Source organism: Nocardia abscessus NBRC 100374 (genome assembly GCF_000308455.1).
Classification (GTDB): Bacteria; Actinomycetota; Actinomycetes; order Mycobacteriales; family Mycobacteriaceae; genus Nocardia; species Nocardia abscessus.
On record NZ_BAFP01000052.1, the window covers coordinates 1 to 56,148 of the forward strand.

The following is a 56,148-nucleotide window of genomic DNA, read 5'->3' on the forward strand; positions in this document are numbered from 1 at the left end:
GATCCTGGTGGCCGCCATGGGACCGCAGGCGCTGCGCGTCACCGGTGAGCTCGCCGACGGGACCCTGCCCTTCCTGATCGGCCCGAAGGCGCTGGCCGAGCACGTCGTCGCGCCGCTCACCACCGCGGCCGAACGGGCCGGCCGCCCCGCGCCGCGGATCACCGTCCTGGTCCCCGGCGTGGTCACCGCCGAGGTCGACGCCGCGCGTGCGGCCGCCACAGCCCAGACGGCGTTCTACGACGACATCCCGTCCTATGCCCGGGTGATCGAGCTGTCCGGCGCGGCGCGGGCGGCGGATCTCGTGGTGATCGGCGACGAGGAGCTGATCGCCGCTCGCGTCGCGGAGTACTTCGCGGCGGGCGCGACGGAGGTGGTCTTCTCGCAGACCGATCTGACCACCCCGCAGGACCAGCGGCGCACCTGGGAGGTACTCGGCGACCTGCGGCGCTCCCGCGTGCGCTGACCTGTACTCCGGGCGCGCCTGCACGCGCACGCCCCTGTTATAACGGTGCTATGAGTCTCGATCCCGCTATCGCCGCCCGTCTGAAGCGCAACGACGCCGGGCTGGTGTCGGCCGTAGCGCAGGAACGCGCCACCGGTGACGTGCTCATGGTCGCGTGGATGGACGACGAAGCGCTGGCGCGCACGCTGGAAACCCGTAAGGCGACCTACTATTCGCGCTCCCGTCAGCAGTACTGGGTCAAAGGCGAGACTTCCGGTCACACCCAGTACGTGCACGAGGTACGGCTCGACTGTGACGGCGACACGATCCTGCTGGTCGTCGATCAGGAGGGCGCGGCCTGCCACACCGGCACCCACACCTGCTTCGACTCGGACGTGCTGTTGGCCGCGCGGTCCTGACCCGCGCCGGGCTAGGCGCCGTTCGGGTGCTGGTCGTCCCGATTCGCCGGGGAGAGTTCGCCGAGCTGGTCGAGCGCGCCGGCGAGCCGCTCGGCCAGCAGCTCGCCGAGCTCGGCGACCTGGGCCTTCTGAGCCTCGTCCAATCCGTCGAAGACCAAGTGCCGCACGGCCGCCAGATAGCCCGGCGCGGCCTCGACGACCTTCAGGTATCCCTCGTCGGTGAGTACGGCGTGCACGCCGCGCCGCCCGGCGGTCGCCGAGCGCTGGGCCCAGCCCATCCGCTCCAGCTTGGACACCACATGCGACAGTCGCGATAGCGATGCATTTGCCTTGTGGGCAAGCTCACTCATCTGCAGTCGGTGCCCCGGTTCCTCCGACAGCAGGGTCAGTACCCAGTACTCGAAATGCGTCACGCCGGACTCACGCTGGAGCTGCGTATCCAAGGCTCCTGGCAGCCGCGTCATCAGCGCTACGATCGAGCGCCAAGCTCGTTGTTCGACCGGGTCGAGCCACTTCGTCACTGTGTGCCTTCTTTCGAGCCAAGTGACGTGGTTTTGTTCGTAGTCCTAGTGATTGTCGAAAAACCTGTGCACAGTCACCCGCGACATCGAGTTTGCCACGACTTCGCTCGGCCGTCATAAAGATGCTGCGTGTGGTGAGTTCACTCACACGCTCGGTGGCGGCGTGTCCTCGGCTTTCGGTGTGTGCGGGTGGGTGCGGCGCCATCTACGCAGCAGCAACAGCGCAACCGTGAGGAGGAACAGCAGCGTGGCGATGACGGCGCCGGTGAGCGCTGCGCCGCGGAAGGCGGGCGCGTCGACATCCAGAATTCGCTCACCCGCGTGAGCGGCGCTGCTGTTGCCGAGCACGATGGTCAGCGTCATCAGGTTGGGAAGCGCGAACAGGATCGCGACTATCGCGGCCGCGCCCGCGAGGAACCTTCCCGCTTGGCGCCGCCAGACCCGGACGGCGAACAACAAGAGGAAAAGCGTGACGGCGGTGCAGATTCCGCCATAGAACAGACCCCAGCCGATGCCTTTGGCGAAGCTGCCCTCCACCGCCGACCCCACCCGCTGCGCCCACCAGCGCGGGATGAACGCGGACAGCAGGAAGTAGAGGACGACGAGGACGGCCAAGAGCGCGGCGCCCCCGATGATCCGTGTACGCCAGACGGCTGCCGTAGGTTTGCGCCCGCCCGGCTGAACCTCGGTCGAAGTCATGCGGCCAGCGTAGGCCGCGCCGTCGCCGGACAGCGGCTGCGCGAACGCGGCGCGTCGCGCCCGCTACCTGGTGCGCAGGTAGTTCAGTGCTTCGTCGGCATGCACCGCGGCGCGCAACTCGCCGGTGATGACCTTGCGGATGGTGCGGTCGGTGTCGATGACGAACGTCTGCCGCTTCACCGGCGCGAGTTTGCCGAGCAGGCCGCGCTTCACGCCGAACTTCGCGGCGACGGCGCCGTCGGCGTCGGAGAGCAGTGGGTAGCCGAGGCGCTGCTTCTCGGCGAATCCCGCCTGCGTGTCGACGTTGTCGGTGCTGATGCCGACACAGGTCGCGCCGACCGCGGCGAATTCGGCGGCGAGGTCACGGAAATGACAGGCCTCGGCCGTGCACACGGGCGTGTTGGCCGCCGGATAGAAGAAGAGGACCAGTGGGCCGTCCGCCAGGAGCTTGTCGAGCGAGCGGAGGGCGCCGGACTGATCGGGAAGCTCGAAATCAGGGGCGAGCTGTCCTTGCTGCATACCCGGGAACACTACCGGGCGCTTGGTCGAATGGGGTATCTCGCTCGGGGTGAGCGGACGAACCCGGTGCTCGTGCCCGTCGATGCGCCGCTGCATCGGGTCGCCACATCGGTGGCCGGGCACGAACCGGTGGTGCGCGGCGCTGCTACGCGCCGATGAGCGCTGCCACCTCAGGGTTCTTGATGGCCATCACGTCGAGGATGCCGTGGGCCCGCAGAAACGGCTTCAGCTCCTTGATGCGGTGACTGTGGACGGCGTACTCGTCGGGAAAACGGTTCTTGTCCAGGGACTCCAGTGCTTTGACGTAGGTGACGAAGGACGCGAGCGCGTTGCCAGGGGCGGCGTGGGGGTGGGCCGGATGGTTCGTGCCCGCTGCCCGCGGAGCGCGCAGGTGCGGGCCACTGTGGCCCGCGACGTGCCGAGGGCCCTCGGGCGCTACCGATTGCGAGGGGTACATCAGTTGTTTCCTCTCGAGATGGATACCGCATGCGACGTGGAACGGGCGCGAGTGTAGTGAGCGCCGCCACACCTCCGGCGGGCGCGTGGGAACCGGACGGTCGACCTGATTTGCCGGGTTTGTCGCGTCCCTCGCCGTGTCACCGGCACCGCTCACCGGTCGATCGGCCCGGCCTGGGATGATGAGTGCATGCCAGGCGCGTCCACTCCCACCACCACGACCCGCGAGCAGTTCCATCATCTGGCCGCGGAGCACCGGGTGGTCCCGGTGACCCGAAAGGTGCTGGCGGACTCCGAGACTCCATTGTCGGCCTACCGCAAACTCGCGGGTGACCGGGCAGGCACCTTCCTGTTCGAGTCCGCGGAGAACGGGCGGTCCTGGTCGCGCTGGTCGTTCATCGGCGCGGGCAGTCCCTCGGCGTTGACCGTCGTCGACGGTGCGGCGGCCTGGCTGGGCAGCATCCCGGTCGACGCGCCCTCCGGCGGCGATCCGCTGGTCGCGCTGCGCGAGACGCTGGAGCTGCTGCGCACCGAGCGCCTGCCCGGGCTGCCGCCGCTGACCGGCGGCATGGTCGGCTACCTCGGCTACGACGCGGTGCGCCGGATAGAGCGGCTGCCCAGCCTGGCGCTGGACGACTTGCAGCTGCCGGAGATGGTCCTGCTGCTGGCCACCGACCTGGCCGCGTTCGACCACCACGAGGGCGCCATCACGCTGATCGCCAACGCGGTCAACTGGAACGGCACCGCCGAGCGCGTCGACGAGGCCTACGACGACGCGGTGGCCCGGCTGGACCGGATGACCGCCGCGCTCGGCGCGCCCGCCGATTCCACCGTCTCGGTGTTCGACCAGCCCGAGCCCCGGTACCGGCGCAAGCGCACCACCGAGGAGTTCGGCGCCGGTGTGCGCCGCCTGGTCAAGGAGATCGAGGCGGGCGAGGCTTTCCAGGTGGTGCTGTCGCAGCGTTTCGAGATGGACTACGGCGGCGCGCCGATCGACCTGTACCGGATGCTGCGCGCGTCCAATCCCAGCCCGTACATGTACCTGCTGCACATCCCGGACGGCGAGGGCGGCACAGCGTTCTCGATCGTCGGCTCCAGCCCGGAATCGCTGGTGACCGTGAAGGACGGTGTGGCGACGACCCACCCGATCGCGGGCACCCGCTGGCGGGGCGGCACCGAGGAGGAGGACCTGCTGCTGGAGAAGGGCCTGCTCGCCGACGAGAAAGAGAACGCCGAGCACCTCATGCTCGTCGACCTCGGCCGCAACGACCTGGGCCGGGTGTGCGAGCCGGGCACCGTGCGGGTCACCGAGTACCGGCACATCGAGCGCTACAGCCACGTCATGCACCTGGTGTCGACGGTGTCGGGCCGGTTGGCGCCCGGCCGGATCGCGCTGGACGCGGTGCGGGCGTGCTTCCCGGCGGGCACCCTGTCCGGCGCGCCCAAGGTGCGCGCGATGGAGTTGATCGAGGAACTCGAACCGACCCGCCGCGGCGTCTACGGCGGCGTCGTCGGATACCTGGACTTCGCCGGTGACGCCGATACCGCCATCGCCATCCGCACCGCGCTGCTGAAGGACGGCACGGCCTACATGCAGGCGGGCGCGGGCGTCGTCGCGGACTCGGATCCGGAGTACGAGGACGTGGAATCGCGCAACAAGGCGATGGCGGTGCTCAAGGCGATCGCGGCGGCCGAAACAATGCGGGCCTACGGCACGGAGCCCGATGCGGCGAACGGCGGACCACTATGACGGCTGCCCACCCAGAAGGCGAACCGGACCCGGCCGAAAGCGTTTCCGGCCGGAAGTACCCCGTCGGCCCGGTCGTGCTGCTCGCCATGGCCGCCGCGGCGCTGTGGGCTTCGTCCCGGATGACCTGGGTGACGGTGTCCTCGTCGGACGGTCTCACCCAGCCGCGCACCGATCACCTGAACGGCGGGGTGTGGTTCGGCGCGCTGACGCCGCTGGCGCTGGTACTGCTCGCCTCGATCGCGGCCGTGCTGGCCACCCGGGGGTGGTTGCGCCGGGTAGTGGGCGTGGTGATCGCGTTGGTCGCGGCAGTGGCAGCGGTGCCCGCGTTCGCGCTGCTGACCGGCTCCGGCAAGACCGCGGAGCGGGCCGCGGCACTCGCCGAACTCCCGGCGCGCGCCCAGGTCGAGACGGCGACCACGTCGGCGTTCCCGGCCGTGCTCGCGCTGCTCGGCGCGATCGCCGCATTCGGCGCGGGCGCGCTGCTGGCGCGCATGCCCGCCGAGGCGGCGCGGCTGTCCGGCAAGTACGACAATCCGGTCTTCCGGCGCGCCGACGCCACAGCGGAGGTCGCCCAGCGGCGCGCGCGGTCCTCGGACGAGCCGTCCTCGCCGCACCTGTCCGAGCGTGTGCTGTGGGACGCGCTGGACGCGGGCACCGACCCGACCGAGGAAGCCGAGGGCGGGCAGCCGCCTCGGGACGATCCGGACCACGACGAGGCGGGCCGACATGGCCGCTGAGCACTTCCCGCGTGGCGGATGTGGCGGTTGCCACCTTGCGCCGAACCCTTCCGCGTGGTTCAACCCCAGCCCCGGCGCGAACGCGCCCGGTAGGTCCATTTATTCTTTGTCAGCATCGGTGAGACAGCGCCTGGGGGGATTCTCAGGTAGCAAGTCCGTCTCCCCAGAAAGGATTCGAGCCAGATGACGGTACTCGACTCGATTCTCGACGGGGTCCGCGCGGATGTGGCCGCTCGGGAAGCCCTTCTCGACTTCCAAGCGGTCAAGGCGGCCGCCGCGGCCGCGCCCGCGCCGCTGGACGCCCGCGCGGCGCTGCTCGAGGACGGCATCGGCGTGATCGCCGAGGTCAAGCGGGCAAGTCCGTCCAAGGGCGAGCTGGCGGACATCCCGGACCCGGCGAGCCTGGCCAAGGCCTACGAAGACGGCGGCGCGCGGATCATCAGCGTGCTCACCGAGGGCCGCCGCTTCAACGGGTCGCTCGATGACCTGGACGCAGTCCGCGCCACGGTGCACATCCCGATCCTGCGCAAGGACTTCGTCGTCGGTCCCTACCAGATCCACGAGGCGCGCGCGCACGGCGCGGACGTCATCCTGCTGATCGTCGCGGCGCTGGAGCAGGACGTGCTGTCCTCCCTGATCGACCGCACCGAGTCGCTGGGGATGACCGCGCTGGTCGAGGTGCACACCGAGGAGGAGGCCGACCGCGCGCTGGAGGCGGGCGCGTCGGTGATCGGTGTGAACGCCCGCAACCTCAAGACGCTCGAAGTCGATCGCGACGTGTTCGCGCGGATCGCTCCCGGACTGCCCACCGAGGTCATCCGGATCGCCGAGTCCGGTATCCGCGGCACCGCCGACCTGCTGGCCTACGCGGGAGCGGGCGCGGACGCCGTCCTCGTCGGCGAAGGACTGGTGACCAGTGGCGACCCGCGTGCGGCGGTCTCCGAGCTGGTGACCGCGGGCACGCACCCGTCCTGCCCGAAGCCCGCGCGGCGGGGCCGGTGACGGGCGTGGCGGCACTACCCAGGGCCAGTGACGGCGTCGCCCAGCGCAGCGGCCACGAGCCGGACGCGGGCGGCCACTTCGGCGTCTACGGCGGCAGGCACGTTCCCGAAGCGCTGATGGCCGTCATCGAGGAGGTCACGGCCGAGTACGAGAAGTCCCGGCTCGACGACTCCTTCCTCAACGAACTCGACCGGCTGCAGCGCGACTACACCGGCCGTCCGTCGCCGGTGTTCGAGTGCATGCGCCTGTCCGAGCACGCGGGCGGCGCCCGCATCCTGCTCAAGCGCGAGGACCTGAACCACACCGGCTCGCACAAGATCAACAATGTGCTCGGCCAGGCGCTGCTCGCCAAACGGATGGGCAAGGCCAGGGTGATCGCCGAGACCGGCGCGGGCCAGCACGGCGTCGCCACCGCGACCGCCTGCGCGCTGCTCGGCCTGGACTGCGTCATCTACATGGGCGCGGTCGACACGGCCCGCCAGGCGTTGAACGTGGCGCGCATGCGCCTGCTCGGCGCCGAGGTGATCTCGGTGACCTCCGGCTCGCAGACGCTCAAGGACGCCATCAACGAGGCGCTGCGCGACTGGGTGACCAACGCCGAGGACACCTACTACTGCTTCGGCACCGCCGCGGGCCCGCACCCGTTCCCGATGCTGGTGCGCGATTTCCAGCGCATCGTCGGCATGGAGGCCCGCGCCCAGGTCCAGGCCTCGACCGGCCGGTTGCCCGACGCGGTCGTCGCCTGCGTCGGCGGCGGGTCCAACGCCATCGGCATCTTCCACGCGTTCCTCGACGACGCCGACGTCCGGCTGATCGGATACGAGGCGGCCGGCGACGGCGTCGACACCGGGCGGCACGCGGCCACGTTCACCGGCGGGACGCCGGGCGCGTTCCAGGGCGCCTACTCCTACCTGCTGCAGGACGAGGACGGCCAGACCATCGAGTCGCATTCCATCTCGGCGGGCCTGGACTACCCGGGTGTCGGCCCCGAGCACGCCTACCTCAAGGACGTCGGCCGTGCCGAGTACCGGCCGATCACCGACACCGAGGCGATGGACGCGCTGCTGCTGCTCAGCCGCACCGAGGGCATCATTCCCGCGATCGAGTCGGCGCACGCGGTGGCGGGCGCGCTGCAACTGGGCAAGGAACTCGGCCCGGACGCGATCATCCTGGTGAACCTCTCCGGCCGGGGCGACAAGGACATGGACACGGCAGCACGGTGGTTCGGGCTGTTCGACACCGAGCCGCAGGAGGCCGACCAGTGAGCCAGCAGTCCCGCCTGGCGAACACCTTCGCCGCCTGTCGCGCCGAGGGCCGCGCGGCGCTGATCGGCTACCTGCCCGCGGGCTACCCCGACCTGGCCGGTTCGATCGCGGTCGTGCGCGCGATGGTCGAAGCCGGATGCGACATCATCGAAGTCGGCGTGGCCTACTCCGATCCCGTGATGGACGGCCCGACCATCCAGGCCGCCGCAGAACAGGCGCTGCGCGGCGGCGTGCGCGTGCGTGACGTGTTCTCCGTGGTCGAGGCGATCACCGCCGCGGGCGGCAAGGCCGTCGTGATGAGCTACTGGAACCCGGTGCTCAGGTACGGCGTCGACAGCTTCGCACGGGATCTGGCCGCCGCGGGCGGCGCGGGCATCATCACCCCGAACCTGATTCCGGAGGAGGCCGACGACTGGTTCGTCGCCTCGTCCACGCACAACCTGGACCGCATCTTCCTGGTCGCGCCGTCGTCCACCGAGGAGCGCCTGGTGAAGACGCTCGAGGCCAGTCGCGGCTTCGTCTACGCGGCCTCCACCATGGGCGTCACCGGTGCGCGGGACGTGGTGTCCTCGGCCGCGCCCGCCCTGTGCGCCCGCATCCGGGCCCACTCCGACATCCCGATCGGTGTCGGCCTCGGTGTCCGCTCGGGCGAGCAGGCCGCCGAGATCGCCTCCTACGCCGACGGGGTCATCGTCGGCTCGGCGCTGGTGAGCGCGGCGGGCCAGGGACTGGACGCGGTGCGGGCACTCACGGCGGAACTCGCCGACGGCGTGCGGTCGGCCACCGTCGCCTCGTAGGAAGTCGCCTCGTAGGAACCCGGTTCGCGGCGCTGCGGACCCACGGCCGCGCCGTCTCGGCGGGTGCTGAACCTCGATCCGTCCGATCCGCATGCTCCGGCGATCCCCCGTGCTCTGCGCGGTCGCGCTCTCCGGGCGCCACCCGAAGATCAGCCCGCCGCGGACGCGCTCGGCGCGGTGGTAGCGGGCCCGGCCACGACGAGGGCGGTGCGGTGGTGGCGGGGCGGTCGGGCATCTCCGCTACGGTGGCCCCGTGACCTTACGAGTCCTCGCAGACAGTGTCCTGGCCGACGGCGGCGTCAGCGGCGCCGTGCTGGCCTACATTCCCAGCCCCGCGCGGGGCGTGTGGCAGCTCGGGCCGTTCCCGCTGCGGGCGTACGCCCTGTGCATCATCGTCGGCATCGTCGTCGCGATCTGGTGGGGCGAGCGGCGCTGGCGCGCTCGCGGCGGGAAGCCCGGCGCGATCCTGGACGTCGCGATGTTCGCGGTGCCGTTCGGTCTGGTCGGCGGCAGGCTCTACCACGTCGCCACCGACTGGCAGAAATACTTCGGCGCGGACGGCAATCCGGTCGACGCGCTGAAGATCTACCAAGGCGGGCTCGGCATCTGGGGCGCGGTGCTGCTGGGCGGCATCGGCGCGTGGATCGGCTGCCGGATATACCGGATCCCGTTGCCCGCCTTGGGTGACGCGGTCGCCCCGCCGATCCTGCTCGCCCAGGCCATCGGCAGGCTCGGCAACTATTTCAACCAGGAACTGTACGGGCGGGAGACCGACCTGCCGTGGGGCCTGGAGATCTACCGGCGGGTGGGCGACGACGGCCGGCTCGACATGATGAACGGTGTCTCCACCGGCGTGGTCGAGAAGGTCGTGCACCCCACCTTCCTGTACGAGCTGCTGTGGAACGTGCTCGTCGTCGTGCTGCTGGTGTACGTGGACAAGCGATTCCGGATCGGCCACGGGCGACTGTTCGCGCTGTACGTCGCCGGTTACTGCTTCGGCCGGTTCTTCGTCGAGCTGATGCGCGCGGACGAGGCGACGAAGATCGCCGGCATCCGGATCAACTCGTTCACCTCCGCGGTCGTGTTCTTGGGCGCGATCGCCTACTTCGTGTTCGCGACGAAGGGCCGCGAGACCCCCGAGCAGTTGCAGCCCGGGGCGAGCCCGCGTCCATGGCCGTGGCAGATCGGCGCGCTGCGTGCCGCGGGTGCGGCATCGGCCGAGAAGCCTTCGGCCGCCGCCGTGTCCGAGACCGGGACCGCGACCGCCGTGCCCGAGAGCGCGGTGTCCGATGCCGAGTCCCGTGCTCCCGAGCCGGGCGGTCGGTCCGAGGACGAGGCCGCCGGGTCCGGCGTCGAGTCCACCGAGACCGCCGCGGAGACGGATTCGGGAAAACCTGCCTCGGACAAGAGCTGATCGTTCGGTGCCTGCCTGGCCCGACCCGTCGCCGCGGACAGCGAATTCTCTTCCACGGCAACGATCGGGCGATCCGCTGCAATAACTACTCGCGGGGCAGAACGCTCCTGGGGCGACAACCCGGTCGATCCCGGTGACAATGACTCGTGATCGTCGCGAGCGGCAGTTCGGCGATCCAGCGAGGCCGGGGGCCGACAAGAGGGTGCCCGCACTAATGAGGAGGACATGAGTGACCGACCCTTACCAGCAGAATCCGGGCGCCGGGGGACCGCAGTACGGCCCGCCCGGCACCGGCCCGGATCTGACCAAGCCGCTGGACGCGCAGAGCCAGCCGCAGTACAGCCCGCCGTCGGACCCCTACGCCCAGCCCCAGTACGGCCAGCCCGTTGACGCCTACGGTCAGCAGCCGGGCGGTTACCCGCCCGCGCCGTACCCGGGCGGCCCCCAGGGCTACAACCCGAACGACCCGGAGGCGCCGTGGGGCCGCGACCCCTTCGGCGTACCGCTGTCGGACAAGCAGAAACTCATCGCGGGCCTGCTGCAGATCTTCCTCGGCGGTTTCGGCGTCGGCCGCTTCTACCTCGGTTACACCGGGCTGGGCATCGCTCAGTTGGCGGTCACGATCGTGACCTGCGGCCTCGGCAGTATCTGGGGTCTCATCGACGGCATCATGATCCTGGTCGGCAAGGTTCCCGACGCGCAAGGCCGCCCGCTGCGCGACTGAACGCGGCGCTATCGACAGAACCCGGAGGCGGGCACGAAACCGTGCCCGCCTCCGGCCGTCTTCGGACGAAAGCACAACTCTTTCGCGCACGATGAACGCGATACTGTCGCTCGCGTGCACCCGGGCGTAGCATGACCGGATTCGCGTGCCGTGTGTGGAGCTCCACGCACCGAAGAGAGGGATTCCGTGCGTCGTAAGCTGTTCGCCGCCGCCATGCTCGCCATCGTCGCCGCCACCGGGCTGAGCGCCTGCGGCGACAGCGACCCGAACGTGCTGAAGGTGGGCACCGAGGGCACTTACGCCCCGTTCAGCTTCCAGGGCTCCGACGGCAAGCTCACCGGCTACGACGTGGAGGTGATCCAGGCGGTCGGCGACAAACTCGGCAAGCGGGTCGAATTCGTGCAGACGCCGTGGGACGCAATTTTCGCGGGCCTGGAGTCCAAGCGCTTCGACCTCGTGGCGAACCAGGTGACCGTGAGCGAGGAGCGCACGGCCGAATACGCGTTGTCCGCGCCCTACACCACCTCGGCGGGCGTGATCGTCACCCGCGACGACAACAGCGCCATCACCGGCCTCGCCGACCTGCGCGGGAAGACCTGCGCGCAGTCGGCCACCAGCAACTGGAGCAAGGTCGCCACCGAGGCGGGCGCGAAGGTCGAGGCCGTCGAGGGCTTCGTGCAGGCCGTCCAGCTGCTGAAGAACGGCCGCGTCGACGCCACCGTCAACGACAATCTCGCGGTCGCCGAATACACCAAGAAGACCGGCGATACCAGCGTGAAGATCGCGGGGCGCACGGGATCGGAGAGCAAGCAGGCGTTCGCCGCGCGCAAGGGCGACGCGCTGATCACCGACGTGGACAACGCGCTGAACCAGCTGCGTGCCGACGGCACCCTGGCGAAGATCTCCGAGAAGTATTTCGGCACCGACGTCAGCCGGTAGCCGGCCTCGTTCATGGACGCCGCCACCCGGGATCTCATCTGGCACAACCTGTGGCCGATGCTGCAGGCCACCGTCACCAAGACCCTGCCGCTCACCGCGATCAGCTTCGCCATCGGCCTGGTCCTCGCGCTGTTCGTCGCGCTGGCCAGGATGTCGGCGGTGTGGCCGCTGTCGGCGGCGGCCCGCTGCTACATCTCGATCATCCGCGGCACACCGCTGCTGGTGCAGTTGTTCATCGTGTTCTACGCGCTGCCGCAGTTCGATATCGTCATCGACCCGTTTCCCGCCGCGGTGATCGCGTTCAGCCTCAATGTCGGTGGGTACGCGGCCGAAGTGGTGCGCGCCGCCATCCTCAGTGTCGCGACCGGCCAGTGGGAGGCGGCGCAGGCGCTCGGCATGTCGTACGCGATGATGCTGCGGTTGATCATCCTGCCGCAGGCCGCGCGGATCGCCGTGCCGCCGCTGTCGAATACGCTGATCTCCCTGGTGAAGGACACTTCGCTGGCCTCGACCATCCTGGTGACCGAACTGCTGCGCGTCGCCCAGCTCGCGGCGGCGCCGACCTTCGATTTCTTCGCTCTCTACGGGGTCGCGGCGCTGTACTACTGGGTGATCTGCCTCATCCTCGGGTTCGGGCAGACCCGGCTGGAAACGAGATTGGCCCGTCATGTCGCCCGATGAGTATCCGTTTGTACCTGCTACGCGGCGTCGTTCATTTTTTTCACCAAGGATTCACCATGGCCACGGCGGGACCTGGGTACCGAGCGGGACTAGGCTCTACCCGTGATGCGACGGACGAAGATTGTGTGCACGCTCGGCCCGGCCACTGCCACCGAGGAACGTATCCGCGAACTCGTCGAGAGCGGTATGGACGTAGCTCGGCTGAACTTCAGTCACGGCGAGCACGCGGACCACGCCGAGAACTACAAGAAGGTGCGTCAGGCTGCCGACCACCTCGGCCGGGCTGTCGGCATTCTCGCCGACCTGCAGGGTCCCAAGATCCGCCTCGGTCGCTTCCTGGAAGGCAAAACCGTCTGGGCGACGGGTGAAGAGGTCCGCATCACCGTCGAGAACATCGACGGAACCCACGACCGCGTGTCCACCACGTACAAGGAACTGGCGCTGGACGCCAAGGCCGGCGACCGGCTGCTGGTGGACGACGGCAAGGTCGGGCTCACCGTGACCCGCGTCGACGGCAACGACGTGGTCTGCCGGGTCACCGAGGGCGGTCCGGTCTCCAACAACAAGGGCGTCTCGCTGCCGGGTATGGACGTGTCGGTCCCCGCGCTGTCGGAGAAGGACATCGAGGACCTGGAATTCGCGCTGAAGCTCGGCGTGGACTTCATCGCGCTGTCGTTCGTGCGGTCCCCGTCCGATGTCGAGCTGGTGCACGACGTGATGGACCGGGTGGGCCGCCGGGTGCCGGTGATCGGCAAGCTGGAGAAGCCGGAGGCGATCGACAACCTGGAGGCCGTGGTCCTGGCCTTCGACGCGGTGATGGTCGCGCGCGGCGATCTCGGCGTCGAGCTCCCGCTCGAGCAGGTGCCGATCGTGCAGAAGCGCGCCATCCAGATGGCTCGCGAGAACGCCAAGCCGGTCATCGTCGCCACGCAGATGCTGGAGTCGATGATCGAGAACTCCCGCCCCACCCGCGCGGAGGCCTCGGACGTGGCGAACGCGGTGCTCGACGGCGCCGACGCGGTGATGCTGTCGGGCGAGACCTCGGTGGGCAGGTACCCGATCGAGACGGTGCGCACGATGGCGCGCATCGTGCACGCGGTGGAGACCGAGTCGACCCGGGTGCCGCCGCTGACCCACGTGCCGCGTACCAAGCGCGGCGTGATCTCCTACGCCGCCCGCGACATCGGCGAGCGGCTCAACGCCAAGGCGCTGGTCGCGTTCACCCAGTCGGGCGACACGGTGCGCCGCCTGGCCCGGCTGCACACACCGCTGCCGTTGCTGGCGTTCACGCCGCTGCCGGAGGTGCGCAGCCAGCTCGCGCTGACCTGGGGTACCGAGACCTTCATCGTGCCGACCGTCGACAGCACCGACGCGATGATCCACCAGGTGGATGTAGCACTTCTGTCGATGGAGCGATACCAGAAGGGTGACCTGGTGGTCATCGTGGCCGGGTCGCCGCCCGGTACCGTCGGGTCCACCAACCTGATCCACGTTCACCGAATCGGTGAGGAGGACCATTAGTGAGTGCTTCCCTGAGCAGCCCCGTCGCGGAGCCGCCCGCGCACCACTCCGACCTGGATGTGCTGCTGGGTCTGCTCGATCTCGAGCAGATGGACGAGGACGTGTTCGTCGGCCAGCACCCGGAGAAGGTGTGGAGCCGGACCTTCGGCGGTCAGCTCGTCTCGCAGGCCATCATCGCGGCGGGCCGGACGGTCGGTGACCGTCCGGTGCACGCGGTCAACGCGCATTTCGTGCGCGGTGGCGACGTGAAGAAGCCGATCGAGTACCGGGTCGACCGTCATCGCGACGGCCGGGCGTTCGCCAACCGCACGGTGACCGCCAGCCAGGACGGCCAGGAGCTGTTCGTGATGCTCGCCGCGTTCCAGGATTGGGGCACGGGGCTCGAGCACGCGCATGCTCAGCCGGACGTGCCGGACCCGGAGACGCTGCCGCGGGTGGAGGAGAGCTTCGAAGGCTTGGAGGACAAGCTGGAGATGTTCGTGAAGGCGCCGCATCCGATCGACATGCGGTACACCAACGACCCGGCGTGGATCCTGAAGGGCACGGGAGAGCGGCTCAACCACAACCGCGTGTGGATGCGCGCGGACGGCGAGCTGCCCGACGATCCGCTGATCCACGTGGCGACGCTGGGCTATTCGTCCGACACCACGGTGCTGGACTCGATCATCACCACCCATGGGCTGTCCTGGGGGCTGGACCGCATCATCGCGGCCACGGTCAACCACTCGATCTGGTTCCACCGCCCGTTCCGTTTCGACGAGTGGGCGCTGTACTGCACCGAGTCACCGGTGGCCGCGGGTTCCCGTGGTCTGGCGACCGGGCGCTTCTACTCCCGCAGCGGCGATCTGCTCGCCACCACGGTGCAAGAGGGACTCATCCGCCACTTCCCCGCGCGGCGCTAGGACTACAGCAGTTCGTGGTGGCGATCGATGTCGAGATCGACGTCGGTGCGTTGTGAGGCGCGGATCGAGACCGGGATACCGCGTCCCGGCTCGGTTCGCGCCAGCCCGGAGATTCGGTGCAGCAGTTGCCGTTCCAGCCCCGCCATGTGGTCGTCGGTCAGTTGATCCGGTGCCCCGACCAGGCTGAGCGCGATCTCGTAGGTGCCGCGGTCGTCCGGGCCACCGCAGGACGGATCGGTGTGGCAGCGGCTCTCGAGAGCCGCGTGGGCCGGGTCGTCGGCGTCGACCGGCAAGGTGAAGCGCCAGGCGAACACGTCACGGTCGGTGAGGTGGTCGTCGACCACCGCGCGCACGGTGTCGACGACGCGTTCGAGGATTTCCGGTGTCACATAAACATGGAGCGAAACATCCGAAATGCGTTTCGGCATGTCTGATTCCTGTCCTGTGTCGAACCAGCAACGGCGGAGGGTGTTGTCCGGCGGGAGTTTAGTGCGTCCGGGACGGAAATGGACATAGCCGGGTGGTAACAGGTTGACGCGTGACGTGTCGAAGCGCGTCACACCGTGCGGTTGTCCGCGGTCGCGCCGACGATCACCGGGTGCGTTGGGCGGCGAGGAAGGTCGCCAGCGGTGCGGGCGCGCCGCCGGGACGGATCACCAGTCCGCGGCGCTCGTCGTGGGGCCAGCGTGGCTGCTCGTGCGGGGCGAGCGCCAGCAGCAGCGGCACCAGTGCCCCGGCGATCCGATCGCCGACCTCACAGAAAGCCTGGGCGGACAACCCGACCGGGTCGGCGATGTTCTCCCGGCCGACCAGCGACAGATCATTGCGCGCCCGGTGCAATTCGGCGACCGTGCGCGCACCGGTGACATGGGCGATGCGGCTGGCCTCCAGCAGCGTGAAGGTGCGCGGGCCCGCACCGAAGGCCAGATCGATCACCTGATCGCGAATCTGCTCGGTCATCGTGAGGACCAGGTCGGCCTTGTCGATCATTTCCGGCTTCAGGCGACGGGCCCGGAAGTTGCCCGGGTCGGCGCCGAGCCCCGCGATGGTCTGCGCGGCGAGCGGCTCGACCGGAAATCCGACCAGCGCACGGGTTCCCGCGCTCTCGGCGGTGAGGTAGGGGAGATCGTATTCGACCGCGAGGGCGCGCGTGAGCCGCTCGGCGATCACCGAACGGCAAACGTTGCCGTTGCAGACGAACAGGACGTGCATACAGAACACGATAAGGGGCACGAAGGCTACCAGACGGTCCCAAGTCGTTAGTCCCACATGTGGGAACAACATATTCATCTGCTCGTAGCGCGCCGTACACGAAGCGCGCCGCTTTCGGCCCCTGGCCTGCGACGTACGTCACTCCGCGGAGTGGTGCTGTGGGATTCTCCTGCGTGCAGTACCCCGGAGCGCACACATCCAAAGCTGCTCTGTGATTACTCCGAGATATGACGCGTGCGCAGACTACCCGGATTCACCGCCGTAGTAAAAGGATTCGCTCGAGACGGGTTCGACGATGGCCCGTCTGCCCTGGACCCGGCCGCAGACCCAGGTCCCGGTGACCGCGCGAGGCGACGGCAGGCGCGAACCGCGCAAGCCCGGTGGGCGGACCCATGTCGTCGTCCATGGCGTCGATGCCGCCACAGGCGAAGTAGGCATCCTCCCGGAACCCGGTGCCGCCGGAGCCGCGCAGGAACTCCTGCCACCAGCCCCGGTGCGGCGCGGTCCGGATCCAAGCTTCGAGGCCCGTCCTAACAAGCGACCCACATCAGTGGAGTTCGGGAGACGAAGCCCGTCGAGCCTCGGCCGGGCTTGTGCCTCATGAGTGCCTCGGCGATCGCTCGGTAGCAACGCGCCGTTCTCACTCAACACAACTACGCAAGCCGGGGTGGGGCGAAGCCAGGCCGAACGTCGCCCCGGACCGCACTCCCACGAGCGCCCGACGAGCGCTAAGTCACAACGCACTGTTCCGATTCCAACGCAACCACGCACATGGGGGGTTCGGGGGCGAAGCCCCGCCGAGCGGGGCCTGGGGGTTGCACCCCCAGAAGAAACGACGAGCGCCCCCCGCGAGCGCTCTCCGCGAGCAGGGGACACCCAAAAGCGAGTGCCGAGTGTGGGACTCGAACCCACACGTCCTTTCGGACAACGGTTTTTGAGACCGTCGCGTCTGCCAGTTCCGCCAACCCGGCGCACCGGATGGCAACTATAGCGGGTCGGGTGGCGTGGAAGCGAATGGGTTGGGGGTTGCGGCGCGATCGCACGGTTTGCGCAGGGTATATGCGTTCTATGCCGAAGTGAAAGGTACTCTTTACATCACTCGACAGCCCGATGGTCGGCCCGCGGTCGCCCGGTGCGATCGCGGACATTCCTTCGGTTTGGTCGGGTACAGGGCATCGGAACCAGAGGGGTCTACCTATGAGCACAGCAGCTGGGGGCGCCGGCACCAAACGGGACGCCGGGGCGAAGCGGGTCGTCGTCGCCGAAGACGAAGCGCTCATTCGCATGGATCTGGTCGAGATGCTGACCGAAGAGGGCTATCAGGTGGTCGGCGAGGCGGGTGATGGTCAGCAGGCGGTGGATCTCGCGGTCGAGCACCGGCCGGACCTGGTCATCATGGATGTGAAGATGCCGCGCCGCGACGGCATCGATGCCGCGGCCGAGATCGCGTCGAAACGTGTTGCGCCCGTGGTTATCTTGACCGCGTTCAGTCAGCGTGACCTGGTGGAGCGGGCGCGCGACGCCGGTGCGATGGCCTATCTGGTGAAGCCGTTCACGAAATCGGATCTGGTGCCCGCCATCGAATTGGCGGCCAGCCGGTTCCATGAGATCACCGCGCTGGAGAGCGAGGTCGCGAATCTCGCCGACCGGCTCGAGACGCGCAAGCTGGTCGAGCGCGCCAAGGGTGTTCTGATGCAGACCCAGGGTCTTTCCGAGCCGCAGGCGTTCAAGTGGATTCAGCGCACCGCAATGGATCGCCGCACCACGATGAAGGCGGTCGCGGAGGTCGTGTTGGAGAACCTGACGCCGAAGTGACCGCGGCAGCGGGAGAATTTACGCGGACGAAACGTCATCGTGAACAAGAATTCGAAACGATGTCGCGCGCATGATCCGAATGTGATGCGGAACTAACGTACCGACGCTATGTTCTGACCGGGCTGACATGGTCGGCCTCCTCGGCGACCCCGGGGGAGCACAGAACTTAGATGAGGTGAAACGTGCTTAGTTCGACATGGCGCAGTCGCTCGGCGCTCGGTGTCCTGGCCGTCGGCGCCGCCGCCGCGCTGGTACTGACCGGTTGTAGTGACAAATCCACCGGCAGCGGTTCGGATTCCTCGGGCACCAACGGCGGGGGTGGCCTGTCCATCCAGCCGGTTCTGCAGGTCGACCAGCAGGGCAAGGAGGTGCCGAAGGCCGACGCGGCCGCGGCTGCCGATCCCGCGGGCGACGGCAAGGCGACCTGCGCGCCGGGTACGGCAGTCGCGATGGCCGGCGCGCTGACGGGTCCGGACGCAGCGCTCGGCATCAACATCGTCAACGGCGTCAAGCTCGCCCTCGACAAGCACAACAAGGCCAACCCCGGCTGCAAGATCGAGCTCAAGCAGTTCGACACCGAGGGCGACCCGCAGAAGGCCACCCAGGTGATCCCGCAGATCGTCAACGACCGGTCGATCATCGGCCTGGTCGGTCCCGCGTTCTCCGGGGAGACGAAGGCGACCGGCAAGATCCTCAGCGACGCCGGGCTGGTCTCGGTCACCTCGTCGGCGACCAACGCGACGCTGACCCAGAACGGCTGGACGACCTTCTTCCGCGGTCTGGCCAACGATGACGTGCAGGGTCCCTCGGTGGCGAAGTACCTGGTCAACACCGCGGGCTATAAGAAGGTCTGCGTCATCCAGGACAACACCGACTACGGCACCGGCCTGGCGAAGTCGATCACCGAGGGGCTCGGCGCGGCCGCCGACCCGGCCTGCGCGGCCAGCATCAAGAAGGGCGACAAGGACTTCTCCGCGACGGTCACCAAGGTGGCGGCCGCGAACCCGGACGCGATCTTCTACTCCGGGTACTACTCCGAGGGCGCGCCGCTGGCCCAGCAGTTGAAGTCCGGCGGCGTGAAGGCGGTCTTCGTCTCCGCCGACGGCACCAACGACCCGCAGTTCGTCGCCCAGGCAGGCAGCGCCGCCAAGGGCGCGAAGCTGTCGTGCCCGTGCGGTCCCGCCCCGGAGAACTTCGCCAAGGACTACGAGGCGCTCAACGGTCAGACGCCGGGCGTCTACTCGGTCGAGGCCTACGACCTCACCACGATTCTGGCCAAGGGCATCGACGGCGGTAAGGTCACCCGCCCGGACCTGCTCGACTATGTGCGGACGTACGACGGTGCCGGCCTCGCGCGTCAGTACAAGTGGAACCCGAACGGTGAACTGTCGAACGCACTGATCTGGGTGTACGAGGTCAAGTAGCCCCGGATCCCGGGCGCACGGCACGTACGGGGGTTCATCCGAATCCCCGTACGTGCCGTTGTTCGGTGGGCGAAAGGATGAGGGCAGAAATAAATGAAACAAACGCTATTGGCCGGTGGGATACAACTGGCTGCCGGTTCGATCGACTTCAACTACGAAGGACTGGTCGATAGTTTCTGGCGACTGACCGTGGACGGCGTGACCTACGGCGCCATCTATGCGTTGGTCGCCGTGGGCTACACCTTGGTCTACGGCGTATTGCGGCTGATCAATTTCGCCCATTCGGAAATTTTCATGCTCGGGTTGTTCGGGCAATTGATCGGGTTGATGATCTTCGGATTCGTCGCGAGTCCGGACGTTTACACCCAGGGTGTGGTGCTCACCGTCATCTATCTGGGTTTGGCGATGATCGTGGGCATGCTGGTATCCGGCGGCGCGGCCGTCGGATTGGAGCGGGTGGCCTACCGGCCCCTGCGCAAACGGGGCGCGAAGCCGCTGGCCTTCCTGATCACGGCGATCGGCATGTCGTTCGTGCTGCAGGAACTGGTGCACTTCGTGCTGCCGAAGATCCGCCCCGATCTCGGTGGCACCAACGCGCAGCAGCCGATCCGGCTGGTCGAGCCCACCGTGCAATTCAGTTTCGGCGGCGCGGACGTCACCAACATCATGCTGCTCATCGTGCTGGCGGCGGTGGTGCTGGCGATCGCCACCGAGGTGCTGATCAACCGCACCAAGTTCGGCCGTGGCATCCGCGCCGTGGCCCAGGACCCGGACACCGCGACGCTGATGGGTGTGTCGCGCGAGCGGGTCATCATGCTGACCTTCCTCATCGGCGGCGTGCTCGCGGGCGCGGCGGCGATGCTGTTCACGCTGAAGATCCCGAACGGGATCATCTACTCCGGCGGGTTCGTCCTCGGTATCAAGGCGTTCAGCGCCGCGGTGCTCGGCGGTATCGGCAACCTGCGCGGTGCGCTGCTCGGCGGACTGCTGCTCGGTGTGGTGGAGCAGTACGGCCAGATCCTCTTCGGCACCGAATGGCGTGACGTGGTCGCGTTCGTGGTGCTGGTTCTTGTGCTGATGGTTCGCCCGACCGGCATCCTCGGCGAGAGTCTCGGAAGGGCACGCGCATGACCGAAACGACCAAGACGGCGACCGCGCCGGACGACGCCCGCCGCGGCCTCGGCGATGCGATCCGCACCTGGTGGGACGGCCTGAGCAGGCCCGCGCAGTGGGGCGTCGGCGTCCCGATCCTCATCCTGCTGGCACTGCTGCCGTTGTTCCCGCCGCCGCTGCTGAACACTCCCTCCTACAACTTCGGCCTGGTGATGGCGCAGGTGGCGATGTACGCGCTGCTGGCCATCGGCTTGAACGTGGTGGTCGGCCAGGCGGGCCTGCTCGACCTCGGTTACGTCGGTTTCTACGCGGTCGGCGCCTACACCGTCGGCCTGCTCACCAGCCCCAACAGCCCGTGGAACCAGACCGACGGCGGCTGGCTCGATCCGGACTGGGCGTGGCTGGCCTGCCTGCCGATCGCGGTCGCGGTGACCGCGGTCTCCGGCCTGATCCTCGGTTCGCCCACGCTGCGCCTGCGCGGGGACTACCTGGCGATCGTGACGCTCGGCTTCGGTGAGATCGTCCGGCTGCTCGCCGAGAACCTCACCGAGATCACCAACGGCAGCCTCGGCCTGTCGGGTGTGGCGTACCCGCACGTCGGCGAGTCCGCGAGCAAACCGGAGGGTGTGTTCTCCGGTGGCAACAGCGGCGACCCCGACAGCGCGAATCTCCTCGACCGCGCCAGCTACGGCACCTACTGGTACTGGTTCGGCATGGCGCTGGTGGTCGTCGTGCTGCTGGTGGTCGGCAATCTGGAGCGCAGCCGGGTCGGCCGCGCCTGGGTGGCGATCCGCGAGGACGAGGACGCGGCCGAGATCATGGGTGTGCCGACGTTCAAGTTCAAGCTGTGGGCGTTCATGATCGGCGCCGCGGTGGGCGGCATGTCCGGTGCGATCTACGCCGGGCAGGTGCAGTTCATCAACCCCACCGGCTTCAACATCATCAACTCGATGCTGTTCCTGTGCGCGGTGGTCATCGGCGGCCAGGGCAACAAGCTCGGGGTGATCTTCGGCGCGTTCGTCATCGCCTATCTGCCCGCACGGCTGCAGTCGGTGAACCTGGTGAGCAACGAGTCGACCGGGTACGTCCTGCTGGCGATCGATGTCACGGCGTTCGTCGCCCTGATCGTCGCCTGGCGCTTGTGGGCCGCCCGGCTGGGCGTGTGGCAGCGCCGCGGTGTGATCACCGGCATGGTGGTGACCGGCGTGCTGGCGTTGCTGCTGCTGGGCAGCGTGCTGCTGTTCCGCAAGGGCGGAGCGCAATCGCTGGGTGACCTCAAATATCTGTATTTCGGTATCGCGTTGGTGGTGATGATGATTCTGCGTCCACAGGGTCTGTTCCCGGTGCGGCAGAAGCTGCTCACCTACGGCAGGCAGGTGTACCAGGCCGTGCGCAGACCGGCCGTGGTCGAGCCGATCGGAGCGGGACGATGACCGGGCCCGGCGCGGGTGACGCGCTGTTCGACAACGAGGACATGGCCGCGGGCTACGCGGCCGAGCCGCAGGTCGAGTCCGCGGGCACGGTCGACGTCACCCAGGTGATCCCCGACCTCGCCGACGCCGAGACCGTCGCGGAAGTCGTCGCCCCGCACCGCGAGATCGAGACCGCGGTGGGTGAGCCGCTGTTGCGCACCGAGGGCCTCACGGTGAAGTTCGGCGGTCTCACCGCCCTGGACCAGGTGAGCTTCGAGATCCGCCGCGGCGAGATCCTCGGTCTCATCGGGCCCAACGGCGCGGGCAAGACCACCTGCTTCAACGCGATCACCGGTGTCTACCAGCCCGCCTCCGGACTGGTTTCCTTCGACGGCAAGCCGCTGACCAAGACCAAGCGCAACGCGATCACCCGGCTCGGCATCGCCCGCACGTTCCAGAACGTACGGCTCTTCGGCGAGATGACCGCGCTGGAGAACGTGGTGGTCGGCACCGACGCCCGGCACCGGACCTCGGTGCCGGGGGCGGTGTTCCGGACGCCGCGGCACCGGCGCGAGGAGCGTGACGCGATCGAGCGCGGCATGGCGCTGCTGGAGTTCGTCGGCATCGCCCCGCGGGCGGTGGAGAAGGCACGCAACCTCTCCTACGGTGACCAGCGCCGCCTGGAGATCGCCCGCGCGCTGGCCACCGAGCCGAAGCTGCTGTGCCTGGACGAGCCGGCGGCCGGGTTCAATCCGAGCGAGAAGTCCGCGCTCATGGACCTGATCCGCAAGATCCGCGACGACGGGTTCACGGTGCTGCTGATCGAGCACGACATGCGGCTGGTCATGGGCGTGACCGACCGGATCGTGGTGCTCGAGTTCGGCCGCAAGATCGCCGACGGGCTGCCCGCGGACATCAAGGACGATCCCGCCGTGATCGCCGCGTACCTCGGCGTGCCGGATTCCGGTGCGATCGAATCCGGCACTGCCGCAGGCGAAGACGGTGAGGCGGGTGACGGCGCGCCGACCGGGCCGGAACCCGGTGCCGTGCCGCTGGGCAAGGCCGCGGTAACCGAACCGGAGGCGACGCGCAAGCCCGCGGCCGCGGGCGCGCCGCTGCTCGAGGTCGAGGGCATGGTCGTCAACTACGGCAGGATCCAGGCGCTGCACGGGATCTCGCTGACCGTCGCCGAGGGCGAGCTGGTCACCCTGCTCGGCGCCAACGGCGCGGGCAAGACGACCACCATGCGCGCGATGTCCGGGCTGCTGCCGCTGACCCGGGGCCGCATCCTGTTCGAGGGCCGCGACATCACCCGGATGAAGGCGCACGAGCGGGTGACCCACGGGCTGATCCAGGCGCCGGAAGGCCGGGGCGTCTTCCCCGGCATGACGGTGCAGGAAAACCTCGACATGGGTTGCTACGGACGCGGTTTCAAGCAGAAGGCCGAGTACCAGCGGACGCTGGAGTGGGTGTTCGAGCTGTTCCCCCGGTTGCTCGAACGGCGCAAACAGGTCGGCGGCACGCTGTCGGGCGGCGAGCAGCAGATGCTGGCCATCGCCCGCGCGCTGATGGCGCGGCCCCGGCTGCTGCTGCTCGACGAACCGTCGATGGGTCTGGCGCCCATGGTGATCCAGCAGATCTTCCGGATCATCAGCGAGATCAACCAGCAGGGCACCACGGTGCTGCTGGTGGAGCAGAACGCCCAGCAGGCGCTGGCCCGCAGCGACCGCGCCTACATCATGGAGACCGGTGAGGTCACCAAGACCGGCCGCGGCGCCGAGTTGCTCACCGATCCCGCGGTGAAATCGGCGTACCTGGGCGTGGGTTAGTCGCCTGCCGCGCGGCCCGGCTCGAGGCATGATCGTCACCATGGATGGTCACGACGAGCTGATGAGCCTGGCCGAGCGGTATTGGGACAGCGTGCTCGAGGCGGCGCCGAGCGAGGCGACCCTGCTCGGCGACCGCCGTTTCGACGATCGGATCGAGGATCTGTCCGTCGACGCGGAACAGCGGTCGCTGTCGACCAGGCGCGAGTTGCTGCGCACGGTCGACGCGCTCGACGCCGAGCGGTTGAACCCGACCGACCGCGTCACCCGCAGCCTGCTGCGCACCGAGCTGAGCGGTGCGATCGAGCACCTGGAATGGCGGCCGGTGGAGCTGGCCTCCGACCAGATGAGCGGCGTGCACGCGGGCGTGCTCATGGTGGCGCCGCAGACGAACGCGCCGCGGCCGGAGCACGCGCTGGCGCTGGTGCGCCGGTACCGGCAGTTCGGTGACATGCTCGGCCAGGCCGTGCAGCGGTTCCGGTCGGGCCTGGCCGCCGGGCGCGCGCCCGCGCGGATCACCATCGAGCGCTCGCTCAACCAGCTCGACGGCTACCTGGATTCCGACATCGCCGCCGACCCGTTCGTCACCTTCTCCGGGCCGGAAGGCTGGGACGGCGAGTCCGCGTGGCGCTCGGAATTGGCCGAAGTGGCCCGGGATGTCATCCGGCCCGCCTTCCAGGTCTACCGCGACGCGCTCTACGACGAACTGCTGCCCGCCGCCCGCCCCGACGACAAGCCGGGCCTGTGCTGGCTCGGCGCCGACGGCGAGGACATCTACCGGCGGCAGCTGCACCACCACACGACGCTGCCCGATCTCGGCGCCGAGGAGATCCACGAACTGGGCCTGGCCGAGCTGGCGAAGCTGCGCGAGGAGTACGCGACGGTGGGCGCCCGCCTGTTCGGCACCGGCGATCTCGGCGAGATCTTCGGACGGCTGCGCGACGATCCCGAGCTGTGCTACGACGACGCCGAGCAGATCATGTTCGACGCCCGCAGGGCGCTGGCCGTGGCCACCGCCGAGATGGGGAACTGGTTCGGGCGCCTGCCGAAGGAATCCTGCGACATCGTCCCGGTTCCGGAGTTCCTGGCCGCGGATGCGCCTGCGGCGTACTACTTCCCGCCCGCCGCCGACGGATCACGGCCGGGCACGTATTTCGTCAACCAGCACCATCCCACGGGCCGCGGCCGCTACGAGACCGCGGCGGTGGCCTACCACGAGGCGATTCCGGGCCATCATCTCCAGCTCACCATCGCCAACGAACTCGACCACCTGCCCCGCTTCCAGCGTCAGTCCTTCGCGAACACCGCCTTCGTCGAGGGCTGGGCGCTCTACACCGAGCGTCTGGCCGACGAAATGGGTTTGTACGAAGACGATCTCGGGCGCCTGGGCATGCTGGCCGGTGACTCCTGGCGCTCCTGCCGCCTGGTGGTCGACACCGGCCTGCACGCGAAGGGGTGGAGCAGGCAGCAGGCCATCGACTTCATGGTGGCCAACGCGCCGGTCGGGCTGGCCGAGATCACCGTGGAGGTGGACCGCTACATCGCCATGCCGGGGCAGGCGGTCGGCTACAAGATCGGCCAGCTGGAGATCCTGCGCCAGCGGGTGGGGGCCACCGAACGGCTCGGCGCGGACTTCGACATCAAGGCCTTCCACGACGTGGTGCTCGGTTCCGGGTCGGTGAGCCTCCCCGTGCTGCGCGAACTGGTCGCCGCGCTGTGAACGCGGTGGGGCGTGGTCGGCGACCGCGCCCCACGGGCCGAAAGTCCGGCCTGGGTGTCGGCGTATCGCCTTGTCGGTGCCGGTCCCTAGACTCTGGTGCGTGAGTTCACCCACGACCGCTCCGCGTCCCGCCCCCGCGTCCGGCCCCAGCGACCCCGGCTCGGGAGACCGGCCGACGCTGCTGTTGCTGGACGGGCATTCGATCGCCTATCGCGCGTTCTTCGCGCTACCGGCGGAGAACTTCAAGACGGTCACCGGGCAGACCACCAACGCCGTCTACGGCTTCACCGCGATGCTGATCAACCTGCTGCGCGACGAGAAGCCGACGCACGTGGCGACGGCGTTCGACGTGTCGCGCCAGACCTTCCGCGCCGAGGCGTACCCGGAGTACAAGGCGAACCGCACCACCACGCCGGACGAGTTCCGCGGGCAGGTGGAACTCACCAAGGACGTGCTCGGCGCGCTGGGCATCCCGGTGATGGCGATCGACGGCTTCGAAGCCGACGACATCATCGCCACGCTCACCACCCAGGCCACGGCCGCGGGTTTCCGGGTCCTCATCGTCACCGGTGACCGCGACGCCATCCAGTTGGTCGACGAGAACGTCACCGTGCTGTACCCGCGCAAGGGCGTCTCCGACCTGACCCGGTTCACCCCCGAGGAAGTGATGGCCAAGTACGGCCTCACACCGAGTCAATACCCGGACTACGCGGCGCTGCGCGGCGATCCCAGCGACAACCTTCCCGGTATCCCCGGGGTCGGTGAGAAGACCGCCGCCAAATGGATTCGCGAATACGGTGACCTGAACACGCTGGTGGAGAAGGTCGATCAGGTGAAGGGCAAGGTCGGCGACGCGCTGCGGGCGAACCTGAGCAGCGTGGTGCTCAACCGGCAGCTCACCGAATTGATGCGGGAGGTGCCGCTGCCGTACACCCCTGATCAGCTGGCGCAGGGCCCGTGGGACCGCAGCAAGATCCACCAGCTGTTCGACGATCTCGAGTTCCGCGTGCTGCGCGACCGGCTGTTCGAGACGCTGGCCCCGCCGGAGCCGGAGGCGGAGGCTGGTTTCGAGATCAGCGGCGGCGCGCTGGAGATCGGCGCGGTGGCGTCCTGGCTCGCCGAGCATGCGAAATCCGGTGTGCGCCATGGTGTCTCGATCCTCGGCACGGGATCCCCGGCCGGTGGCGACGTCCGCGCGCTGGCCATCGCGGCCGGCGACGGCGAGAGCGGGTACATCGACGTCACGGTGCTCACCCCGGAGGACGAGGCCGCGCTGGGCGCCTGGCTCGCCGACCCCGCCGTGCCGAAGGCGCTGCACGAGGCCAAGACTGCCGTGCACGCGTTGCGCGGCCGCGGCTGGCGGCTCGGCGGGCTGACCAGCGATACCGCGCTGGCCGCGTATCTGGTGCGTCCGGGCCAGCGCACGTTCAACCTCGACGACCTGTCGCTTCGCTACCTGCACCGGGAGCTGCGCGCCGAGACCGACGAGACCGCGCAGCTGTCGCTGCTCGACGACGAGGACACCGTCGACGCCGAGCTGGCGCGGGCGCAGATGCTGCGCGCGCGTGCCGTCGCCGACCTGGCCGACGCGCTCGACGGGGAACTGGCCGAGATCGAGTCCACCCCGCTGCTGGCGGATATGGAGCTGCCGCTGCTCGGTGTGCTGTCCACCTTGGAGGAGGCGGGCATCGCGGTGGACACCGACCAGTTGGCGACGCTGCAGCGCCGGTTCGCAGACCGGGTCGCCGAGGCGGCCGAGGCGGCCTACGACGTGATCGGCAAGCAGATCAACCTGGGCTCGCCCAAGCAGTTGCAGGTGGTGCTGTTCGACGAGCTGGACATGCCGAAGACCAAGCGCACCAAGACCGGCTACACCACCGACGCCGACGCGCTGGAGTCGCTCTACGAGAAGACCCAGCACGCGTTCCTGGAACATCTGCTCGCGCACCGCGACGCCACCCGCCTGAAGGTCACCGTCGACGGACTGCTCAAGTGCGTCGCCGAGGACGGCCGCATCCACACCACGTTCAACCAGACCATCGCGGCCACCGGGCGGCTGTCCTCGACCGAACCGAATCTGCAGAACATCCCGATCCGCACCGACACCGGCAGGCAGATCCGCGACACCTTCGTGGTCGGCCCCGGTTACCAGTCGCTGATGACCGCGGATTACAGCCAGATCGAGATGCGGATCATGGCGCACCTGTCCGGGGACGAGAACCTGATCGAGGCGTTCAACTCCGGTGAGGATCTGCACAGCTTCGTGGCGTCGAAAGCGTTCGACATCCCGATCTCGGAGGTGAGCCCGGAACTGCGCCGCCGGATCAAGGCGATGTCCTACGGCCTGGCCTACGGGTTGAGCTCCTACGGCCTGTCCGCGCAGCTGAAGATCAGCACCACCGAGGCGAAGGAGCAGATGGAGGTCTACTTCGCCCGCTTCGGCCGCATCCGCGACTACCTGTACGAGGTGGTGGAGCAGGCGCGCAAGGTCGGCTACACCGAGACGCTGTTCGGGCGCCGCCGCTACCTGCCCGATCTGGACTCCAGCAACCGGCAGCGCCGGGAATCGGCCGAGCGGATGGCGCTCAACGCCCCGATCCAGGGCACCGCGGCCGACATCATCAAGGTGGCGATGATCAACGTGCACCGCGCGATGCGCGAGGCGGGCTTGCGCTCCAGGATGCTGCTGCAGATCCACGACGAACTGCTGTTCGAGGTCGCCGACGGCGAACGGGAGGCGCTCGAAGCGCTGGCGCGCGAACAGATGTCCGCGGCGATCGCCCTGTCGGTGCCGCTGGAGGTCTCGGTCGGCGTCGGCCACAGCTGGGATTCCGCCGCGCACTGATCGGCGCACCGCAGGAGGACATGCCGGGCCCGACCGCAGGGGCCCGGCATTCGGCATACGCGGAGCTACTATCGGGCCGCCGCGTGCAAGGGAACGAATCACGGTGAACGGGACCGGTGTCCCGTGCTGCGCGGCCACCTACCGTGGGGCTGGTCACACATAGGGATTCACGCATACCGAGCGCAGGGGATGGCCCATGACTGTCACCGACGAGTACCTGGAGAACAACGCGGTCTACGCGAGCACCTTCCGAGGCCCGCTGCCGCTGCCGCCCGCGAAGGGCGTCGCCGTGATCGCGTGCATGGACGCGCGGCTCAACGTCTACGGCGCGCTCGGCCTCGCCGAGGGCGAGTCGCACGTCATCCGCAACGCGGGCGGCGTAGTCACCGCCGATGAGATCCGTTCGCTGGCCATCAGTCAGCGGCTGCTCGGCACCAGGGAGATCATCCTGATCCACCACACCGATTGCGGCATGCTCACCTTCACCGACGACGACTTCAAGGCGAGCATCCAGGACGAGACCGGGATCAAGCCGGACTGGTCGGCCGAGGCGTTCTCGGACCTGGAAACCGATGTGCGCCAGTCGATCGCGCGCATCGTTGCCAGCCCGTTCGTGCCGCACAAGGACTCGATTCGCGGCTTCGTCTTCGACGTCGCCACCGGCAAGCTGAACGAGGTTCTTCCCCGCTAGGGCGGATCGAATTCCGCCCCGGTGCAGTGCGATCCGGATGCTATCGCTCGGATCTCACTGCGCTGTGGCGTATTTCACGAAAGGCGGTGCCGTACCAGGCGGGCCGAACCGGCGGTGAGGTCCACCTCGTCGCGCGGCGGCGCGCCGTCGGTCGCGTCCTCCCGGTGCATCAGCGTCGTCCTGCGCTGCTCGAACTCGTGCTGTTTACCGCCCTGGAAAATCGCGGTGACCTCTTCGAAGCCCGCGGCCGCGACGGGGCGGCCGGACCGCTTGCGGGTCCAGGGCAGCACACGGCTGCCGGTGAGCCTGTTCCAGACCACTTCGGCGAAGGCGAACAGGATGAGCAGGACGGCCAGGCCCGGGATGGTCATGGCGACGAGGAGACCCATGTCACCGACGCTACCCTCGCTTCGCTCGCAACGCCCTGAACTGCGCGAACAGTACTCGTCAGTAGACAAATCGGGCACCGAATGTGGTTGCTATTGCGTCGCGTTGTCCCTATTCTCGATGCCGTGCCGAATCCCGCCGACCGCCGCAGCGCAGCGCTCCATGTCGCAGACCGCGACAGCGCTCTGCTTTCGGCGTCGCTCACCGGGTCCTCCGTGGTCACGCAGGCTACCGCCTTCGAGCCCGAGGTTCGCGCCGAGCTACTTCCGCTCACCGCGATGGTGGCGCCGCGTCCCCGAGTCCTCGTAGTAGCCCGCCGCAGCGGGGTCTGATTCGGACCGGCCCCCTCGCTGCGGGCTGATTTGACTTGTTAGTGCTGGTCCCCTCTGTCAACTGAGCCACGACATTCTTCGGGAAGACCTACTTTCAATGACCATCCTGACTCTCGATACAGACATGTTCCACGCCGCCGCCCCCAAGGGCCTCCGCGCCGAAGCCGCCGGGCTGACCTCGGCGCAGTTCCACAGCCGCTACACCGCGCACGGCGGTCCGATCCGCCTCGGTGAGTGGTCGCCGGCGGGCAGCCGCACCGCGGAGTTCACCGCCACGCTGGAATTCGCCGGCCATCTGCGAACCGTCATCGCCACCGGCAGCCCGGTCGCGGCGATGACCTCGGCTCTCTACGAGGAGGGCTATCCGGTGGAGATTCTGCAGTTCCACCAGCGGCGCACCGCGGACGGCACCGCCACGTTCGTGCAGTGCGAATGCAACGGCAGGCGCGGCTGGGGCGCGGCGATCGCGGATGACGGCGCCGAGTCGACGGTGCGCGCCATGATCGCGGGCGTCAACCTGCTCGGCGCCTCCTGATCTGGTCCGACCGCGGGGAGGCAGTGCGCCCCCCGCGGTCGGACGCACTCCGCCGGAACTGGAGCGGGCCCGGACACACACCGCGGTTTTCGCAGTGTCCGGGTTCGGGCCCGAGTGAATTGCCTTGCGGCGGAGTGACTTACCGCTTCGTACTGTTACGCTTCGGGCTGCTCGGCGCCTGCCTGCTGCTCGGCGAGCTGCTTGCGGACCTCGTCCATATCCAGCGCCTTGACCTGAGTCACCAGATCCTCGAGCGCGGCGGGCGGCAGCGCGCCGGGCTGCGCGAACACCAGCACGCCCTCCCGGAAAGCCATGATGGTCGGGATGGAGCGGATGTTGGCGGCCGCCGCGAGGCCCTGCTCGGATTCGGTGTCGACCTTTCCGTGCACCACGTCGGGGTGCTTGGTGGCGGAGGCCTCGAAAGTCGGTGCGAAACTCTTGCACGGACCGCACCAATCGGCCCAGAAGTCGACGAGTACCACGTCGTTTCCGGTGACTACCTCATCGAAATTGTGCTGGGTCAGCGTCTGGGTGGCCATGACGTCCTCTCGTTTCGGTGTGCCTGCTACAACGCGGGCTGCTCCGGTTATCTTCCACGGCGGATCCGGCCGACCGGCCACTCGCGCCGCTGATCCCCGTCCCATCGACGGATACCCAGCACGGTCGCCGGAAAATCCCGGTCCCGGGCGACGGCGTGGATCGCCTCGCCGAGTTGATGCGGCGGCACCCGCCTGGCCAGGGTGATGTGCGGGGTCCAGGCGTCCGGATGCACGTTGGCCGGGACACCCGGGCACGGGGAAATGGCGTGGAAGATCCGGTGGTGCAGCGCGAGCAGGGCTTCGGTCGGGACCACCAGCCGCACCAGGATGGGGCGGCGCGCACCGAAGACCACCAGCCCGCCCAGCCGCACGGGAATCGGCGAGAAGGTCTGTTCGTCCAGCGCCTGCTCGATGCGCGGCCAGATCTGCCTGGCCACCGCGGCGGTGATGTGCGGGCGATTGGACTCGTCGGTGCGCGCGGCCAGGCTCGCCACGCCTGCCTCCGCGAGCAGCTCCCACTGGCGGCGGATCTCGGCGTCGGCGGCCTCGTCGAGGAGTAGTTCGACCGACTGCACCATGGCTCCCGAAGGTAACCGCAATCGGCGTGTCCGCGGGCCGGTTCCGGCAGCCGGGCGCGCCGGCGGGAGGATGTTCCGGTGAACGACGCGAACCAGCCCCGGGAGGACCGGGCACTGCGGCTCGGCCTGATCGACGGCGACGGCATCGGCCCCGAGGTGGTACGGGCCGCCAGGCAGGTGGTCGACGAGGCGCTGTCCGCGGCGGGCGCCGCGCCGGTCGAATGGGTGCCGCTGGCCATGGGGCACCGTGCCATCGCCGAGTTCGGCACCCCGCTGCCCGAGCAGACACTCGAGGAACTGGCCGGGGTCGACGCCTGGATTCTCGGCCCACACGACAACGCGTCCTATCCGGCCGAACATCGTGTCGCGCCGGGCGGGGTGATCCGCAAGCGTTTCGACCTCTACGCCAACATCCGCCCCGCGCGGGCCTTCGCCGGTGTGCAGGCGGCGGCGCCGGATATCGACCTTGTCATAGTCCGGGAGAACAGCGAAGGGTTCTACGCCGACCGCAATATGTTCGCCGGCTCGGGGGAGTTCCGGCCGACGCCGGACATCGCGATGTCGGTCGGTCTGGTGACCCGCGCCGCCTGCGAGCGGATCGCGCACCAGGCGTTCCGGCTGGCCGCGACGCGACGCAAGCGGGTCACCATCGTGCACAAAGCCAACGTCCTGCCGCTGACGATGGGACTGTTCCGCGACGTCTGCCGGGAGGTCGGCCTCGCCTACCCGGGCGTCGAGGTGGACGACGAACACGTCGACGCGGCGGCCGCGCACCTGGTCCGCGCCGCCGCCGACTACGACGTACTGGTCACCGAGAATCTGTTCGGTGACATCCTGTCGGACCTGGCCGGGGAATTGAGCGGGTCACTCGGCCTGGCCGCCTCGCTCAATTGCTCGGCCACCACGGCGATGGCCCAGGCGGTGCACGGGGCCGCGCCGTCGCTGGCCGGGCACAACCGCGCGAACCCGGCGGCGTTGCAGCTGTCCGCGGCGATGCTGTTGCGCTGGTTGGCGGCCCGGGACGCCGAGGTGAGCCTGGCGCGGGCGGGCGAGCGCATCGAGCGGGCCGTCGCCGCGACCTTCGAGGCGGGCATTGCCACCGCCGACCTGGGCGGACTGGCCTCGACCAGTGAGTTCACCGAGCACGTGTGCGCCAGGGTGCATCGCAGGTAGGCCGAGCGGGTGCGCCGGGACGGAATTCTCATACCCCCGGTGATGTGCCCCGAGTAGCCAGCCGCAACCCGAACCCGCAGGTCAGCTAGCGGCGGGGTAGGGTGTCCCGCCGGTGCGGCGGCACGGGACTCGCAACGGCTCCGTGTTGCTGTTGCATTACTGTCCAGCGCGGAGCGTCCCGGTCGCTTAGATTGCCAAACGGGTGGTGACGCCCGGGTTGCGTGGAGCAAAAATGTGGAGGACTGCTGTGTCTGATCGATTGTTTCTCGGCAGGCGCGCCCTGCGCGCCGCCATGGGCGCGCTCGCCGCGGGCGCACTCGTGTTGACCGGATGTACCACCAATACCGAGGAAACCGGGCCCTCGGTGGCCAAGGTGCAGGTGGAGAAAGTCGACGAGATCGCCGCGCAGCTGCCCGACAAGATCAAGCAGTCCGGCGAGCTCGTGGTCGGTGTGAACGTCCCCTATCAGCCGAACGAGTACAAGGACGCCAGCGGCCGGATCGTCGGCTTCGATGTCGACCTGATGGACGCGGTCGCCTCCGTGCTCGGTGTGAAGGCCGAATACGTCGAGTCGGCCTTCGAGAAGATCATCCCGGCGATCCAGGCCGGTACCTACGACGTGGGCATGTCGTCGATCACCGATTCCAAGGAACGCGAGCAGCAGGTCGACTTCACCACCTACTTCAAGGCGGGTGTCCAGTGGGCCCAGCAGAAGGGCAAGCCGGTCGACCCGGAGAACGCTTGCGGCAAGAAGGTCGCCGTCCAGGCCACGACCGTGGAGCACACCGAGGAGGTGCCCGCCAAGAGCGCCAAGTGCGTCGCCGAGGGCAAACCCGCGATCGATATCAAGCCGTTCGATGAGCAGAGCGCCGCGACCAACGCGCTGGTGCTCGGCCAGGTCGACGCCATGTCGGCCGACTCCCCGGTGACCGCGTACGCGATCAAGCAGAGCGGCGGCAAGATCGAGACCGCGGGGCCGGTGTTCGACTCCGCGCCCTACGGCTGGGCGGTGCCCAAGGGCGCGCCGCTGGCCGCCGTCCTGCAAAAAGCCGTCCAGCATCTGATCGACAACGGCAAGTACCTCGAGATCACGAAGAACTGGGGTGTCCAGGAAGGCGCCATCACCACGTCCGTCATCAACGGCGCCGTGAGCTGATCGATGGTGGACAACGACACTCGGCCTGCGCCCGGTGATCCCGGGCCCGGCGGAGCGGATTCGACGCGGGAGCCGGAGCCGATCAAAGCGGTTCCGCTGCGCAGGCCGGGACGCTGGATAGCGGCGGCGGTCATCCTCGTCCTCGTGGCGCTGTTCGTCTACGGCGCCGCGACGAACCCGGCCTATCGCTGGGACACCTACGGGAAGTACCTGTTCGACAGCCGGATTACCGCGGGCGCCATCGTGACGCTGGAACTGACGGTGTGCGCGATGGCGATCGCGGTCGCGCTCGGGACGATGCTGGCCGTGATGCGGCTGTCGCCGAACCCGGTGTTGCGCGCCACGGCGTGGGTGTACCTGTGGATCTTCCGCGGCACCCCGGTGTTCGTGCAGCTGGTGTTCTGGGGGCTGGTCCCCTCGCTCTACAGCCAGATCCAGTTGGGTGTTCCGTTCGGGCCGCAGTTCTTCCAACTCGACGTGCAGCAACTGCAGGCCGCGTTCACCTTCGCGGTGCTCGGCCTCGGCCTCAACGAAGCCGCCTATATGGCCGAGATCGTCCGGGCCGGGATCAACTCCGTCGGCGAAGGGCAGCGGGAGGCGTCGTTCGCGCTGGGCATGTCCTGGAATCAGACCATGCGCCGCACGGTGCTGCCGCAAGCCATGCGCGTGATCATCCCGCCGACCGGCAACGAGCTCATCGGCATGCTGAAGACCACCTCGCTGGTCACCGGCATCCCGCTGAGCACCGACCTCTTCGGCCGGGCGCGCGACATCTACGGCGTGAACTTCCAGCCCATTCCGCTGCTATTGGTCGCCGCCACCTGGTACTTGGCGATCACGAGCGTGCTCATGGTCGGGCAGTACTACTTGGAGCGCTATTACTCGCGCGGCGTCTCCCGCAGGCTGACCGCCAAGCAGCTGCAGGAGCTCGCCGACGCCCAGCAGGTGGAGAAGGCGAAATGAGCGTGGACGTCGAGAAGACCACGTCTGCTCCGATGATCGTGGCCGACCGGGTCTGCAAGAACTTCGGGGCGCTGCAGGTGCTCAAGGGCGTTTCGCTCGAGGTGGGCCGCGGCGAAGTGCTGTGCCTGATCGGGCCGTCCGGCTCGGGCAAGTCCACCTTCCTGCGCTGCATCAACCACCTGGAGCAGGTGAACGCGGGCCGGCTCTACGTCGACGGCGAGATCGTGGGCTACCGGGAGAAGAACGGCAAGCTCTACGAGATGCACCCGCGCGAGGCGGCCAAGCAGCGCCGCGAGATCGGCATGGTGTTCCAGCACTTCAACCTGTTCCCGCACCGGACCGCGCTGGAGAACATCATCGAGGCGCCCACCCAGGTCAAGAAAGTGCGCAAGGCGGACGCTCTGACCAGGGCGCGCGAACTGCTGGACCGGGTCGGCCTGGCGGACAAAGCGAACGCCTACCCGGCGCAACTGTCCGGCGGTCAGCAGCAGCGCGTGGCGATCGCCCGAGCGCTGGCCATGGATCCCAAGCTCATGCTGTTCGACGAACCGACCTCCGCGCTGGATCCGGAGTTGGTCGGGGAAGTCCTCACGGTCATGCGCGAACTCGCTCGGTCGGGCATGACGATGGTCGTGGTGACCCACGAGATGGGTTTCGCCCGCGAGGTCGCCGATCAGCTGGTGTTCATGGACGGCGGTGTCGTCGTGGAGGCGGGACCGCCCCGGCAGCTACTGGCCGATCCGCGGCAGGAGCGCACGAAGGCATTCCTTTCGCGACTGCTCTGATTCGGTCGGTCGACGAGCCGGAACTGCCCGACGGCCTGCTCCTGCGAGCCCTTTCGGGGCGGTTGCGCTGGTCGTCGGTGTCGGCTGACGCTCGTTCGTTCCGACAGTTCACCGATGCGCAGCACGGTTCTCCGACTTGACTCTCACATCAATGTGAGGGCTTAGCGTAGCCGCACCAAGCCCTTCGCCCACGTCTCGGTGGGCAAGCAATGCGGAGAGAAGACCTGATGCGTACACCTACGGGGATATCCGTGACGCTGCTCGGACGTGGCGTCCGAGCAGCGGCGCTGGCCGAAGCTCTGGCGATACACAACGCGGTCACGTTCTGGGACGAGCACGACGACGCCCATCCGCGCTCGACTCCGCAATCGGATTCACTGCACGCGGCTCTCGACGCCGCGGCCCTGGTCGTCGTGTGCGCCGATGACTACGACGCTGCGGCTCGGATCCTCGGACGAGCCGAGCGGCACATCACATCCCGAGACGTGGTGAACGTGACCTCGGGCACAGATGCGCAGGCCCGGCAACTGGCCGCCTGGGTGGGTGAACGTGGCGGCCGGTACCTCGACGGTGCGCTGATGGCGCATCCCGAACATGTCGGCAAGCCCGAGACAGTGTTGGTGTACAGCGGTTCGGAAGAACTCTTCGCGCATCACGAACGACTGCTCGGGCAGCTGGGTAGCGCGACGTATCTGGGACCGGACCCCGGCACGGCAGCGCTCTACGACGTCGCGATGCTGAACTTCGCGTGGGCCACCCTGATCGGATACCTGTACAGCGCGGCATTGCTGCGCACGGCCGAGGTGCACGCGACGACGACGGCCCCACTGCTGAATCACTGGATGTCGACCACGATCGCGTCGGTCATCGCCGACTACGCCCAACAGATAGACAACGGTCGGTACCCCGGCGACGAGGAATGGCTCGAACTCGACGCACCCCTCATGGACCACCTCATCCACGCAGCCCAAGAGCGCGGCATCAACACCGAACTGCCTCAACTCATCAGATCGCTTACACACAGAGGCATCGAAGCCGGCCACGGCAAAGACAGCTTCGCCAGCCTGATAGAAACCATTGCCGGCGTCTGAGAACCCGACGCTGCGGGGATCATCCGCTCACCTCACCGACGCACCACCACCGCCGCGCACTCGCGATCGGGTCGACCACGCTGTACGCCGGTTTCGTCGCGGCCGAAGTGGGCCCCGGTTGTGACGCGCGGGGAGCCACCACGGCAGGTCCGGTCGGTTCATTCGTCGGCGCGCAGGGCGATCCGCAGCTGACCGAGCAGCACTTTGGCCGCCGGGCTCGCGGGACGGTCGGTGCGCCAGGCCAGCGCGAGACGCCCGCGCACTTCCGGCTCCACGATGCGCACGGTCCGCACACCGAAAGCCTCGGCCTCCTCGGCGGTGAGCTCGGGCACCACGGCCACGCCGAGACCGCGTGCGGCCAAGCGCAGCAGGAGTGCGGGCGCCGCCGCCTCGTAAGCGACGGCGGGTTCGAAATCCGCCGCTGCGCAGGCGCGCTCGAAGACGGCGCGGATGCCGGTGCCCGGCGTCAGGCAGATCAGCGGACGATCGCGCAGCGCCCTGAGCGGGATCTCGGCGCCGTCGCCGAGGTCCGTCGCCGCGACCGCCGCCACCACCGCGGTCTCCAGCAGCACCTCGATGCCGATGCCGGGATCGACGTCCGCGCCGGTCATGCCGATCAGAGCCATATCGAGCTCACCCCGGTCGAGGGCGGCGAGCATCCGCTCGGAGGTGTCCTCGGTGAGGCTGATGCCGACTTGCGGGTGGTCGTGGTGGAACTCGGCGAGCACCGCGGCTACGTCGAATTCCTCGACCGCCGCCCCCGAGATGAGCCCGAGCCGGACCTGACCGCGTAGCAGCCCGGTGAACTCGTCCACCGTGTGGGTGATCCGCTCGGCGGCGGCCAGCGCCGCCCGCGCGTGCGGCAGCACGGCCGCGCCGACTTCGGTCGGCGTGACCGTGCGCCCGCCACGGTCGAGCAGTGGCAGGCCGAGTTCGCGCTCCAACTGACGGATCTGCGCACTCAGCCCCGGCTGGGTCAGATGCAGCCGGGCCGCCGCGCGGGTGAAGTTCGCCTCCTCGGCCACGGTGACGAAGTAGCGAAGCTGGCGCAGTTCCATAACTATCAATTATAGGAGCGAGAAAAACTATCTGTTTTACTTCTCGAACTCGTCGCGGAATCGTCGAAGTCATGGGAGATATCGCAGAGACCATCGACCTCGACGCCTTCACCGGCCCGATCTTCCGTCCCGGCGACGCGGGCTACGACGCGGAGATCGCCGGGTTCCAGACCGCCTACACGCATCGCCCCGCTCTGATCGTCGGCGCTGCGCACACCGAGGACGTGCGCGCTGCCGTGGAGTACGCGGCGCGGCTCGAGTTGCCGATCGCCGTACAGGCGACCGGCCACGGACTGTCGGTGGCGGCCGACGGGGGAGTGCTGATCAGTACGCGCCGGATGGCAGGCATCCGCATCGATCCCGTGCGCAGGACCGCCCATATCGGTGCAGGGGTGCGCGCGGGTGCGCTGGTCGACGCGGCGGCCGAACACGGATTGGCGCCGCTGAACGGCTCGTCGCAGTCGGTGGGGGTGGTGGGCTATCTGCTCGGTGGCGGCGTAGGACTGCTCGCGCGTCAGTTCGGGTATGCCGCCGAGCACGTGCGGGTGATCGAGTTGGTCACCGCTGAGGGCCGGGTGCGCACGCTGGTGCCGGGTGACGAGCTGTTCGGCCCGGTGCTCGGCAGCGGGGGCAACTTCGGCGTCGTGACCGGCCTGGAGGTCGGTCTGGTCCCGGTCGCCACGGTCTACGGCGGGCAGTTGGTGTTCGACACCCCGCTGGTCGAGCGGGCGTTGGACGCGTGGCGGCAATGGACCGAGACCGTGCCGGAGGAACTGACCTCCACGGTCGCCATGCTCGCCTTCCCGGATATCCCGCCCGTGCCCGCGCCCCTGCGCGGCCGGTACGCCGCCTCGATCCGGATCGCGTACAACGGGCCTGCGCAGGAAGCCGAACGGCTGGTCGCGCCGCTGCGTGCGGTCGGCGAACGACTGAAAGACGACCTGCGCGCGATGCCGTACACCGAGTCGCACACCATTCACAGCGACCCCGACAACCCGCACGCTTACGCCGCCACCAACGCGCTGCTCGGCGAGTTCGCCGAGGACACCGCCACGGCCTTGCTGGCTGCCGCGGGGCCGGAATCCGGCGCGGGGGCGGTCATCGACATCCGTCACCTCGGTGGCGCGTTGGCCCGCCCGGGCGAAGCCGGAATCGCGGTGGACCATCGCGAGGCCTCGCACATCGTCCGGATCATCACCGGCCCCGACGATGCCGCGACTCGAGCCGATATCCGTGCCGCGCTGGCGCCGTGGACTCTCGGGCACAGTCTCAACTTCCTCTACGGCGCGGGCGCCGAGGCAGACGAGGCGCAGACTCGCGCGGGCTATCGGCCGGACACCTACGCCCGGTTGGCCGCGCTCAAGGCCCAGCACGATCCGCGCAACCTGTTCCGCTGCAACCGCAACATCCGGCCGGACGCCGGGTGAGTTCGCAGCCGCCGCGCCCTGGTGCGGCGCGGCGGCACCATGCTATCTTCGTGATATCACTCTGATATTGGGAGGATGTCATGCAGTTTCGACCCGCGTTCCACGTCAACGGCTTCCTGGTGCTGCTTGGGTGGTTCGTGCTCACTCTCCTGTTCGGCGGCGCAGCGGTGCTCGGCTTCGTCGCGGGCGCCCGGCACGGCAACGCCCTCGCCGTGGTCGGCGCGGTGGCGGCGATCGTCGTGGTCGTCGTCTTGCTGTTGCTGGCGACCGGCTTGACCGTGGTGAACCCGAACGAGGCCAAGGTGGTGCAGTTCTTCGGCCGCTACATAGGCTCGGTGAGCGAGCCGGGCTTCTTCTCGGTGCTCCCGCTCACCGACCGCAAGAGCATCTCGCTGCGCGTGCGGAATTTCGAGACGCAGAAGCTCAAGGTCAACGACGCCGACGGCAACCCGGTGGAGATCGCCGCGGTGGTCGTCTACCGGGTGGTGGACAGTTTCAAGGCCGCCTTCGCCGTCGACGACTACGAGGAGTACGTCGAGACCCAGTCCGAGGCGGCTGTCCGTCACCTGGCCACGTCGCACCCCTACGACGCGCACGAGGCCGACCGAACCAGCCTGCGCGACGGCGCCGAGGTCGCCGAGGAGCTGACCGTCGAACTGCGTGAGCGCACCGAGATGGCGGGCATCGAGGTGCTGGAGGCGCGGATCACCCACCTCGCCTACGCGCCCGAGATCGCCCAGGCCATGCTGGTTCGCCAGCAGGCCAACCAGGTGGTCGCCGCACGCACCCGGATCGTCGAGGGCGCGGTCGGCATGGTCGGCCTGGCGCTGGAGCGGCTCGCCCAGGAGGGCATGGTGGAGCTGGACGAGGAGCGCAAGGCGGCCATGGTGTCGAACCTGCTCGTCGTGCTCTGCGGTGACCGTCCGACCCAGCCCGTCGTCAACGCCGGTTCGCTCTACTCCTGAGGCGGCGCCCCGTGGCTGAGCGCAAGAAACTGCTGCTACGCCTGGACCCGGCCGTCCACGACGCCATCGCGAAGTGGGCGGCCGACGACCTGCGCAGTATCAACGCCCAGATCGAGTACGCGCTGCGCCTGGCGCTGGAGCAGGCCGGGCGTAAACCGAAGTCGCAGTGACGCGACCTCGATACCGATCAGAGATGGTGCCCCGGCCCCAGGGCGCGAAGACTTGCAAGAGATCGGCAAATGTCCGGCCGTCCGCAGCGAAAGGGGAAGTGATGACCACGATTGTGCACATCGACGACACCGTGCGCGACTATGAGACGTGGAAGCCGGCGTTCGACGGTCTCGAGCGATACTTCGCGGAGGCGGGAGCCCGCAACTGCCGGGTGGCACGATTCACGCACAACCCGAACCGCGTGCTCGTCGAGCTGGATTTCGACACCATGGCGGAGGCCGAGGCCTTCCGGGACGGATTGCGCAAGCTCATCGAGCTGCCGCGGACGCAGATGCTGCTGGTCAGCCACGAGGTCTCCATCCTCGAGCTGGTCGAGGACCATCGCCTCACGCTCGAGGCTTCCTCGTGACGAAGATCGCCGTACCGGGGAACAGCTCGCCGCGCAGCGGGCTCCACTGCCCCCATTCGCGGTCGAGCCATTCCGGCCATTCCGGTTCGACGATGTCCTCCACCACCAGTCCCGCCGCGACGATCTCCCGTACCCGGTCGCCGATGGTCCGGTGGTGTTCGACGTAGGTGGGCACGTCGTCGCCGTCGACCTCGACGTAAGGGGTCCGGTCGAAGTACGGGATGGCGGCGGTGAGACCCGCCGGACCTGGATCGTCCGGGAAGATCCAGCGCATCGGGTGGTTCACCGAGAAGACCCAGCGCCCTCCCGGGCGCAGCACCCGGGCCACCTCGCGCATCACCAGCGCCGAGTCGGCGACGAACGGCACAGCGCCGAACGCCGAACAGGCCAGATCGAACGACGCGTCCGCGAACGGAAGGGACTCCGCGTCCGCCTGCACCAGCGGCACCCGTGGGCCGCCGCGCGCCATCGCCGCCAGCCCCCGCTCCAGCATCCCGCGCGACAGGTCGAGCCCGACCGGCCGCGCGCCCTGCCCGGCCAGCCAGCGTGCGCACGGAGCCGAGCCACAGCCGATCTCCAGTACCAGCTTGCCGGTGACGTCACCGAGGAATCGCATGTCGCCCTCGTGCAGGCCCTCCGGGCACCACACGAACTCGCCGCCGGGGGAATCGACGCCGAGGAACTCCGCGTGCGTCTCGTGGTATTGGGCGGCATCGGCGTCCCACCATCGCCGGCTGGCCACCCTGCTGGCCGCCGATCCGATCCGGGTCCGCGCGATGCCCGACGTTCCGAGCAGTGCGTTTGCTTGCGCATGGCGATCTTCCGACACGCCGATCAGACTATCGGCGTGGCGGCCTGACCGGTTTGCCCGCCCGGACCGAGGTCGCGTACGCTGAACGCGCGAGTGCCTTCCGTACAACCGTACCGAAGTTCACACCGTGCTGAGTTTCACGCGCGTCGCGTGCGGTACGTTCCTAAGTGTCCGTCTTCACACCTCGCGGTGAGATCGCAGCGTACCGAAAGTTCCAATGTCCGCAACCGACCACAATCCGTCCGGAGCAAACCGACATATGCCCACCACCGTCACCTCGCCGCAGGTAGCCGTCAACGACATCGGCTCCGCCGAGGATTTCCTCGCCGCCATCGACGCCACGATCAAGTACTTCAACGACGGCGACATCGTCGAAGGAACCATCGTCAAGGTCGATCGCGACGAGGTCCTGCTCGACATCGGTTACAAGACCGAAGGCGTCATCCCCTCTCGTGAGCTCTCCATCAAGCACGACGTCGACCCGAACGAGGTCGTTTCCGTGGGCGATGAGGTCGAGGCTCTTGTTCTCACCAAGGAGGACAAGGAAGGCCGCCTGATCCTGTCGAAGAAGCGGGCGCAGTACGAGCGTGCGTGGGGCACCATCGAGGAGCTCAAGGAGAAGGACGAGGCCGTCAAGGGCACCGTCATCGAGGTCGTCAAGGGCGGCCTGATCCTCGACATCGGCCTGCGCGGCTTCCTGCCCGCCTCGCTCGTCGAGATGCGGCGGGTCCGCGATCTCCAGCCGTACGTCGGCAAGGAGATCGAGGCCAAGATCATCGAGCTGGACAAGAACCGCAACAACGTGGTGCTGTCCCGCCGCGCCTGGCTGGAGCAGACCCAGTCCGAGGTCCGCAGCGAGTTCCTGCACCAGCTGCAGAAGGGCCAGGTCCGCAAGGGTGTGGTCTCCTCGATCGTCAACTTCGGCGCCTTCGTCGACCTGGGCGGCGTGGACGGTCTGGTGCACGTCTCCGAGCTGTCCTGGAAGCACATCGACCACCCGTCCGAGGTCGTCGAGGTCGGCAACGAGGTCACCGTCGAGGTGCTCGACGTCGATCTGGATCGCGAGCGCGTCTCGCTGTCGCTCAAGGCGACCCAGGAAGACCCGTGGCGTCAGTTCGCCCGCACCCACGCGATCGGCCAGATCGTGCCGGGCAAGGTCACCAAGCTCGTTCCGTTCGGCGCGTTCGTCCGCGTCGAGGAGGGCATCGAGGGCCTGGTGCACATCTCCGAGCTGGCCGAGCGCCACGTCGAGGTGCCCGACCAGGTCGTGACCGTCGGCGACGACGCGATGGTCAAGGTCATCGACATCGACCTGGAGCGTCGCCGGATCTCGCTGAGCCTCAAGCAGGCCAACGAGGACTACCACGCCGAGTTCGACCCGTCGAAGTACGGCATGGCCGACAGCTACGACGAGCAGGGCAACTACATCTTCCCCGAGGGCTTCGACCCCGACACCAACGAGTGGCTCGAGGGCTTCGACAAGCAGCGCGAGGAGTGGGAAGGCCGTTACGCCGAGGCGGAGCGTCGCCACAAGATGCACACCGCGCAGATGGAGAAGATGGCGGCCGACGCCGCGGCCGAGGCCGCGAACGGCGGCGGCGCGTCGAACTACTCCTCCGAGAGCGGTGCTCAGTCCTCCGCCAGCCAGGCCGAGTCCGCCGGCGGTTCGCTGGCCAGCGACGCGCAGCTGGCGGCGCTGCGCGAGAAGCTGTCCGGCAACGCCTGATAGGCAATAGCTAGACCGACTGTGCCCCAACCGGATTCCGGTTGGGGCACAGTCATTTCGATGAGCCGGCTCAGTGGCGCGAGGGTTTCGTGGTGCCGCGCTGGACCCGGGGAGCAGGTGCGGGCCGCCGTGTCGCCTCGTTCGGCGCCAGCATCTGAGCCGTGGTGAGCGCGACGACCTGGATCTGCTCGAGTCGCAACCCGAGCGAAGCCAGCCGGGCGATGACGCCCAGCCGGTGCTCCGGCAAGCCGGGGCGGATCAACAGTGGTTCCCGTTCCGGACGGCGCAGGACGTAGCTTCGGAGTTCTGCGTCGTACCGCACGGGTACGCCGTCCCGGATGGCCCGGTAGGCGTCCAGGTCCAGCGTGCTGTGCCGGATCGGGTCGATCATCAGCGATGCGACGAACTGCTCCGCCTGCCGCAGCCACAGCTCCTGTTCCGAGGGGGCCAAGTGCGCGACCCGCTGGGCCACGCGCCACTGATAGTCCTTCACGGCACCGCGCAGCAGAGTGCGGTGCCGCTCGATCTCCGCCGCGAAGGCCACGAGCTCTTCGTGGTCGACGGTGGGCCGGTCGGACGTCGAAGCTTGAACCTCGGGCATGGTGACCCCTATCTCTCTGGGTTGCGATTACTTTGCGTGGCAACCAGATCGACGTCCGACAAGTTCTATTGTGCCGGAGGGGTCCGACAGAAACGCCGCCCTGTGGCTACCTCGGTCCGACAACCGCGCGGTGATCCCGTTTCCATCCGGGCGTCCGCTCAGTACCCGACGGTGAAACGGCGCTGGACGAAGCGGGGCTGCTCGGCTTCGTCGAGAAGGGCGACCGCCACGTCCTCGGCGGAGATGTCGGCGCCGCCGAGCAAGAGCTGGTCGCCGCCGATCCGGAAGCGACCGGTGCGCTCGCCGGGATCGATCCGCCCCGACGACGGGCTCAAATAGGTCCAATGGCGGTTGGACAACCGATAGATGTCCAAGGCGTCGCGTAGGGCGCGCACCACCCGGGCGTATTCCGCCGGGACCTCGAGCACATCGGTGAGGGTGCGGGTGAACTCGTCCCCGGTATCCAGCAGTTGCACGCCGGGTGCGACCTCCAGGCTGCCCGCCCCGCCCACCGCGATCAGCCGGACCCGCGGCCGCCGGTCGAGCGCGGCGACCATCGCCCGCGCGCCCACGACGAAATCGTCCGCGTTGGCGATGGTGTCGGCGATGCCGTGCCCGGCGTTCACCGCGCTCACGACCACGTCCAGCCCGGCGACGGCCGCGGCGATGCTGTCGGCGTCCAGCCAGTCGGCCACCACCCACGTCTCGTCGCCGCGTTCGGCGGGAAACCGTCCCGCGTCGCGAGTGAAGGCGGTGACCCGGTGTCCTCGCCGCAGTGCTTCGGCGACGACCCGCGAACCGATGACGCCGGTCGCTCCGAAAACTCCGATGTCCACGTCTAGCTCCTATCTGCCGTTCATTTACTACACGGCGTTCAGTAACAATACGGGTGATAGTAGCCCAACGCTGTAGAGTCGCAACCGTGGCCGAGATCGTCAGGAGTCGCCGGGAGCGCTTGCGCGCGCAGGCGCTGGAAGACATCAAGACAATCGCCATGCGATTGCTCGCCGGGGGCGGCCCGGACGCGATCTCGCTGCGCGCCATCGCCCGCGAGATGGGGATGACGGCCGGCGCGATCTACGGCTACTACGCCACCCGCGACGAGTTGATCTCCACGCTCATCTCCGACGTGTACACCGCCTTGGTGGACCGGCTCGAGGCGGCGCGAGATGCCGTCGCGGTGCAGGATCCGGCCGGTCGCATCGTGGCCTGGGCCGAGGCGGTGCGCGGTTGGGCGGTCGAGCGGCCCGCCGAATTCCGCCTCATCTACGGCGATCCGGTGCCCGGCTATCGACCGCCGCCGGGCGGGCCTGCCGCGGCGGCCGAATTACGCGCCTGCACGGGTCTGGTCGGTCTCGCGGCCGCCGCGTGGCCACGGGCCGCGGCCACGCAGACAATGGGTGACTGCGGGTGGTCCGATTTCGATGCGAGCCTGGCCGAGCATGTCCGGGCAGACTTTCCCGATCTGCCTCCCGATGCGCTCGCCCTCGCCCTGCGGATGTGGGGCCGGATGCACGGACTGATCGCGCTCGAGGTGTACGGCCATTTGCGCCCGCAAACACTGGATCCGGCAAAGCTTTTCCGCGCCGAGATGCGAGATCTCGTTCGTTCGCTCGGTTTTTAGGCACGCCGCCACTGCGGCGCGAATGCTGGGGTCCTGGAGGCGATACCGGGGAACTGGTGAACTAGCGCGCCTGTGGTGTCGCCGCGAGGGGCTCCGATTCGGCGGGGCCGTGGGCGATGTCGTGAAAGGCATTGCGTAACAACGCGATGATGCGCTGCGGCGGCGCGTCGCGCAGGCCGTCGAGCTCGAGCAGATGACGGCCGATCACCACGCCGATGGTGAGGGCACCGAGCAGTCCAGCGCGCAGGTCCGCCTCGTCGTCGGCGAGCTGCCCGGCCGCTTCGCGCTGCCGCGCGGTCATGGCCGCGCGCACCTCGGCGGCGGCATCGGGGTGGGTGAGCATCGAGCGGATCGCCGCCAGCGTGTTGACCGGCTGGTCCGCGAGCTTGACGGCGAGCGCGTCGAGCAGGAGTTCGGCCACATGCTCCGGCGTTCCGGTGACCGGGTGGTCGTCGGCGAAGACCGCGATGCGCGCGAACAGATTCTCCTTGGACCCGAAATAGCGCATCACCAGGCTGGGATCGGTGTCCGCCTCCGTCGCCACGGCCCGGATGGTCGTCCGGTCGTAGCCGATCTCCGCGAACAACCGGCCCGCCGCCGCCAGGATCCGAGCCTCGGTGTTCCGGCGTTGCTGAGCTCGGCTAGGAGTGGAATCCATGAAGTCAGTCTACGTACGTTGACTCAACGACCATACGGCGGTACCTTTCGGTCTACAACTGTTGACCGAAAGTGAGGTGGTCCCGATGTGGTCCACTGTGGCCTTGCCCCTGCTCGTCGGAATCCTCGGGGTGAACGCCGTTCCGCACTTCGTGAAAGGAGTACTGGGGGAGGAGTTCCCGAACGTGACGGGCAACGCGCCGGTGCGCAACGCCGTTGCCGGATTCCTCGGACTGACGCTGACGGCGCTGATGGCGTACTGGGCCGACCTGTCGAGTCATCCATGGGTCGGCGCGGTGAGCATCGGCCTCGGCGGGCTGAGCATGGCGGTCTTCCACGGCCTGGGTGGGGCCTACCGGCTCAACACCGCCTTGGGCCTGCCGAATCCTCCTCGGCAGCTCCACTCGGCGGCCCCGTGATCCAGCCCTGCCCCGGGCCTCTCGATGCTGACCTTGCCTCGGGGGCCGACGGGACGGCGAAGGGCGAGATTGCCGGGAATGCGCCACGTCGAGAATCGGCAATGTCCGGCAGTGTGCGCGCACGCGGAATCCGGATTCCGCTCATACCGTCGCCATCACCGTCACCGATTTTCGGGTCGATTCGTGAATCGGCGGTTCCGTGCCGTACCGCTTTCCGGCCGGTCCGCACGATTCTGTCCGGGATCAATGCGCGTGTCGGTTCGGGTCGACGGCAGCACCGGCTGGGTCCGGACGTGCCGGAAATTATCGGAGAGTGCGGGCTGCATTTCTCCATACTGCGAGTGGCGGGGCCGGTGCTGGTTCTGTGACCGGTGCGCAGGCGAGGATTTCCTGAATCGCCGACGATCGGATTCGCGGGTAGTTGCTGTAGTGACCGGCGCATGCGGCGGTAGCCCAGCTGACCGTTCTTGCATCTGTACTTACATTTCCGTGCTGTCCGAGATCGGCCTACGGGCGCATTGACCTGCGGGTCGGATGGATCACCCTGCGGCGCATCGAATCCGGGTCCGGGCGCGCAAAAGAGTGGCCCAGCCTTGGCGAGAGGCTGGGCCACTTCGAACTCGGGTTCAGCTTGCGGTAGCAGGTACCCACCGGACCGCGGGTGCGGCCGGACGGTTCCGCATGGCAGCGAAACTGTGCCGCGCGGGACTGATGAACGCGGTGAACCAAGAGCGGCGGTGCTCCGCGAGCGCCGCCGCGACAGCAGGGATCTGAATGCAGTGCACTCGCCCCGCCATGCCCAGGCGGTGGCGACCCGTCTGGTTGATTCTGGTGCCCAATGGTGTTCCTTTGCATCGCTGGTGTCGGCCTGGATCGCCACGGCGAAGATTAGCGGAACGAAAGTGCTCGGCCGAGTATTTTGCGCGAGTAATTGCTTCGGCGTGTCGGAAAGGCGCGGCGCACAACCGCAAACATCCGGAATTGTTGCGAATCGGTCTCGGCGCAGTCACGGATCGGGCAAAAGGGTGCGCAAGTGGTGGAATGCGCGGGCGCATCGGGTAATCGACCGGATTGCCCGTTGTCCGGCCGATTCGCCACCGCTCCCGCGGCGAGTGACGCGGTCCGGCGGCGCTCGGGGCGCCGGACGCGCGCGCCGCTCCCGGATGCGAGACTGGTCGAATGTTACGAATCGGCCTCACCGGAGGCATGGGAGCGGGCAAGTCGACGGTGGCTCGGGCACTCGCCGACCTCGGTGCGGTGGTCATCGACTCGGACCTGATCGCACGGGAGGTCGTCGAGCCGGGCACCGAGGGCCTGGCCGCGCTGGTGGCGGCGTTCGGGTCCGACATCCTGGCCGCGGACGGCAGCCTCGATCGGCCCGCGTTGGCGGCCAAGGCATTCGGTGACGACGCGGCACGCGCCAAACTGAATTCGATCACGCATCCGCTCGTCGGAAAGCGCACCGCGGAATTGATCGCCGCCGCCCCCGCGGATGCGATCGTCGTGCAAGATATTCCGCTACTGGTGGAAAATGGTCTCGCGCCGTTGATGAATCTCGTGCTCATCGTCGACGTGGACGCCGAAACGCGAATTCGCCGTCTGGTGGAATTCCGCGGCGTGGTCGAATCCGATGCGCGAGCGCGTATTTCCGCGCAGGCCACCGATGAACAGCGGCGAGCTGTTGCCGATGTGTTGCTGGATAACAGTGGCGCGCCCGGCACGGTCGAAGCCGAGGTGCGCCGACTGTGGGCCGAGCGTTTGGTGCCGTTCGAGCGCAACCTGCGGGCCGGGACGCCCGCGCGCCGCAAGGAGATTCGGCTCGTGCCCGCCGATCCCGACTGGCCCGCGCAGGCGCAGCGGCTGATCGCCCGGCTGTGGGTGGCCTGCGGCACTGCCGCGTCTCGCATCGACCACGTCGGCTCCACCTCGGTGCCGGGGTTGCCCGCCAAGGACGTGATAGATCTCCAGATCACGGTGGCCGACCTGGCCGCCGCGGACGGCCTGCGCGACGCTCTCGGCGCCGCGGGGTTCCCGGTGCGGCCGGAAGTCACCCAGGACAACCCCAAGCCGACGCCGCAGGACCCGGCGGGCATCGATACCGCACTGTGGGTCAAGCGTTTCCATCAGAACGCCGACCCGGGCCGGTTGGCCAACGTGCACGTACGGGTCGAGGGCTCACCCGGCCAGCAATACGCGCTGCTGCTGCGGGACTGGCTGCGCGCCGACGCCGGCGCACGCGCGGAGTACCTCGCCGTCAAGCGCGAGGGCGAGGCCAAGGCGGCCGGGCTGACCGGCGCGGAGGCGACCTCGGCCTACCTCGATGTCAAGGAGCCGTGGTTCGACGCCGCCTACCCGAGGGCCTTGGCCTGGCGGGACGTGTCGGCGCCATAGCAGTCGGGGCGAGCGCGCGAGGCTCTGTCCCTAGCCTTCCTGGGTCGCCGGTAGCGGTGAAAGGCACCGTGACCACGCGTCCGGTGCTACACCTCCGTCGCCGGTCGGCTCTCCCCAGCTGAATTCCAGGCGCTCGGGCGTCGCTATCTCGCGGAACACGCGCGCTCGGGTAGGCGGTGCCGTCGGCGTCGGACACCTGCACCGAGTCGTACCGGCCGCCGACGCGCGGCTCGACCATGATTCGGTCGCGCGGTGCCGAGTGGCCGACCGGAGCAGCGCGATGTCGAGGGTTCGGCGAATACCGGTGGGGGCTACAGCCAGGTCAGCGTGATGTCCATGGTGTCCAACCAGCCCTCGAGGGTGTGGCCGTTGGCGGCGATGCCGTCGATGGCGGCGGTGGCGTGCTGGACGGCGGCCTCGGCGTCGGCGAGAGTGATCAGTCCGGCGGCGTGCGCGGCGATCAGTTCGTCGACGTCGAGCAGTTGTGTATCGCGCGCGGAGCGCACGACGATGTCGAGGTAGTGATCGACGGCCTTCCACTTCTTCGGGCCGACCACGGTGAAGTCACCGACGTCGAGGTAGTAGTCCTGGTCGCGCCGATGCGCGGGCAAGTAGTGGAAGATGGTCGCCCGCAGGTGCAGCTTCGGCAGCAACCAGGACTCGATGTAGTGGAATTGCGGATGATCCGAGGTGCGCGCCATGTACAGGCCCCACGGCTCGACGCGGTACTTCTCGACCGGGCGCACGAAGCCTTTCGGATCCGTGTTCGTCAGATCCGCGATGCTGAAGTACTCGACTTTGGGCCGGTGCACGTCGACGGTAGGTGCCTGCGTCATGCATCAAGAATCTACCGTCGCGCCCGACGCGTCGAGTCGGGCGCGGTAACCGGTGAGCTACATCCAGGTGAGTTGCTGCCGTGCGTGGCGAGCCAGTCCTCCACGCAGTGGTCGTGCCCGGCCAGGCCGTCCAGCACCGCCGTGGCCTGCTGGAAGGCCCGGTGCGCCGGTGCGGGGCCTGGACCATCCGCCGTGCCCCGGGAATCTGTCGGTGGCTCCGCCTAGGCTGGTGAGCATGGCATTCGCAACCGAGATTCCGGCGGAGGGCTTCGAGGAGAGGGCGGCCGAGCAGCCGCTCGCGCACTCGGAGTTCCGTCCGGTCGGCGAGATCGAGCGCGTCGGCGGCCGGTTCGAGGTGGTCAGCGACCACCAGCCGGCGGGCGACCAGCCGGCCGCGATCGCCGAGCTGGAGCGCAGGATCACAGCGGGGGAGCGCGATGTGGTGCTGCTCGGTGCCACCGGCACGGGCAAGTCGGCCACCACGGCCTGGCTGATCGAGCGGCTGCAGCGGCCGACGCTGGTGATGGCGCCGAACAAGACCCTCGCCGCCCAGCTGGCCAACGAGCTGCGCGAGATGCTGCCGAACAACGCCGTCGAGTACTTCGTCTCCTACTACGACTACTACCAACCCGAGGCGTACATCGCCCAGACCGACACCTACATCGAGAAGGACAGCTCGATCAACGACGACGTCGAGCGCCTGCGCCATTCGGCGACCTCCAGCCTGCTGTCCCGGCGCGACGTGGTGGTGGTCGCCTCGGTGTCGTGCATCTACGGCCTCGGCACGCCGCAGTCGTATCTCGACCGGTCGGTGCAGCTGCAGGTGGGCAGCGAGCTCGATCGGGACGCGCTGCTGCGGCTGCTGGTCGACGTGCAGTACACCCGCAACGACATGGCGTTCACCCGCGGCTCCTTCCGGGTGCGCGGTGACACCGTGGAGATCATCCCGTCCTACGAGGAGCTCGCCGTCCGCATCGAGTTCTTCGGCGACGAGATCGAGGCGCTGTACTACCTGCACCCGCTCACCGGCGACGTGGTCCGCCAGGTCGACATGCTGCGGATCTTCCCCGCCACTCACTATGTGGCGGGGCCGGATCGGATGGAGCGCGCGGTGCGCGACATCGAAGCCGAGCTGGAGGAGCGGCTGGCCGAGCTGGAACGCCAGGGCAAGCTGCTGGAGGCGCAGCGGCTGCGCATGCGCACCCAGTACGACCTGGAGATGATCCGCCAGGTCGGGTTCTGCTCCGGCATCGAGAACTACTCGCGCCACATCGACGGCCGCCCGGCCGGCTCGGCGCCGGCGACGCTGCTGGACTACTTCCCGGAAGACTTTCTGCTCGTCATCGACGAGTCGCACAACACCGTCCCGCAGATCGGAGGCATGTACGAAGGCGACATGTCCCGCAAGCGGAACCTGGTGGAATACGGCTTCCGGTTGCCGTCCGCCGTGGACAACCGCCCGCTGACCTGGGAGGAATTCGCCGATCGCATCGGGCAGACGGTCTACCTGTCGGCCACGCCCGGTCCGTACGAGCTCGGGCAGACCGGCGGCGAGGTGGTCGAGCAGGTGATCCGGCCGACCGGATTGGTCGATCCCAAGGTCGTGGTGAAGCCGACGAAGGGCCAGATCGATGATCTGATTCATGAGATCAGGGGGCGTACCGAGCGCGACGAGCGCGTCCTGGTCACCACGCTGACGAAGAAGATGTCCGAGGACCTCACCGATTACCTGCTCGGGTTGGGGGTGCGGGTGCGCTATCTGCACTCCGAGATCGACACTTTGCGCCGCGTCGAGTTGCTGCGGCAGCTTCGGCTCGGCGAGTACGACGTGCTGGTGGGCATCAACCTGCTGCGTGAGGGGCTCGACCTGCCCGAGGTGTCGCTGGTGGCGATCCTCGACGCGGACAAGGAAGGATTCCTGCGCAGCACCACCGCGCTGATCCAGACGATCGGCCGCGCGGCGCGCAACGTCTCCGGCGAAGTGCACATGTACGCGGACAAGGTCACCGACTCCATGCAGTTCGCCATCGACGAGACCGAGCGCCGCCGCGCGAAACAGGTCGCCTACAACGAAGAGATGGGCATCGATCCGCAGCCGCTGCGCAAGAAGATCGCCGACATCCTCGACCAGGTGTACCGGGAGGCCGACGAGACCGAGGTGGAGATCGGCGGCTCCGGCCGCAATGCCAGCCGCGGCAGGCGCGCGCAAGGCGAGCCCGGCCGCGCGGTGAGCGCGGGCGTGTACGAGGGCCGCGACGTCAAGTCGATGCCCCGTGCCGAACTCGCCGATCTCGTCAAAGAACTCACCGCGCAGATGATGAACGCGGCCCGTGAGTTGCAGTTCGAGCTCGCCGGGCGGTTGCGCGACGAGATCGCGGACCTGAAGAAGGAACTGCGCGGCATGGACGCCGCCGGATTGAGTTGAGCGCCGCTTCGGCGCTGCCTCCGCGGACCGGGAGCCGGGTCACCGCGGAGGCAGCCGGAGTGTCACGACTGGGTCGCCATCCATTCGTTCACACGGCGCTCGGCCTCCTCGCGCGGCACGTCCTCGACCTTGGTGAGCACCGCCCAGCGGTGGCCGAACGGATCGATCACGACGCCGAAGCGGTCGCCGGTCACGAAGGTCTGCGGCTCCTCGACGTTGCGGGCGCCGTGATCGACGGCGCGGCGCACGACCGCGTCGACATCCGGGCAGTAGTGCACGATCGAGGTGTGCACCCATTCGCCGTTCGGTGCCAGCAAGCCGTTGTCCGGGATGGGCATTCCCATCTGCAGGGTCGAGTCGCCGATCTTCAACTCGGCGTGCGCGGGCTGGCCGTCGGGCAGATCGTTGCGGCTGATCACCTCGGCGCCGAAGACGGCGGTGTAGAACTCGATGGCCTTGTTCCCGTCGCCCACCGCGAGAAAACACGTGATCGAGTGGTAGCCGTCGGCAATGGGATTCACTGTGTTCGTCATGACCACAACTCTCGCCCGTGGCGGCCGATGGGTCTTGTAAGAAAGCGACACCGTGCCCGGTAGCGCCGAATCGTCGTCCGGCGAGCCGCCGCATGCTCGCAATCCGCAGGCGCCCACCGACACCAAAGGGATCCTGCATCCGGACGAACAGGCAAAGCACCGTTCGCTGGTCCGGTTGCCGCCGGGCCGGGCGGTGGACCGCTATGTCGAGTGGTACTGGGCGGTGCGCTGGGATCTTCGCGGCAGGCCGCCGTACCGGGCGGAGGTGCTGTCCTACCCGAGCGTGAACGTCACCTTCGAACGATCCGGCGCGCGCACCGGCGGATTCGTCAACGGCGTGACCACCACGAAGTTCATCCGCGAACTCAGCGGGCTCGGCGAGACATTCGGCATCCGTTTCCGTGCGGGCGGCTTCGGCGCGTTCACCGGCCTCGATGTCGGCTCGTTGCGCGACCGCGCCGTGCCCATCGCCGACGTGCTGCCCGACGCCGCCGGCCTGACCGAGCGGGTGCTCGACGCGCCGACGGTCGAGCAGCGCCGCGGCGTCGTCGAGGAGTACCTCGCGGACCGCCCTGCGGCCGCGGACCCGACCTACCGGCTGGTGCTGCGCATTGTCGAGGCGATGGCCACGGATCAAGAGCTCACCAGGGTCGATCAAATCGCCGAGCGGTTCGATGTGCCCGCCCGCACGCTGCAGCGCATGTTCCGCCGGTACGTCGGCGCCGGGCCGAAATGGGTGCTGCGGCGCTACCGGTTGCAGGACGGCGCGGATCTGCTCGCGAAAGGCCGCATCGACGATCTCGCCGCGTTGGCCGCGGAACTGGGCTATTTCGACCAAGCGCACTTCTCGCGTGAGTTCACCGCGGAAGTGGGTATGGCACCCCTGGAATACGCCAAGAATTCGCTACATTTCCGCAACGAGGTCACTGCCAAGGTCATGCCGACGCAAGGTTAATTGCCGGACAGCCGACGAGGAGCCGGACATGGATATCGTGGTGTTGATCGGACGGGTGTTGTTCGCGGTGCTGTTCCTGACTTCCGCCCTCGGGCATTTCACCCGGACCGAGGCGATGGCGGGGTATGCGCAGAGCAAAGGCATCCCGATGGCGAAGGCGTCGGTACTCGCCTCGGGCGTGCTGTTCGGCCTCGGCGGCCTGAGCGTGCTGCTGGGTGTCTGGGCCGACCTCGGTTCGCTGCTGCTGGCGATCACGCTGCTGTCGACCGCCGTCGTGATGCACCGGTTCTGGCAGGAGAGCGACCCGCAGGGCAAGCAGGGCGAGATGATCCAGTTCAACAAAGACCTCGCCTTGAGCGGTGCCGCCCTGATGCTGTTCGCGTTCTTCGCACACGTGGACGAACTCGGATTGACCATCACCGGGCCGCTTTTCGACCTCTAGTCCATCCGCGGAGTCCGGATCGCGCGCTAATATTGCCGCGTCCTTTTACTGCAGGAAGAGGAAGCCATGGACATCATCGGAGCGATTCTCGGCATATTCTGGGCAAACTACCGGCAGTGGCCGTAGCGGCAGGCCGATCCGGGCCCGATCGGCCCGTCACGGCTCGTGATTCACCCCGCTGGGCGGGCCGACCTTCCTGTGACAGACCTGGCTCTGTGACGAATATCCCAGGGTTGCAACACTGTTCGACGCGGTTGTGGCACATCACAGGTTTGGTTCCGGTGAATTGGGTCTGCGCTGGTTGATAAGGCCTTTCCGGCATTCCCTGGCGAATCCGCGGCGGGAATGGCGGAACACCCCGAGTGTGATGTCTTGCGATTTCTGAAATTTCCGTACCGTTTGCCGCTATGGTCGAGCCCAGTCGCCGCGCCGACGCCCCGTCCAACGGGGACGACACCGCGCGCAGCACCGGACCCACCGCATAGTTGGAGGAGAGAATGACCGCCTACCGGACCATTGTCGTCGGTACCGATGGCTCGGACTCGTCGTACGTCGCCGTCGAGAAGGCCGGGTCTCTGGCCGGCGTCTCTGGCGCGACCCTGGTCGTGGCCTGCGCTTACTACCCGACCGACGACCGCGATGTCGCCGCCGCGGCCGACGTGCTCAAGGAAGAGGCCTACCAGGTACGCGGTTCCGCGCCGACCAACGAGATCCTGCGCATCGCCAGGGACAAGGCGATCGCCGCGGGTGCGGCCGACATCGTCGAGCGCGCCATCGTCGGCGAGCCGGTGGAGTCGCTGCTGGCTCTGATGAAAGAGGTCGACGCCGACCTGCTGGTGGTCGGCAACCGGGGCCTGAACACCCTGGCCGGACGGCTGCTCGGGTCGGTGCCCTCCGACGTGGCGCGCAAGTCCCGCTCGGACGTGCTGATCGTGCACACCGTGCGCTGATTCTCGTCCAGCCCGAAAGGCTCCGTGCCCGTCGCGAATCGCGATGCGGGACGGGGCCTTTCGTCGTTCCCGGTGGCGGAGCCGCTTCAGTGCAGCCGGGCGAGCACGCCGGGCAGATCCGCACTGTGCACGACGCCGAGCCGCTGGGTGGCCCGGGTCAGCGCGACGTAGAGGTCGTTGAGCCCGCGCGGCGATTCGGCGAGGATGTCCTGCGGTTCCACCAGGTAGACCGCGTCGAACTCCAGGCCCTTCACCTCGTGCACGGTCAGGACCCGCACCGACTCACCCGCGAGGTCGGCCAGCCGCGCGATCAGCCCGTGCGGCGCGATCACCGCCGTGGTACCCGGCCCCGTCTCGGTGGCGACCAGCCGCGCGATCTCGGCGTGCACGTCGCCCGGCTCGACCCGGTAGGCGCGCGGCGCGACGCCGGTTTCGCGGACCGAACGCGGCGCGGTGGCCGTCGGGTCGATGGCCGCGAGAACGTCGGCCGCGAGGTCCATGATCTCGGCGGGCGTGCGGTAGTTGACGGTGAGCTCGGCCAGCTTCCACCGGGACGCGACGTAGGGCTCCAGCATCCGCTGCCACGACGAGGTGCCCGCCGGGTCGCCGGTCTGCGCGACATCGCCGACCACGGTGACCCACCGGTTCGGGATCCGCCGCATCACCATGCGCCACGCCATCTCCGACAGCTCCTGTGCCTCGTCCACGATCACGTGGCCGTAGGTCCAGGTCCGATCGCCCGCCGCGCGCTCGGCGGTCGTCTGGCGAGTGCGAATGTGCTGGCGTTCGGCCAGCTGGCCGGCGTCGATCAGGTCGTAGGCCATCAGGATCTCCGGGTCGAGCTCGTCCTCGAGATCCTGGGGCGCGGAGCCGGTGAGGATGTCGAGAGCGTCCTGCGCCTCGGCGATCTGGGCGCGCCAGCGGCGGCGGGCGCGCTCGCGTTCTTCGGCGTCGTCCACCCCGAGCAGTTCGGCCAGCTCGTCCAGCAGCGGCGCGTCCGCGGGGCTGAACTGCCCGTCGTCCGAGCGCAGCAGCTCGGCGCGGTCGGCCGGGGCCAGCGAGCTCGCGACCCGGTCCAGCCGCTTCGGGTCGGCGAGCAGGTCGGCCAGGACGTCCTGCGGAGACAGGATCGGCCACAGTTCGGCGATCGCGGCCTGGATCTGCCGGTCGGCGCGCATCTCGTCGCGGATCTCGGTGAGGTCGGCCGAGCTGAGCAGACTGGGGCCGCCGGAGAGGTCGGCGCCCATGGTCTGGGCGAGCTGGTCGGTCAGCGCGTCGATCACCGAGCTCGCGAAGATCGGCCGGGCCAGGTTGTGCGGCCTGCGCGAGGAGCGGGCGCGGCCGCGGGCTTTGGTGGCGATCT

The 56,148-nt window shown here is 68.4% G+C and carries 57 protein-coding genes, 1 tRNA gene and 1 pseudogene (1 of these 59 only partly in view); 41 read left to right on the top strand and 18 right to left on the bottom strand.

Translation table 11 applies throughout. The annotated features are described in order from the left end of the window. Both ON19_RS10430 and hisI read left to right on the top strand, forming a co-directional pair. Positions 1-463, top strand: a 463-nt coding sequence (locus ON19_RS10430) for an LLM class flavin-dependent oxidoreductase (RefSeq protein WP_043689556.1), incomplete at its 5' end; no start/stop codon positions are given. A gap of 50 nt (positions 464-513) precedes the next feature. Next, positions 514-861: a phosphoribosyl-AMP cyclohydrolase gene (hisI, locus tag ON19_RS10435; RefSeq protein ID WP_040777184.1), complete on the top strand. Its 348-nt coding sequence runs from the start codon at positions 514-516 to the stop codon at positions 859-861. An 11-nt stretch (positions 862-872) separates the two neighbouring features. Here hisI and ON19_RS10440 read toward each other — a convergent pair whose 3' ends face one another. The 4 genes from ON19_RS10440 to ON19_RS10455 all read right to left on the bottom strand — a co-directional run bounded on the left by ON19_RS10440 (position 873) and on the right by ON19_RS10455 (position 3,057). Then, positions 873-1,325 carry a MarR family winged helix-turn-helix transcriptional regulator gene (locus tag ON19_RS10440; protein WP_083899278.1) on the bottom strand — a complete coding sequence of 151 codons (453 nt, stop codon included), beginning with the start codon at positions 1,323-1,325 and terminating at the stop codon, positions 873-875. Between the two features lie 201 nt (positions 1,326-1,526). Further along, positions 1,527-2,081 carry a hypothetical protein gene (locus tag ON19_RS10445; RefSeq protein WP_043689558.1) on the bottom strand — a complete coding sequence of 185 codons (555 nt, stop codon included), beginning with the start codon at positions 2,079-2,081 and terminating at the stop codon, positions 1,527-1,529. Positions 2,082-2,144: 63 nt separating this feature from the next. Further along, the gene (locus tag ON19_RS10450; RefSeq protein WP_043689655.1) at positions 2,145-2,600 is read right to left on the bottom strand and encodes a peroxiredoxin; all 456 of its coding nucleotides are present in this window, start codon (positions 2,598-2,600) and stop codon (positions 2,145-2,147) included. Between the two features lie 145 nt (positions 2,601-2,745). Continuing rightward, entirely contained in the window at positions 2,746-3,057 is a 312-nt protein-coding gene (locus ON19_RS10455) for a hypothetical protein (protein ID WP_043689560.1), read from the bottom strand. Between the two features lie 189 nt (positions 3,058-3,246). Here ON19_RS10455 and ON19_RS10460 point away from each other — a divergent pair, with 189 nt between their 5' ends. The 11 genes from ON19_RS10460 to ON19_RS10510 all read left to right on the top strand — a co-directional run bounded on the left by ON19_RS10460 (position 3,247) and on the right by ON19_RS10510 (position 14,788). Beyond that, entirely contained in the window at positions 3,247-4,806 is a 1,560-nt protein-coding gene (locus ON19_RS10460) for an anthranilate synthase component I (RefSeq protein ID WP_043689562.1), read from the top strand. Continuing rightward, on the top strand, positions 4,803-5,543 hold the full coding sequence (locus ON19_RS10465; RefSeq protein ID WP_051168715.1) for a TIGR02234 family membrane protein: 741 nt from the start codon (positions 4,803-4,805) through the stop codon (positions 5,541-5,543). Before ON19_RS10460 ends, ON19_RS10465 begins: the two co-directional genes overlap by 4 nt. A 183-nt stretch (positions 5,544-5,726) precedes the next feature. After that, the gene (gene trpC, locus ON19_RS10470) at positions 5,727-6,545 is read left to right on the top strand and encodes an indole-3-glycerol phosphate synthase TrpC (protein WP_043689564.1); all 819 of its coding nucleotides are present in this window, start codon (positions 5,727-5,729) and stop codon (positions 6,543-6,545) included. Further along, positions 6,542-7,810, top strand: a complete 1,269-nt coding sequence (gene trpB / locus ON19_RS10475) for a tryptophan synthase subunit beta (protein ID WP_043689565.1) — start codon at positions 6,542-6,544, stop codon at positions 7,808-7,810. Before trpC ends, trpB begins: the two co-directional genes overlap by 4 nt. Next, positions 7,807-8,607 (top strand): tryptophan synthase subunit alpha, encoded by an 801-nt coding sequence (trpA, locus tag ON19_RS10480; RefSeq protein ID WP_043689567.1) that lies wholly within the window; start codon positions 7,807-7,809, stop codon positions 8,605-8,607. The genes trpB and trpA overlap by 4 nt, the downstream gene beginning before the upstream one ends. A gap of 253 nt (positions 8,608-8,860) precedes the next feature. Next, a complete protein-coding gene (lgt, locus tag ON19_RS10485; RefSeq protein ID WP_227954914.1) occupies positions 8,861-10,021 on the top strand; it encodes a prolipoprotein diacylglyceryl transferase in 1,161 nt (386 codons plus the stop codon). Positions 10,022-10,250: 229 nt separating this feature from the next. Next, entirely contained in the window at positions 10,251-10,745 is a 495-nt protein-coding gene (locus tag ON19_RS10490; protein ID WP_043689568.1) for a TM2 domain-containing protein, read from the top strand. A gap of 213 nt (positions 10,746-10,958) precedes the next feature. Next, complete coding sequence (locus tag ON19_RS10495; RefSeq protein ID WP_043689663.1) at positions 10,959-11,684, top strand: amino acid ABC transporter substrate-binding protein; 726 nt, start codon at positions 10,959-10,961, stop codon at positions 11,682-11,684. A gap of 12 nt (positions 11,685-11,696) precedes the next feature. After that, complete coding sequence (locus ON19_RS10500) at positions 11,697-12,365, top strand: amino acid ABC transporter permease (protein ID WP_043689570.1); 669 nt, start codon at positions 11,697-11,699, stop codon at positions 12,363-12,365. Between the two features lie 102 nt (positions 12,366-12,467). Next, a complete protein-coding gene (gene pyk / locus ON19_RS10505) occupies positions 12,468-13,886 on the top strand; it encodes a pyruvate kinase (RefSeq protein WP_086006622.1) in 1,419 nt (472 codons plus the stop codon). Positions 13,887-13,975: 89 nt separating this feature from the next. Beyond that, entirely contained in the window at positions 13,976-14,788 is an 813-nt protein-coding gene (locus ON19_RS10510) for an acyl-CoA thioesterase (protein ID WP_227955050.1), read from the top strand. 2 nt (positions 14,789-14,790) lie between these two features. Here ON19_RS10510 and ON19_RS10515 read toward each other — a convergent pair whose 3' ends face one another. The 3 genes from ON19_RS10515 to ON19_RS10525 all read right to left on the bottom strand — a co-directional run bounded on the left by ON19_RS10515 (position 14,791) and on the right by ON19_RS10525 (position 16,971). After that, positions 14,791-15,177 carry a hypothetical protein gene (locus tag ON19_RS10515; protein WP_227954913.1) on the bottom strand — a complete coding sequence of 129 codons (387 nt, stop codon included), beginning with the start codon at positions 15,175-15,177 and terminating at the stop codon, positions 14,791-14,793. 202 nt (positions 15,178-15,379) lie between these two features. Beyond that, positions 15,380-16,000, bottom strand: a complete 621-nt coding sequence (locus ON19_RS10520) for an arsenate reductase/protein-tyrosine-phosphatase family protein (RefSeq protein ID WP_043689574.1) — start codon at positions 15,998-16,000, stop codon at positions 15,380-15,382. Between the two features lie 887 nt (positions 16,001-16,887). Then, positions 16,888-16,971 (bottom strand) — tRNA-Leu (locus ON19_RS10525). 226 nt (positions 16,972-17,197) lie between these two features. On the opposite strand from ON19_RS10525, the gene ON19_RS10530 reads away from it, so the two are divergent. From ON19_RS10530 to ON19_RS10565, 9 genes and pseudogenes are all read left to right on the top strand, one after another. Then, positions 17,198-17,815 (top strand): ANTAR domain-containing response regulator, encoded by a 618-nt coding sequence (locus ON19_RS10530; protein ID WP_040777220.1) that lies wholly within the window; start codon positions 17,198-17,200, stop codon positions 17,813-17,815. A gap of 182 nt (positions 17,816-17,997) precedes the next feature. Further along, on the top strand, positions 17,998-19,239 hold the full coding sequence (locus ON19_RS10535; protein WP_372478701.1) for a branched-chain amino acid ABC transporter substrate-binding protein: 1,242 nt from the start codon (positions 17,998-18,000) through the stop codon (positions 19,237-19,239). Between the two features lie 93 nt (positions 19,240-19,332). Then, on the top strand, positions 19,333-20,370 hold the full coding sequence (locus ON19_RS10540) for a branched-chain amino acid ABC transporter permease (RefSeq protein ID WP_043689577.1): 1,038 nt from the start codon (positions 19,333-19,335) through the stop codon (positions 20,368-20,370). Next, a complete protein-coding gene (locus tag ON19_RS10545; RefSeq protein ID WP_043689580.1) occupies positions 20,367-21,785 on the top strand; it encodes a branched-chain amino acid ABC transporter permease in 1,419 nt (472 codons plus the stop codon). The genes ON19_RS10540 and ON19_RS10545 overlap by 4 nt, the downstream gene beginning before the upstream one ends. Beyond that, a pseudogene (locus tag ON19_RS43665) lies at positions 21,782-22,726 on the top strand (ABC transporter ATP-binding protein); the annotation flags it as partial. The gene ON19_RS10545 and the pseudogene ON19_RS43665, both read left to right, overlap by 4 nt. A 171-nt stretch (positions 22,727-22,897) precedes the next feature. Further along, entirely contained in the window at positions 22,898-23,593 is a 696-nt protein-coding gene (locus ON19_RS43670) for an ABC transporter ATP-binding protein (protein WP_227955049.1), read from the top strand. Positions 23,594-23,621: 28 nt separating this feature from the next. Continuing rightward, positions 23,622-25,310, top strand: coding sequence for a DUF885 domain-containing protein (locus ON19_RS10555; protein ID WP_043689582.1), 1,689 nt, complete (start codon positions 23,622-23,624; stop codon positions 25,308-25,310). A 100-nt stretch (positions 25,311-25,410) separates the two neighbouring features. Beyond that, a complete protein-coding gene (polA, locus tag ON19_RS10560) occupies positions 25,411-28,155 on the top strand; it encodes a DNA polymerase I (protein ID WP_083899274.1) in 2,745 nt (914 codons plus the stop codon). A gap of 196 nt (positions 28,156-28,351) precedes the next feature. Beyond that, the gene (locus ON19_RS10565) at positions 28,352-28,846 is read left to right on the top strand and encodes a beta-class carbonic anhydrase (RefSeq protein WP_043689584.1); all 495 of its coding nucleotides are present in this window, start codon (positions 28,352-28,354) and stop codon (positions 28,844-28,846) included. 74 nt (positions 28,847-28,920) lie between these two features. Here the strand turns inward: ON19_RS10565 and ON19_RS10570 are convergent, their stop codons facing one another. After that, positions 28,921-29,235 (bottom strand): DUF6191 domain-containing protein, encoded by a 315-nt coding sequence (locus tag ON19_RS10570; protein WP_043689587.1) that lies wholly within the window; start codon positions 29,233-29,235, stop codon positions 28,921-28,923. Positions 29,236-29,358: 123 nt separating this feature from the next. Here ON19_RS10570 and ON19_RS10575 point away from each other — a divergent pair, with 123 nt between their 5' ends. Beyond that, positions 29,359-29,565, top strand: coding sequence for a hypothetical protein (locus ON19_RS10575; RefSeq protein ID WP_157229649.1), 207 nt, complete (start codon positions 29,359-29,361; stop codon positions 29,563-29,565). Positions 29,566-29,662: 97 nt separating this feature from the next. Continuing rightward, a complete protein-coding gene (locus ON19_RS10580) occupies positions 29,663-30,100 on the top strand; it encodes a 2-isopropylmalate synthase (protein ID WP_043689590.1) in 438 nt (145 codons plus the stop codon). Positions 30,101-30,255: 155 nt separating this feature from the next. On the opposite strand, the gene trxA is transcribed toward ON19_RS10580, so the two are convergent. Both trxA and ON19_RS10590 read right to left on the bottom strand, forming a co-directional pair. Further along, the gene (gene trxA, locus ON19_RS10585; protein ID WP_043689591.1) at positions 30,256-30,639 is read right to left on the bottom strand and encodes a thioredoxin; all 384 of its coding nucleotides are present in this window, start codon (positions 30,637-30,639) and stop codon (positions 30,256-30,258) included. Positions 30,640-30,686: 47 nt separating this feature from the next. Further along, positions 30,687-31,217, bottom strand: coding sequence for a 2'-5' RNA ligase family protein (locus ON19_RS10590; RefSeq protein WP_043689592.1), 531 nt, complete (start codon positions 31,215-31,217; stop codon positions 30,687-30,689). A gap of 78 nt (positions 31,218-31,295) precedes the next feature. On the opposite strand from ON19_RS10590, the gene ON19_RS10595 reads away from it, so the two are divergent. The 5 genes from ON19_RS10595 to ON19_RS10615 all read left to right on the top strand — a co-directional run bounded on the left by ON19_RS10595 (position 31,296) and on the right by ON19_RS10615 (position 36,385). Further along, positions 31,296-32,390, top strand: a complete 1,095-nt coding sequence (locus tag ON19_RS10595) for an isocitrate/isopropylmalate dehydrogenase family protein (RefSeq protein ID WP_051168717.1) — start codon at positions 31,296-31,298, stop codon at positions 32,388-32,390. A 292-nt stretch (positions 32,391-32,682) separates the two neighbouring features. After that, positions 32,683-33,546, top strand: a complete 864-nt coding sequence (locus ON19_RS10600; RefSeq protein ID WP_043689593.1) for an ABC transporter substrate-binding protein — start codon at positions 32,683-32,685, stop codon at positions 33,544-33,546. A 3-nt stretch (positions 33,547-33,549) separates the two neighbouring features. Next, the gene (locus ON19_RS10605) at positions 33,550-34,509 is read left to right on the top strand and encodes an amino acid ABC transporter permease (protein ID WP_043689594.1); all 960 of its coding nucleotides are present in this window, start codon (positions 33,550-33,552) and stop codon (positions 34,507-34,509) included. A gap of 32 nt (positions 34,510-34,541) precedes the next feature. Continuing rightward, positions 34,542-35,294, top strand: a complete 753-nt coding sequence (locus ON19_RS10610; protein WP_043689680.1) for an amino acid ABC transporter ATP-binding protein — start codon at positions 34,542-34,544, stop codon at positions 35,292-35,294. Between the two features lie 227 nt (positions 35,295-35,521). Continuing rightward, entirely contained in the window at positions 35,522-36,385 is an 864-nt protein-coding gene (locus ON19_RS10615) for an imine reductase family protein (RefSeq protein ID WP_043689595.1), read from the top strand. A gap of 158 nt (positions 36,386-36,543) precedes the next feature. On the opposite strand, the gene ON19_RS10620 is transcribed toward ON19_RS10615, so the two are convergent. After that, complete coding sequence (locus tag ON19_RS10620; protein ID WP_043689596.1) at positions 36,544-37,443, bottom strand: LysR family transcriptional regulator; 900 nt, start codon at positions 37,441-37,443, stop codon at positions 36,544-36,546. Positions 37,444-37,514: 71 nt separating this feature from the next. Between ON19_RS10620 and ON19_RS10625 the strand changes: the two genes are divergently transcribed. The 4 genes from ON19_RS10625 to ON19_RS10635 all read left to right on the top strand — a co-directional run bounded on the left by ON19_RS10625 (position 37,515) and on the right by ON19_RS10635 (position 40,415). Next, positions 37,515-38,870 carry an FAD-binding oxidoreductase gene (locus tag ON19_RS10625; protein WP_043689598.1) on the top strand — a complete coding sequence of 452 codons (1,356 nt, stop codon included), beginning with the start codon at positions 37,515-37,517 and terminating at the stop codon, positions 38,868-38,870. Positions 38,871-38,950: 80 nt separating this feature from the next. Then, positions 38,951-39,835: an SPFH domain-containing protein gene (locus tag ON19_RS10630; RefSeq protein ID WP_043689599.1), complete on the top strand. Its 885-nt coding sequence runs from the start codon at positions 38,951-38,953 to the stop codon at positions 39,833-39,835. Between the two features lie 11 nt (positions 39,836-39,846). After that, a complete protein-coding gene (locus ON19_RS42830; protein ID WP_168434213.1) occupies positions 39,847-40,005 on the top strand; it encodes a type II toxin-antitoxin system antitoxin in 159 nt (52 codons plus the stop codon). A 101-nt stretch (positions 40,006-40,106) separates the two neighbouring features. Continuing rightward, positions 40,107-40,415 (top strand): hypothetical protein, encoded by a 309-nt coding sequence (locus ON19_RS10635; protein WP_157229650.1) that lies wholly within the window; start codon positions 40,107-40,109, stop codon positions 40,413-40,415. Here the strand turns inward: ON19_RS10635 and ON19_RS10640 are convergent. Further along, positions 40,393-41,244 carry a class I SAM-dependent methyltransferase gene (locus ON19_RS10640; RefSeq protein ID WP_043689600.1) on the bottom strand — a complete coding sequence of 284 codons (852 nt, stop codon included), beginning with the start codon at positions 41,242-41,244 and terminating at the stop codon, positions 40,393-40,395. The genes ON19_RS10635 and ON19_RS10640 overlap by 23 nt on opposite strands. A gap of 241 nt (positions 41,245-41,485) precedes the next feature. On the opposite strand from ON19_RS10640, the gene rpsA reads away from it, so the two are divergent. Beyond that, positions 41,486-42,952 carry a 30S ribosomal protein S1 gene (rpsA, locus tag ON19_RS10645; protein ID WP_043689602.1) on the top strand — a complete coding sequence of 489 codons (1,467 nt, stop codon included), beginning with the start codon at positions 41,486-41,488 and terminating at the stop codon, positions 42,950-42,952. A gap of 70 nt (positions 42,953-43,022) precedes the next feature. Here rpsA and ON19_RS10650 read toward each other — a convergent pair whose 3' ends face one another. After that, positions 43,023-43,553 (bottom strand): hypothetical protein, encoded by a 531-nt coding sequence (locus ON19_RS10650; protein WP_043689603.1) that lies wholly within the window; start codon positions 43,551-43,553, stop codon positions 43,023-43,025. Positions 43,554-43,711: 158 nt separating this feature from the next. Then, positions 43,712-44,389, bottom strand: coding sequence for an NAD(P)-dependent oxidoreductase (locus tag ON19_RS10655; RefSeq protein WP_043689605.1), 678 nt, complete (start codon positions 44,387-44,389; stop codon positions 43,712-43,714). A gap of 86 nt (positions 44,390-44,475) precedes the next feature. Between ON19_RS10655 and ON19_RS10660 the strand changes: the two genes are divergently transcribed. Next, on the top strand, positions 44,476-45,177 hold the full coding sequence (locus tag ON19_RS10660) for a TetR/AcrR family transcriptional regulator (protein WP_043689607.1): 702 nt from the start codon (positions 44,476-44,478) through the stop codon (positions 45,175-45,177). Positions 45,178-45,238: 61 nt separating this feature from the next. On the opposite strand, the gene ON19_RS10665 is transcribed toward ON19_RS10660, so the two are convergent. Beyond that, positions 45,239-45,835 carry a TetR/AcrR family transcriptional regulator gene (locus tag ON19_RS10665; protein WP_043689610.1) on the bottom strand — a complete coding sequence of 199 codons (597 nt, stop codon included), beginning with the start codon at positions 45,833-45,835 and terminating at the stop codon, positions 45,239-45,241. A gap of 85 nt (positions 45,836-45,920) precedes the next feature. Here ON19_RS10665 and ON19_RS10670 point away from each other — a divergent pair, with 85 nt between their 5' ends. Together ON19_RS10670 and coaE are read left to right on the top strand one after the other, a co-directional pair. Next, on the top strand, positions 45,921-46,253 hold the full coding sequence (locus tag ON19_RS10670) for a hypothetical protein (protein WP_043689685.1): 333 nt from the start codon (positions 45,921-45,923) through the stop codon (positions 46,251-46,253). A gap of 1,179 nt (positions 46,254-47,432) precedes the next feature. Further along, positions 47,433-48,644 (top strand): dephospho-CoA kinase, encoded by a 1,212-nt coding sequence (gene coaE / locus ON19_RS10680; RefSeq protein ID WP_043689616.1) that lies wholly within the window; start codon positions 47,433-47,435, stop codon positions 48,642-48,644. 311 nt (positions 48,645-48,955) lie between these two features. On the opposite strand, the gene ON19_RS10685 is transcribed toward coaE, so the two are convergent. Then, positions 48,956-49,480 carry a ribonuclease FAU-1 family protein gene (locus ON19_RS10685; RefSeq protein WP_043689619.1) on the bottom strand — a complete coding sequence of 175 codons (525 nt, stop codon included), beginning with the start codon at positions 49,478-49,480 and terminating at the stop codon, positions 48,956-48,958. A gap of 235 nt (positions 49,481-49,715) precedes the next feature. Between ON19_RS10685 and uvrB the strand changes: the two genes are divergently transcribed. Beyond that, positions 49,716-51,905, top strand: a complete 2,190-nt coding sequence (uvrB, locus tag ON19_RS10690) for an excinuclease ABC subunit UvrB (RefSeq protein ID WP_043689622.1) — start codon at positions 49,716-49,718, stop codon at positions 51,903-51,905. Between the two features lie 62 nt (positions 51,906-51,967). On the opposite strand, the gene ON19_RS10695 is transcribed toward uvrB, so the two are convergent. Next, positions 51,968-52,438, bottom strand: coding sequence for a VOC family protein (locus tag ON19_RS10695; RefSeq protein WP_043689625.1), 471 nt, complete (start codon positions 52,436-52,438; stop codon positions 51,968-51,970). 52 nt (positions 52,439-52,490) lie between these two features. Between ON19_RS10695 and ON19_RS10700 the strand changes: the two genes are divergently transcribed. The 3 genes from ON19_RS10700 (at position 52,491) to ON19_RS10710 (ending at position 54,785) form a co-directional block, all read left to right on the top strand. Beyond that, the gene (locus ON19_RS10700) at positions 52,491-53,393 is read left to right on the top strand and encodes a helix-turn-helix domain-containing protein (protein ID WP_083899276.1); all 903 of its coding nucleotides are present in this window, start codon (positions 52,491-52,493) and stop codon (positions 53,391-53,393) included. Positions 53,394-53,421: 28 nt separating this feature from the next. Next, entirely contained in the window at positions 53,422-53,835 is a 414-nt protein-coding gene (locus ON19_RS10705; RefSeq protein WP_043689627.1) for a DoxX family protein, read from the top strand. A gap of 497 nt (positions 53,836-54,332) precedes the next feature. Continuing rightward, positions 54,333-54,785: a universal stress protein gene (locus tag ON19_RS10710; RefSeq protein WP_043689630.1), complete on the top strand. Its 453-nt coding sequence runs from the start codon at positions 54,333-54,335 to the stop codon at positions 54,783-54,785. An 86-nt stretch (positions 54,786-54,871) separates the two neighbouring features. Here ON19_RS10710 and ON19_RS10715 read toward each other — a convergent pair whose 3' ends face one another. Further along, positions 54,872-56,148: the 3' portion of a HelD family protein gene (locus tag ON19_RS10715; RefSeq protein WP_372478700.1), read on the bottom strand. It continues 1,021 nt past the right edge of the window; 1,277 of the gene's 2,298 nt are visible here — the last part of the coding sequence; its start codon lies beyond the right edge, outside the window; it ends in the stop codon at positions 54,872-54,874.

Bases quoted from the DNA above. Each gene is read 5' to 3' on its own strand.
- ON19_RS10615 (WP_043689595.1), top strand. From the start codon at position 35,522: ATGCGTACACCTACGGGGATATCCGTGACGCTGCTCGGACGTGGCGTC.
- ON19_RS10540 (WP_043689577.1), top strand. From the start codon at position 19,333: ATGAAACAAACGCTATTGGCCGGTGGGATACAACTGGCTGCCGGTTCG.
- ON19_RS10650 (WP_043689603.1), bottom strand. From the start codon at position 43,553: ATGCCCGAGGTTCAAGCTTCGACGTCCGACCGGCCCACCGTCGACCAC.
- ON19_RS10625 (WP_043689598.1), top strand. From the start codon at position 37,515: ATGGGAGATATCGCAGAGACCATCGACCTCGACGCCTTCACCGGCCCG.
- ON19_RS10445 (WP_043689558.1), bottom strand. From the start codon at position 2,081: ATGACTTCGACCGAGGTTCAGCCGGGCGGGCGCAAACCTACGGCAGCC.
- ON19_RS10620 (WP_043689596.1), bottom strand. From the start codon at position 37,443: ATGGAACTGCGCCAGCTTCGCTACTTCGTCACCGTGGCCGAGGAGGCG.
- ON19_RS10530 (WP_040777220.1), top strand. From the start codon at position 17,198: ATGAGCACAGCAGCTGGGGGCGCCGGCACCAAACGGGACGCCGGGGCG.
- ON19_RS10440 (WP_083899278.1), bottom strand. From the start codon at position 1,325: ATGACGCGGCTGCCAGGAGCCTTGGATACGCAGCTCCAGCGTGAGTCC.
- ON19_RS10610 (WP_043689680.1), top strand. From the start codon at position 34,542: ATGATCGTGGCCGACCGGGTCTGCAAGAACTTCGGGGCGCTGCAGGTG.
- ON19_RS43670 (WP_227955049.1), top strand. From the start codon at position 22,898: ATGGTCGTCAACTACGGCAGGATCCAGGCGCTGCACGGGATCTCGCTG.
- ON19_RS10635 (WP_157229650.1), top strand. From the start codon at position 40,107: ATGACCACGATTGTGCACATCGACGACACCGTGCGCGACTATGAGACG.
- ON19_RS10630 (WP_043689599.1), top strand. From the start codon at position 38,951: ATGCAGTTTCGACCCGCGTTCCACGTCAACGGCTTCCTGGTGCTGCTT.
- ON19_RS10685 (WP_043689619.1), bottom strand. From the start codon at position 49,480: ATGACGCAGGCACCTACCGTCGACGTGCACCGGCCCAAAGTCGAGTAC.
- ON19_RS10495 (WP_043689663.1), top strand. From the start codon at position 10,959: ATGCTCGCCATCGTCGCCGCCACCGGGCTGAGCGCCTGCGGCGACAGC.
- ON19_RS10605 (WP_043689594.1), top strand. From the start codon at position 33,550: ATGGTGGACAACGACACTCGGCCTGCGCCCGGTGATCCCGGGCCCGGC.
- ON19_RS10590 (WP_043689592.1), bottom strand. From the start codon at position 31,217: ATGGTGCAGTCGGTCGAACTACTCCTCGACGAGGCCGCCGACGCCGAG.
- ON19_RS10695 (WP_043689625.1), bottom strand. From the start codon at position 52,438: ATGACGAACACAGTGAATCCCATTGCCGACGGCTACCACTCGATCACG.
- ON19_RS10465 (WP_051168715.1), top strand. From the start codon at position 4,803: ATGACGGCTGCCCACCCAGAAGGCGAACCGGACCCGGCCGAAAGCGTT.
- ON19_RS10600 (WP_043689593.1), top strand. From the start codon at position 32,683: ATGGGCGCGCTCGCCGCGGGCGCACTCGTGTTGACCGGATGTACCACC.
- ON19_RS10500 (WP_043689570.1), top strand. From the start codon at position 11,697: ATGGACGCCGCCACCCGGGATCTCATCTGGCACAACCTGTGGCCGATG.
- ON19_RS10555 (WP_043689582.1), top strand. From the start codon at position 23,622: ATGATCGTCACCATGGATGGTCACGACGAGCTGATGAGCCTGGCCGAG.
- rpsA (WP_043689602.1), top strand. From the start codon at position 41,486: ATGCCCACCACCGTCACCTCGCCGCAGGTAGCCGTCAACGACATCGGC.
- ON19_RS10580 (WP_043689590.1), top strand. From the start codon at position 29,663: ATGACCATCCTGACTCTCGATACAGACATGTTCCACGCCGCCGCCCCC.
- trxA (WP_043689591.1), bottom strand. From the start codon at position 30,639: ATGGCCACCCAGACGCTGACCCAGCACAATTTCGATGAGGTAGTCACC.
- coaE (WP_043689616.1), top strand. From the start codon at position 47,433: ATGTTACGAATCGGCCTCACCGGAGGCATGGGAGCGGGCAAGTCGACG.
- trpC (WP_043689564.1), top strand. From the start codon at position 5,727: ATGACGGTACTCGACTCGATTCTCGACGGGGTCCGCGCGGATGTGGCC.
- ON19_RS10570 (WP_043689587.1), bottom strand. From the start codon at position 29,235: ATGGGTCTCCTCGTCGCCATGACCATCCCGGGCCTGGCCGTCCTGCTC.
- ON19_RS10455 (WP_043689560.1), bottom strand. From the start codon at position 3,057: ATGTACCCCTCGCAATCGGTAGCGCCCGAGGGCCCTCGGCACGTCGCG.
- ON19_RS10670 (WP_043689685.1), top strand. From the start codon at position 45,921: ATGTGGTCCACTGTGGCCTTGCCCCTGCTCGTCGGAATCCTCGGGGTG.
- ON19_RS10510 (WP_227955050.1), top strand. From the start codon at position 13,976: ATGGACGAGGACGTGTTCGTCGGCCAGCACCCGGAGAAGGTGTGGAGC.
- ON19_RS10565 (WP_043689584.1), top strand. From the start codon at position 28,352: ATGACTGTCACCGACGAGTACCTGGAGAACAACGCGGTCTACGCGAGC.
- ON19_RS10460 (WP_043689562.1), top strand. From the start codon at position 3,247: ATGCCAGGCGCGTCCACTCCCACCACCACGACCCGCGAGCAGTTCCAT.
- ON19_RS10545 (WP_043689580.1), top strand. From the start codon at position 20,367: ATGACCGAAACGACCAAGACGGCGACCGCGCCGGACGACGCCCGCCGC.
- ON19_RS10710 (WP_043689630.1), top strand. From the start codon at position 54,333: ATGACCGCCTACCGGACCATTGTCGTCGGTACCGATGGCTCGGACTCG.
- ON19_RS10520 (WP_043689574.1), bottom strand. From the start codon at position 16,000: ATGCACGTCCTGTTCGTCTGCAACGGCAACGTTTGCCGTTCGGTGATC.
- ON19_RS10450 (WP_043689655.1), bottom strand. From the start codon at position 2,600: ATGCAGCAAGGACAGCTCGCCCCTGATTTCGAGCTTCCCGATCAGTCC.
- ON19_RS10665 (WP_043689610.1), bottom strand. From the start codon at position 45,835: ATGGATTCCACTCCTAGCCGAGCTCAGCAACGCCGGAACACCGAGGCT.
- uvrB (WP_043689622.1), top strand. From the start codon at position 49,716: ATGGCATTCGCAACCGAGATTCCGGCGGAGGGCTTCGAGGAGAGGGCG.
- ON19_RS10705 (WP_043689627.1), top strand. From the start codon at position 53,422: ATGGATATCGTGGTGTTGATCGGACGGGTGTTGTTCGCGGTGCTGTTC.
- hisI (WP_040777184.1), top strand. From the start codon at position 514: ATGAGTCTCGATCCCGCTATCGCCGCCCGTCTGAAGCGCAACGACGCC.